Below are 56,474 nucleotides of genomic sequence, written 5' to 3' on the forward strand. Positions count from 1 at the left end.
ATTTCCGCATCAGAGACAAGGACGATCTCATGAATGAAAAGGGGATCCGCACCCTCTCCACCGGTGTCAAGGCTCGTGCCGTGGATATTCCCGCGCTGGATCCGGCGATCGACGCAGCCCTTTTGTATTCGAAAGGACGGGTCATCGTCGACGTCGGCGGCAATCCCTCCGGTGCTCGCGCCCTCGCCCGCTACCGCCCCACCCTGGAGGAAACGGGATACGAGCAGATCTTTGTCATCAACTCCAATCGTCCCGAAACAAAAACCCCTGAGCAGGTCATCAAATTTATGGAGGACACTCAGGCTACCAGCGGAACGCAAATCACCGGCTTATTTAACACCGCCCACTTTTTAAAGGACACCACGGCAGACGATGTTGTGGGGGGCCTGAAATTGGCTGAAGCGGTGAGCGATCAAACGGGCTTGCCTCTGTTGGGCACGGCATGTAAGCGGGACTTGGTCGACGAGGTCAAGGCGCGCACAAACGATCTGTATATTCTTCCCATCGATCTGTATTTCAGAGATCAATGGATGCTATAAGGAGGAAAACCAATGGCAAAAGGAAAAGTCACTTTCGATCAAGAGTACTGCAAGGGTTGCGCCCTTTGCGTCTCTGTCTGTCCCAAGGACGTGTTGGCTTTAAAAACCGACGAATTAAACCCTAAGGGCTACAGACCTGCCTACGCAAAAAATCCGGATGACTGCATCGCATGTGCATCGTGCGCCATCATCTGCCCCGACTCTGTCATCAGCGTCTACCGCATCGAAGAGTGAAAGGAGTCTCACATGTCTGAAAAAATTCTAATCAAAGGTAACGAAGCTGTCGGCGCCGCACTTATCGCCGCAGGTTGCAAAACCTATTTCGGATACCCCATTACGCCTCAATCCGAAGTTCCCGAATACTTAGCAAGAGAACTGCCGAAGATCGGCGGAACCTTCCTTCAAGCCGAATCGGAAGTCGCTGCGATCAACATGCTCTACGGCTCTGCCGGCACCGGCACCCGCGTAGCAACCAGCTCCTCTTCCCCCGGCGTTTCACTTATGCAAGAAGGCATCAGCTACATCGCTGCTTGCGAGCTTCCCTGCATGATCATCAACATGATGCGTGGCGGCCCGGGCCTCGGCTCCATTCAACCGTCACAAACTGACTATTTCCAATCCACTCGCGGCGGCGGCAACGGCGACTATCGCACCCTCACCTTAGCTCCTGCATCGATCCAAGAAATGGTCGACTTAATTCACCTGGGCTTTGACCTGGCTGATGAATACCGCACCCCCGTTATTATGTGCGGCGACGGCATGCTCGGACAAATGATGGAACCCATCGAATTCAAAGAATTTGAAACCAAAACCTTTGACAAATCCGACTGGGCAGCTACCGGTACCCAAGGCAAACGGGAACCCCATATTATTAACTCCCTCTTCCTCTCTCCCGACGAATTGGAAGCACAAAACAAAAAGCTCATCGCTAAATACAAAGCCATTACCGAAAACGAAAAGCGCGCCGAAGTGATCGACGTGGAAGACGCCGACATCGTCTTTACCGCATTCGGAACCACCAGCCGTATCTGCCGTTCCGCAGGCGAATTATTAAAAGCCGAAGGCTACAAGGTCGGCTACGTTCGCCCGATTACCCTTTGGCCCTTCCCCGATAATGCCTACGATAAGATCAACGACAATTGTAAAGTCATTTTAGACGTGGAATTAAACCAAGGTCAAATGGTGGAAGACGTCCGTCTCGCCGTCCTCGGAAGAATCCCCGTTGAATTCTACGGACGCCAAGGCGGTATGATCCCCACGGCTGAAGAACTCAGAGACGTGGCTTTAAAGTTATTGGAGGCGTAAAATGGAAAAACTCATCTACACGAAAAGTAAAGCATTAACCGACGTTCCTACCCACTACTGCCCCGGCTGTACCCACGGCGTCATCCACAAGCTCGTGGCTGAATGCTTGGAAGAATTAGGCATCACCGACAACACCATCGGCGTCGCCCCCGTCGGCTGTGCCGTACTCGCATACAAATACTTTAACTGCGATATGTACGAAGCTGCCCACGGACGTGCACCGGCCGTCGCTACCGGCATCAAACGCTCCACTCCTGAAAAATTCGTCTTCACCTATCAAGGCGACGGCGACTTGGCATCCATCGGCTCCGGCGAAATCGTTCAAGCAGCTCACCGCGGCGAAAAGATTTCCACCATCTTCGTTAACAACGCCATCTACGGCATGACCGGCGGTCAAATGGCTCCGACCACTTTGATCGGCCAAAAGACCACCACCTCGCCTTTGGGCCGTCAAGTCGACTGGTCCGGACGTCCCATCCGCATCGCCGAAATGCTCGCCACCATCGACGGCGCAAAATTCGTCGAACGGGTTGCCGTCAACACACCGGCCAACATTCGTAAAGCGAAAAAAGCTATTAAACGCTGCTTCGAAATCCAATTGGAAGGCAAAGGCTTCGGCATCGTGGAAGTCCTTTCCGCCTGCCCCACCAACTGGGGTTACCCGCCGGCAGAAGCATTGAAATGGTTGGAAGAAAACATGATTCCCTACTATCCTTTGGGAAATTTGCGTAACGGGGAGGATCTATAATGGCTACTAACAGAGTAATCGTATCCGGCTTCGGCGGCCAAGGCGTTATGGGCATCGGCCAACTGTTGACCTATGCCGGCATGTTCGACGATAAACACGTATCCTGGTTGCCCTCCTACGGCCCCGCCATGCGCGGCGGCGCAGCAAACTGCTCCGTCATCATTTCCGACGAGCCCATCGGCGCACCGAACATCTCTACCGCCGATGCAGCCATCGTTATGAACGAACCCTCGCTGGACAAATTCGAATCCTACGTCGCACCGGGCGGCCACATTTTCATTAACAGCTCCCTGGTCAACAAAGACACGAGCAGAAAAGACATTACGTCTCACCACCTGCCCGTCAACGACCTCACCGCAGAATACGGCAACCCCAGAGTCCTGAACATGATCATGATCGGCGCATTTAACACCGTTCTGAACATGGTTAGCCAACAAGCCTTGGAAAAGGCCGTCGACAAGCTCTACGGCAAAAAAGGTGAAAAAGTGACGAAAATGAACTTAGACGCCCTGAAATTCGGCCAAGACAAAATGAAGGAGATCCTCAATGCGAAATGAAGTTGAAATCCTAAGACAAGCTATGCTCAACGAAGTGGAAGGCGCTGAATTCTACAAGCTGTCTGCAGACAAATTCGCCCCCTCCGCAACGAAAGACGCCCTCTTAGACCTGGCACGCCAAGAAGAAGACCACATCGAATATTTAAGGAGCCTTTCCGAAAAAATCATCGACGACTCCAGAAGCATTAACTTCGATCCCGAAGCCCTGAAAAAAGAAGTACCCTCCCCGGGCATCTTCAAATGGGATAAGGTCGACGAAGACATGGTTCGCCTGGCCGTTACCGTCTTCTCCGTAGGTCTGAACATGGAAAAGGATTCCGTGAAATTCTACACCGAAGCCAAAGATAAGGTCGAAAGCGCTGAATCCAAAAAGCTCTTCGACATCCTGGCAAAATGGGAAGAAAGCCACGTCGAAACCCTGCAAAAACAATACGACATCTACCAACAGGAATGGTGGAACATGCAAAACTTTGAACCCTTCTAAAGAGAAGAGATCGACAAAAAGAGCCCGCTTCGGCGGGCTTTTTCTGTTGCTTTTTTCTTATAACCGGCCGCTGATGAACCATTGAAGCATTTTTCCGGCCCCGGCGCGGTTTTTCAGAATACCGACTTATTTTAGTGGTACAATACATATAAGACCAGCCGTTCATGTATTGACGGCAAATCGAAGTGAAAAAATAAATGAGAGATGAACATGAATCAAAACAACACCATCGAACAATTTATCGAATCGAATCCTGTCCCTCGGGAATACAAAGACCGCATTCCCCAACCCCGCTTCCACTACCACGGCGAGGAAATGCTGCGCGCCGCCACGGCAGCCATTTTGTCAGGAAAAAATTTGCTCCTCGTCGGCGAAAAATCCACGGGCAAAAACGTGCTGGCGGAAAATTTAGCCGCCCACTTTCAGCGCCCTCTGTGGAACGTGTCCCTTCACATGAGCATCGACGCCCCGGCCCTGCTGGGCGACGACAGCTTAAAGGGCGGCGACGTGTTTTTCAGAGAAGGCCCCATTACCTTGGCGGCGAAGGTCGGCGGCTTCGCCGTGCTGGATGAGATCAACATGGCGAAAAACGAAGCTCTGGCCGTGCTCCACTCCGCCTTGGACTACCGGCGCATCATCGACATGCCGGGCTACGACCTGATCAAAATCCACCCCGCCACCCGCTTTATCGCCACCATGAACTACGGCTACGAGGGCACCCGGGACTTAAACGAAGCCCTGCTGTCTCGTTTCGTCGTGCTGAAAATGCCGCCTCTCGCAGACGACGACCTGAGTCTATTGATCGCCGAAACCTATCCGGAGCTGAAGCCCGCCTTTATCCGCGACCTGTGCCGACTGGTGGCGGACATCCAACGCAAGGCCGACGCCAACGAAATCACCCACCACGCCATGGATATTCGCGGCTTCTTCGATGCCGTGGACTTGGTGAAGGAAGGCTTGGAGCTGAAAGAGTCCCTGAACTTGAGCCTCGTCAACAAAATCTTCGATCTCTACGAAGAGGAACTGGTGGCCGATTTAATCAAGGCGCGCTTCAAAGAACCGCTCCATCTGTCGGATCTGGTGAAATAGGCCGCCTATGAAATCCCATGGAGACAACAGGCCCGACAATCTTCAATGGGCGGGCGCGGAAAATTACGATTATAAACCCGTTCTCTACGGCCTGGACCTTGCCGGCAATCCGGACTTCTACTTAAACCTGATCCTCGGCCTCTCGGCAAAATACTTCGGCGCCGACACCTTGGACAGCCTCTTCGACCGCTTCTCCGGCCAACTGCAGCGGGAAAAATACGACCTCTTTGCCCTCTACCTTTTGGAAGATGTCGTCTATCACCGCGAAGGGAAGGAACGCCCCGTGCTTTCGGATCTTCGGAAAGATTTCGCCCGCCGTTTCTTAGACGATCGCCACGACCTGCGCCGCCGCACCCTGGCCCTTCGTATCCCCCTCTTCTACGCCATGGAAATGAAGCGCACCCACGACATTCTTGGGTTGCCCTATAAAAAGCTCAACAAGAAAGAAATGGCACTCTACGAAAAATTCCGCCTGCCTCAAGACACGACAAAGGACGATTTAGAGGCCAATATGGTGGCCCTCTTCACTCAGTACCTCCGCTACCGGGAGCATGCCCGGCCATTGCCTCCCTGGCTTCCCGACATCCACCTCTTCTCCATTCCCGGCTACGTCTCCGTCGAGCGCGCCAATGTGCCGGGAATCTTTCATCGCGAAGGAAAAGGCGGCGATCTGCCCGTCTTCATCAATTTCTTTCGCCGCTTTAAAAAAGACCGGGAAGCCGACATCGAAAACAATTTCGGACGGAATCTTTTTTCCGAAGAAAAGAGCCTGGCCTTGAACCGCGCCATATGTACCGACGGCCACAGAAAGTCCCGCATCTTCTTTACAAGAGGCATTGATGACGCCGATAAGCGCTTGAATCAAGACCTGAACGCCCGCACCGTGCGCCGCCACCTGCTTCAATTTCAAAAAAAACAGGCCACCTACCGCCGCGCCATCGACGAAATGACAAAGGCCTTTAAACTGAAGCTGGCCTCTGTCACCGACGTGGACGGCGAAGCGGCTAAAAGCGGCAAGCTCGTTCCCCGGCGTGCCTTTCGCTCCCGAATTTCAAATCGCGCCTCCATCTTCGAGCGCAAAAACCTCATTCCCGCCCCCGGCTTTCAAGTGGACCTGGTGCTGGATGCCTCCGCCTCCCTGTTGCCCATCGAATCGGATATCGCCATCGAGGCCTATATCCTTTCAAAATCCTTGCAAAACAACGGGATCCAAAACCGCATCCTCTCCTACCAAACCGTGGAAGACACCACCGTCGTCACCATCTTAAAGGACTACGACGAGGCCGCCGACATGAAAAGAATTTTCCGCTACAAATCTATGGGCTGGAATCGGGACGGCCTCTTTTTCAAAGCCTACCCCACCCTGATAAACTCCAAGGCGCCCCTGCTTAGCATCGTGCTTACCGACGCCAATCCCAACGACTTTAAGCCCTTGGCGGGCAAGGGACTGCGGTTCGGCAAAGCCTATTCCGAAACGCCGGCCCTGGAAGATACGGCCCGCTTCCTGGACGCCCTGGTGCGAAAAAATGTGAAGGTCCTCGCCCTCTTAAACAGCGATTACGTCGAAAACGCAAAGACACTCTTTCACCACCGTTTCGTGAAGATTCAAAAAATCGAACAGATCGCCCACGTGGCGGGAAAGTGGATTCAAAAAGAACTGGTGAAAATGAATTAATGTGCACGCAAAAAGACGCCGATATGGCGCCTTTTTTATTGCGGTGAAACGACACGGAATCGTGCCGCGATTTCTTCCTAATCGATCTTCAGTTTTACATTTAAAGCCCATTCATAGGCACCGCCAAAGACAATCATCATGTTCACATCCACGGTCTTTCCTTTGTTCGCTTCGCGGAATGCGTCAGATATAGTAAGCGTGATCTTATTCGAATTCAAATCATAGGCGGCTTCGACGCCATCGGTTTTCGATTCGATCATCGTGTACATTTGCGCACCTTGAAGCGCATCCTCGTCGCTTACCTCCTCTTCCGCCATCACCTTGGCGAGGGAGATGAAGAGTTCTTTAAAGCCCTTGTAGGGATTGTCGAATTCCACATCCGCCGACGTTACGGTAATCGGCTCTTCCTTGGTCACCGATTGAGCCCAGAAGTTTTGACTTCCGACGCCGTTGGCTACGGCCACGTAGCGCTTGGCGATGGATTCGCCCAGTCCCACATAGGTTTCAATGTGGTTGCCGGAAAGGTCGATGTCCTTGATCTTGTCGAAGTTTTTAATGACGGAGACGTCCTTTAGATTGTTGGCGGAAAGATCCAGGAAATTCAGCTTCGTCAAATTTTTCAGAGACGAAATATCGGAAATTCCGCCGCTGTTGATGCGCTTACCGTCTATTATCTCTTGATGCACATTGTTGTGCAGATCCAGGCCCTCTAAATTGACCAAACCTGCCAAAGGCGTCACGTCTTCGATCCAGTTATTGTACAGCTTTAAGAAGGTCAAATTGGTAAGGTCCTTCAGTGGTGTCAAATCGACGATACGGTTTCTGGAAATTTCCAGGTATTCCAATTTCTTTAAATCCTTCAGAGGCGTAATGTCGCTGATTTCATTTTCATTTAACTTGAGATGCGTCAGGTTCTTGGCGTATTGAATGCCTTCGATGCTCTTAATGCCGTAGCTGGTCATAAATTTATACTCCGGCGTGCCTTTGAGGCTTCTCGGCGTTCCTAAAATAGATTTTTTGGCGTCGTCCTTAATCCCCGGCTTGCCCTCGTCGTCGAGATAGTGAGAAATCATAGTGAGGCTTTCCATTTCTTCCTTCGTGACCTTTTGATCGTCGGGACGATTGGGATCCAGGTTTTTGTTAATGACCTTTAAGAACAAGGGGTCCGGAATATTGACGTACTTGTCTTCGGGATTCGGCGTCGGATTCGGTTTCGGGTTCGGTTTCGGATTCGGCGTCGGCGTTACGCTCGAAGAGTCGCCGGATTTTCCGCTATTGGGTTTCTCCTCGGCTTTCTTCTCCAGAAGCGCCAATTTGTCGCGAAGAACATTTCGGGTTTCCAGCATGGGAAGACCGTTGTAGATGAGATCAAAGATGTCTCGGCGAATGGATTGTTTGGTAAAGTCCGTAAGGGCGATGCCTTCTAACAGGCCCGTCTTCTTCGCGTAATCGATATAGGGGCTCGCCCAGTTCTTTCCTTCGACACGGTTCGTGTCCTTAAAGTCTCGGTCCAGTCTGACCGCAAAGGCGATGACTTCCTGATAGCTGATCGGCGCATCGGGTTTGAAGCGTCCGTCGGGATAGCCCGCGGCTACACCTAAATCCTTCATCAGCTCGATGTACTTGTAAGCCCAGTGAGCCTTGGATACATCCGTAAAGCCAAGGCGGTTGTACTCTTTCTTTTCAGCCACGCCTTCCATACCGGAAGCGTGAACGAGCAGCTTCATAAATTCCGCCCGGGTCAGCGTCGCATCCAGCTTCAAATCGCCCCCGTCTCTGCCGACGACGATGTCTTTTTGCTGCAATACGCCCACCTTGTCCACTTGGGCGAAGCTCGGAGATGCAAAGCCGACCAACATCACGAAGGCCAGCAGACATCCGATGAATTTTTTCATTATTTCCTCCTTTTGTTTGAATGAAAACCTCAAACAAGAAACTTTATATTTTTATTTTAACATGAATGATTGCCTCACGATTTTGTATCGAAAAAAATTATGCGCACTTCAAATTTATTTAAAATACAAATAAAAAACCCGCCGAAGCGGGCTTGAAAATCTTATCTTCAATTATCACGGGTTGCTTTTTTGAAAAGATCGACGCCGTTCAGCGCGATTGATAGAATCGTCAAGATCCACAACGCCCGGCTCAAGGTGGGCATGGTGTCCATGAGCCCGCCCCAATCTTCTTTCAGTACCCGTGCGGCGCCGTCGGCGTAAAAGGCGCAGAGGGTGAGGGCCGTGAGGGACAGGCTCGCCCAGCGAAAGGTCTCACGATGCTTGCCGGGCTTCACGAGATTTATAAATGCGAAGGCCGCGGCGGCGATGCCGAAAACGAGCCACATCTTCTCAGTCCTTCCCTTCCGTGGTCTGTAGCTTCACCAAGGCCTTCAGGGCATCCACATCCCCGCGGCGCACCACATCCGCCGGCACCTCGTAGACGGAAAACATGTCCTCCCACGTTTGCACCTCGCCCTCCTCGTCCCGATCCTTTTCCGGCACGAGATTGATGGCGTAAGCAACCACGTCCAAGTTTTCGGCATCCATGATTTTTTGGAGCGTCTGCAAAAGCTCCATGGCCTCTTCCGCCGTGGCGTCCTTTCCCACGCCGTAAATTTGCGCCTGAAGCTTAAAGGGCAAATGCTTCATGTCCACGGGCTGATCCACCGTCAAATCCTCTGCCGGATCGATCTTGTCCCAATAAGACAGGGTTATCTGATAGGGAAAGTCGTAGGCCTTCTCCAGCCCGCGGCCGTAATCTTGAATTGCGCGGTCGAAGCGCTCCACCGTGTTGTCGATGCGCCGGTCGTAAGTGTCGCGCCTCAAGCGGCCGAAGGAATCGAAACACAATTCAAAGGCCGAATCCACGCTGTTTTTGTCCTTGAGAAACGACACGTAGTCGCCGTCTTTTAAGTTATAGATCACCTTCTCGCGGGACAAATCCAAATCGCCGTACTTCGCCGCGATTACTTTATTCGCCCCGCGCTCCGCCAAAGCCTTCGAAGCGGGATTGCCGAACATGGCGTTCAGCACAAAAAGAGCGACGGCAAAGATGATGCCGAAGGCAATCTTTTCAACACGTGATTTCATCGCAAGCCTCCCAAAAAGCTTCCCAAAAGCGCCAAGGCGCCGTAAACCGCCACGTAAATCAGGGCCGATTCATTGTAAAAAATCCAAATCGACGGCAAGAAACACAAACTCACCGCCAAAGGATAGAGCAGGTGGAAGCCCCGCCTCCTGCCGTAGGCAAAGGAAATGACGAGGCAAAGGACGGGCATGGCGAAGAGCAAAGCCAATATCGCGCCACCCGTGTTCCTCATGCAGAGGGGCAAAAGATAAAATGCCGCGACGATTCCTGCAAGATATGGAAGCATACCTTTAAAAGCCTTCATAGTACCTCCGAATTTTTTACAAGACGATTCTCTCTTTCCATCATTATACCCGCCGGGCGAAATCAATTGACCTCCCCGCGCCATTCTTAGACGAAATCTGCTAATTGTAAAGGAAATGTCGCCAAGCAAAAAGGCACCCTATAGGTGCCCTTGCCTTTGATAAATTGTTCAGCGACTACTCTCCTACCTGCTCATTCCCGTCGATCTCTTTCAGCCGCTTCAGCCACTTCACCACACAGCCCTCTTCAAGCAAGCGAAGCAGAAAGCCCTCGCAAAACCGGTCGCCACGCATACTCGCCACAATGAGGGCCATGACCGTCTGCCCGTCGAGGGCCTCCGGATCCGCCTCGGCCATGGCCTCCGTGCTCCTCTCGATGCCCTGATCTTCAAGAATGGCATGGTAATTCGTGAGCCTCATCTCCTCGTGCGCGTCTACAAAAGCCATGACGTCGTCGAGAAAATCTCTTACCGCCTCAGTGTAGCGCACATATGGAAAGTGAACTTCCTTTTCGTCGATAATCCACTCGCCGTAGCCGTCTTCCTTAAACACATCCAAATACTTTGTCAGACTTTCGTACATGGTGTACTCCTTTCACGGATGGCTTACTTTTCCCGCACACGGTAGATAAAATCGCCGCGGTAGAAAATATCCATATATATTTCCAAATCCTCGTCGCCGCGACTCAAAAAGCCGGTGATGATGCAGTTCATGTAGCCGTGGTAGGTGCTCATAATGTCCATGGCCTTGAATTTCGAATCGAAGGCGTCAAGAAAGGAGATGAGGGTCATTTTTTCGCCGACGAAACTTCCCACATTCCCCGTCAAGACGTTTTTGTATTCCATCATAGTGACGTAGGAATCTTCCGGGGATACGCCGGTGATGATCACATCCCCCTCCACCATGGTATCGGTCATTGTGTCCACGAAGCCGTATTGGGGCATAAGGCGAAGCTCTCCGCTGTCGTAGTCGCAATCCATGGCGACGATATGGGCATCGTGAAGACTGAAGCAATCTCCCGTCTCTCGTTCTCTCTTGTAATCGGTCATAGATCCTCCTTTTTTCTTATTATATCAAAGGCCTGAGAGAATTTTTCCTTCCCACAAAAAAATCCGCAGGGTCATGCCCCGCGGATCTTGCTCGTGTTTGCTTTTATTCAGTTTCGTGTTTCCTTTTATTCGGTATAGTCGTAGAAGCCCTTGCCGGCGGCCACGCCCAGCTCGCCTTTTTCGATTTTTTCGCCAACCATTTTGATTAGGCGATAGGTTACGGACTCGGGGACTTTCGCGTCGGGTTTCATCTTCAATACGTTGCTTACAGTTTGAAGGCCGATGACGTCCATCATTTGGAAGGGTCCTACCGGTGCGCCTGTGCCGATGCGCCAGGCCTTGTCGATGGTTTCGGGATCGGCGATGCCTCTCGCCCAAAGGTTTTGCCCTGCATCGAGTAGAGGCACGAGTAGGGAGTTTAAGACGTAGCCTGGTTGTTCTTTGTGCACTTCAATGGGCTCCATATTAATGTCCTTCGCGAATTGAACTACTTGTTTGTAAATGTCGGGATCGGTTCCTTCATGGCCCATACATTCTGCCGTATTGTGTGCCCAAATGGAGTTGGCGAAGTGAAGCGCCATGTATTTTTCCGGGCGACCGGTGTGTTCGGCGAAGGTGGAAGGTAGGAGTGTAGACGAATTGGTGCAGAGAATAGTTTTGTCATCGAGGATGCCCTTAATGCTTTCGTAGAATGTAATTTTTTCCTCGGTGTTTTCTGCCATGGCCTCGATGACGATGTCCGCATCCTTCAATGCTTTTTTCGCATCCAGCTCCAGATGGAGCTTTTCGTTCATGTTCTTTTCCACTTCGGCGTGTAGGGCGTCGATTTTTTCAGCCGTCATGCTGTTCCAATCCCGAATCAGGGCCTTGGGATAGAGGTAGGCGCCCAGGGGATTGCCGATAAGGCCTTTGGATTCGTCCAGGGCCTTCAAAATTTCTTTTTTAAAGTGATCGAGCTTCGGTTGCGTACGGCCGATGGAGCCTTCGCTGCGCAGCCATATGGTGGTGTCGTGGCCGGTATAAGCGCACATTAAGGCAATTTGCGTACCGAGGACGCCGCCGCCTAATAATACAACCTTTTTAAATTCCATGATTTCCTCCTTTATATCTTTCTTTTCTCCATTGGAAAGTTCCTTTACCTGTTGAACCCGAGTCGGACTCTTTGGTAAGACCTTCCCGGTTTTATTTATGTACCCTCAACTGAATTGTTAAAACAATATTTATTGAATAGTTATACATTTCCCGCTGATTTTTTTATTTCCCGGCTTGTTCGAGTAAATTTTTAACACAAAAGGATTTTGTCGCTTCCCCGCGAAATTTTTCCACGAAAAAACAGCCGTCTCCTCGGCGGCTGTTCTCTTCTCTTTTAAAGCTCCGTGTATTTGACCAGATCGGCTTTCACCAATAGGCGCTTGTTGTTTTTGGGATAGGGATGGCAGCTCATCAAATACAGCTTGGTCTTGTCCTCTTCCCGAATGAAGCGGCTCCAGTCGTCGGGCTCCACCACTTCATCTCCCACGACGCGGTAGTAGAGGATTTCTTTCCTCGTGGTGATTTTGATTTCGTCTCCCGGCTCCAGCTTGCCGATGTGCAAAAAGTAATCCAGGCCCCTGCCCGAGCCGCGGTGCCCCGCCAGGACGGTGAGGGTGTTTCGTTTCGTGCTCGGCGCATCCGTGGTGTCCACGATGCCGACGCCTAAAAGAAGGGTCTTCTTGCTCGTGTTGTCGAAGACGGGGTACACCGCGCCGATTTTGTCGATGCGTATGACGCCCAGGGCGTTGTCGTAGGTGATGGCATCCCCCGCCTCGGGAGCCGGCGCCGGTGTATCGGCGGATTTTTTCTGCGTCCCTTGCTTCAGCATGCGCTCTTCCAGCTTCACGGCCTCTTTTTTTTGCCGCAGGTTTTTAAGATAGACCTTCACGGGAATCGCGGCTCCGATAAGGAGAAGGGAAATCCCCAAAATTATCAGGAATTTCCCTTTCCGGTTCTTATTTTTACTTGGCTTCATCGATTCCTTCTTTGCGTTTCTTCAGGCCGATGCCCAAAGTTACGGCGCCGATGACGCCGATAGCCGCGGCGTATACCACCGGGCTGATGCCGTCGCCGGTCTTCGGCAGATTGGACTTCGTGCCGCCTTGGGCGGTGGTGCCGCCGGCGATGGCTGCCGCCGCTGCCTTGGTTTCAAAGATGACGGTGATCAGGCCGCCTTTGACGGTGACTGTTTCGCCCGCGGGAATGGTACCCAGGGTGATGCTGCCGTCTTTATTGACGGTGAATTCAAAATCCTTCGGTGCGGCAAAGCCCGTGGGGACCGTCTTCACGTGGAAGCGATAGGTGCCCGGTTGCAACCGGGTCAGATAGCTGAGATCCGTGCTGGTCCAGCTTTCTACCATGGTGCTGCCTTGATAAATTTCCGCGATAATGCCGGACAGCTCGCCGCCGCTTCGTTTCGTGAGGCTGAATTCGACCCAGGTGTTTTCCGTTCCCGCCTTCTTATCGTTGGGGTTCGTTTGTCCGGGCTTTTGTTGATTGTTTTGGCCCGGTTTTTGTTCCGGTTTCTTGTTCGGATCCTGTGCGGGCACGCTTCCCGGTTCGCCGACGACGATGGCTCTGCCTTCCTTCAGCTTCACGTTTTCGCCTGCTTGAACATTGCTGAGAGAAATGGTGCCGTCGGCTTTCACTTCAAATTCAAAGTCCGCAGCGGCTTTGTGCCCTTCGGGATTCAATTTTTCGTGGTATCTATAGACGCCCGATTCCAGATTGATCGTTTTGGCCTCGGTGCCGCTGGACCAGAAATTGATGACTTTCCCGTCCTTATAGAGCTCGACGACGGTTCCGGGGAACGCCTTGCCGGCGGCGTCGACCTTGCTGAACGAGACGTCGTACCTTGCTTTCGTATTTGATGTGCTCTTGCTAACCAATGTCAGTACTTGACATTTGTCGACGAACATCAGACCCGATGAAGCAAATGTGATTTTTTTCTTTTCAATCGTAAAGTGAATGGGTTCTGCTTTCTCATAGCCGTAGCGTTCGTTCGTTTGCGAGAACACATAGTTGCCGTCAGGGAGTTCGGAAAAATTAATCCCTATCGGGTTTTGTCCGCTAAACAATTTTTTGTCGTAGCCATTATCGCCTGTGATTCGTAGCTCGATGCCTTCAATGCTCTTTCCGTTGCTGTCTTTCAGACTGAAAAAAAGAAAATCGCTCAGTTTATTGGCTAACAAAAACAGGGTTTGGGTGCCGTCGTCATTGTTCTTCAAATGCGCTTTATCAGCTTCTTTTTCGAGTTTGAATTCACCTTTATCGGTGATTTCAAACTCGATGGATTCTTTTTCGAGTCTATAGCCATCGGGAACAATGGCGGTAAATTTGTATTTGCCCGCCTTCAGTTCGCTAATAGTAACTGCTTCTCCAATTTTTACTTCTTGAGGATCGTCGCCTTCTCTTGTAATTGTCAACTTGGCTCCGGTTATTTTATTGTCCTCGGAATCGAAAAGACCAAAGTAAATATTACTCTTTTCTTTTTCAGGTTCTTTTTCGACCGTCATGACCAGGACATTTTTACCGTTTTCTTGCTTTAGATCTTCGTTATTTACCTTAATTTTGCCATCAGAGGTAACTTCAAATTTAATGGGGTCAACTTTCTTATAGCCTTTGAGGGCTTCAGTCATTTCAAGCTTATATACGCCCGGTTCCAATGAAAATTCTTTCGGGTTTTTTTCGCTATCCCAAGGTTCTCCAACCTTTTCGTCGCCCTTTAAAATTTTCAGTTTTGCGCCGGACAAATTATTGCCGTGGCCGTCTCGCACAATAAAGGAAATATCAAACTTCACCGGATCGGAATTCATAGTTTGAGCTGAATTCCCTTCAGCCGGTGGGCTTCCTACAGGTGTTCTACCCGACTCGCCGTTACTTCCATTATTGCTCCCGGAATCCGTTTTCGCGGGTGTCGTCTTTTTTAACGTCTTTTCCTCTTTGTCGTCCTTCGCATCTTTGACGCCGAAAAGCTTTTCGACAAATGCGGCAAATTTCGATTTTTCTTTCCTCGGCTTTTCCACGGAAACAGCCGCGGTCTTCCCCGAGCCGGCCTTTCCCGTTTGTGCCGTAGCCGCCGCGGGTACCACAGTGGATAAAATAAAAGTCATGGCCAATAGCAGGGCCGTCCGTTTTCTGTTCATATCATCACTCCTTCTACATCGTCAAGGTTCAAGAATGCCCATGGGAGCGCCCCTTTCGCTGCAAAAGCTTATGTAAAGAAACGTTCATCTCCATGGTCCACGGAAAAATCCAAGAGACTATCCTTTTCTATTCAGGTATATCCCTTACCGAAGTCTATGATTATAGTTTATTATATCATGGTTTATTGTTCCAATGTGAATAAATGCCATCTTTCTTTCACGAATCCTTCCTGTTTTCGGGCATAAAAAAACGCACCCCTTCAGGTGCGTCCCTTGGTGGACAGTACTGGACTTGAACCAGCGACCCCTACGATGTCAACGTAGTGCTCTACCAACTGAGCTAACTCTCCTTACCGTTTATAACAATAAATAGTATACCAAGGTTTTACGATTCTGGCAAGTAAATTTTATCTGTTCTTTACGCCATGCCCATGAGGACCGTTTTCATTTTACCCATCGCCTTTGCGGCATGGAGGCCCCCTTTGTCAAAGCAAATCACGTCGCCGGCGAATAATTTGTGCTCCGCCCCTACGTCGTCGACGGCGAGGAGGTCGCCTTTGGGGACGCGGTGGTGGCTACTGCCTCGTCGTCAAAGGCCATGAGGATCAGTCTCACGCGCTTATTGGATAGGATTTCTTTCTTCGCCACGATCGTTCCCTCGTCATCGATGAGCTCTTTTCATGTGGCGACGCCGCCGTGACATACGGATTTCACCGTTTTTCCTCTTTCGTCAGCCCCTCTTCTATCCAAGCCTTTAAAACGCGGGCGTGATTCGTCTCTTCGCTTTTGGCGCCGTAGATGAGTGTGACGGGGCCGCGGCTCAATCGTTTCATGATTTCATCGCGCCACGCTTTTGCCGCCTTCGATGCGTTCAGCTCCTCCCGGTACCTTTCGGCAAAATCCGAAAAGCGATCCTCCCGGTGGTCGAACCATTTTCTGAGCCCGGTGGACGGGCACACCTCTTTTGCCCAAGAGTCGAGAGCCGCGTCTTCCTTTTTCACGCCGCGCGGCCAATAGCGATCCACGAGGATGCGCGCCCCGTCGTCGGGATTCGCCTTTTCATAGGCTCTTTTGATTTTTATCGCATTCATTTTTATCACCCGGTTTAAGAATAGCACATTTTAAAGCCGGCGCAGTAGCATTTGTTACGCTAGCCCACGTAGCGATTGTTTTCCATAATAAAAGGCGGCGCCACATTGGGATCGGTGTAGTCTTTGTATTTGTTCTTCAGGTAGCGGTAGCACGCGTCTTTGTTTTGGAAGCGAATGGCCTGATAGGGCTCTTCAAATGAGATTTTTTCCACAAAAAGATAGCCGCTGCCGTCTTTCACCAGGACGCCGACGTGGCCGATAAACAGGTAGTTGCCGTCGAGATTGTCGTGGAGCACCACGGATACCATGGAAGCTTTGTCCGAGAAACTCATTTGGGACAGGAATTTTTCCATGGTTTTGCCCTGATGGACGGGATCTTTGCTCCCGTCGGTCTTTACGCGGCTGAAGAGACGGAGGAAATCCGCCGTTTCCTTTTCGTTTAAGAGGCCGACGCGGTCCAGGGCTTCTTTATCCATAAAGAGGAGCTCACCGTCTTCTTCCGAGTTTTCACTCACTTTCATATCGTCTTTTAAAAGAAGATAAGTAGTGATGCGGCAGTTGGTATTGGGATAGTGCATGGGGTTTTTCGATCGGGCGTCCGTGATTTTTCCCACGTCGTAGGCGGGAGCGCCGCTCTTCGAAAAGTCCGCCGTAAGATAGGGGGCGGCGGCGCCGTTGTAGTCGTCGACGAGGGCCATAAGCCGGTCGACGTTTTCGGCTTTTACCGAGGCTTTCAACCGCGCTTCCACGTATTTTTTATCTTCCGCCTTGGCCATATTGGAAAAGGAGGGGCCCTTCGCCTGTGACGGCTTTCGCTTCTTAGTTGCTTTTTTTATTCTCCGCCTGCACGGACGCCTTCTCAGGCGACGCTTCGCCTTTCGCCTCGCATATGTCCCCCGGCGCTGTGTCGCCACCTTGGTGCACCTCGCCTTCGCCGATTTGTTTTTCGGACAGGCGCCGCAAGATATGACGGTCATTCCCAGGGCGGCAAACAGGATCAGGATGTGTTTTATTTTCAATTTTGCTTCCTCTTCTTCCTTTTGTTTGCGCTTATTTTATTTTCTGGTGATGAAAATAATGTGATAAAAGGGAAAATTTGCGGCAACGTAATCCCCGTCATAGCGCTTTTCAGGCATTTTAGCTATAATGAAATTATTAAATAATGAAGAAGGTGAATCATGACCCCTTCCAAGCGAAATGAAACCATCGATCTGATTAAAACCTTCGCCATCCTTTCCGTGGTGGCGATTCACGTGTCCGCTCCCTATGTGGCGGGGGATGTGAGCGGCGCCTTTTGGCCCGTCGCCTGTTTTTTCAGGAGCCTGGCTTCCGGCGGCGTTCCCCTGTTTTTAATGGCAAGCGGCGCCCTTTTGTTGCGCCCGGAAAAACCCATGTCCCTTAAAAAGCTTTACGGAAAGAATATGCTGCGCATCGTTCTGGCTCTTTTTTTCTGGGCCTTTATCTATCGCGCCGCCCCCCTTTACGGCGGCATTCATTCCCTTGCAGATCTGAGGGCGGCCCTCGGGGATTTGATTTTCTTTCGCCATAAGGACCATCTCTATTATCTTCACATCATGATCCTCGTCTACGCCTTTTTGCCCGCAAGCCGCCTCATCGCCTGCCACGCGAAGAAGAGCGAGCTGCGCTATCTCCTCTGCCTGTGGTTTGTCCTCGGGATTTTTCTTCCCACCTTCAGGACTTTTTATTCCATGGAGGGCGTCGGCGCCATTGTCCTGCAGTGGATCATGGTCCTTTCCTACAGCGCCATCGGCTACACCTTCATGGGCTATTATCTTTCGGAGCAAAAGCCACCGAAAGGTCTCGCCGCCACGGTCGCCGCTTTCGGTTTCCTCGTGATCTTTTGCGGAGCCTTTTTCTTTTCCCGAGCCGCCGGCCTGCTTGAGGAGCGCTTTTTCGAGGGCATGTCCGTCGGCGTATGCCTTTGGGCTGTCGGCCTCTTTGCCCTCGCTCAACACCTTCGCCTTTCGGATAAGGCCAAGGCCTTCGTCGTCGCCGTTTCAAAGGGCTCCTTTGCCGTGTATCTCGTCCACATCCTCGTGCTGGATTATCTGAAATACTTTTTCCCCGGCATTGACTCGCTGAATCCCCTCATCGGGATCCCCGCCATTACCGCGGCGGTTTTTGCGATCTGCTACATTATTTACAAGCTCCTTTCGGCCGTTCCCCTCGTCAGGAGGTGGCTTATTTAGAAGATCATCCCCCGATCGCATCAGAAGTAGCTTATTTAGAGAATCATCCCCCCGACCCGTTCGGGGATTTTTTATGCAACAAAAAAGGAAGGGCGAATCGGTTGATTCTCCCTTCCCTTGTCTTATTCTGTTTAGTTGATTTCCGCTTTGGCGGCTTTGGCTTTTTTGTATTCTTCGATGAGCTTCGGTACGATTTTGTTCAAATCGCCGACGATGCCCAGGTCTGCCACTTCGAAGATAGGTGCGCCGTCGTTTTTGTTGATGGCGATAATGAGACCCGATTCTTCCATGCCTGCCAAGTGTTGGATGGCGCCGGAAATACCGATGGCGAAGTAGATGTCGGGACGAACGGTCTTACCCGTTTGACCGACTTGACGGTCTTTTTCGATCCAGCCTGCATCGACGGTAGCGCGGGAGGTGGATACTTCCCCTTCCATAACGTCAGCCAGCTGTTGCAGCAAGTCGAAGCCTTCGGGTCCGCCGATGCCACGGCCGCCGGATACGAGGACGTTGGCTTCGGTAATGTCTAATTTCTTCTTGTCGTCTTTAGCGACTTCCAAAATTTTGACGTTCATGTCGGCATCCGTTAAGCCGACATCTTCAACGATGACTTCGCCTTTGCGGTTGCTGTCGTTGGCGAGGGGGGTCATAACGCCGGGGCGAACGGTAGCCATTTGAGGACGGAAGTCTTCGCAGATGATGGTAGCCATCAGGTTGCCGCCGAATGCGGGACGGGTCATGCGCAGAAGCTTGGATTCTTCGTCGATTTCAAGACCTGTACAGTCTGCGGTAAGCCCGGTGTGAATCCGTGCTGCCAAGCGCGGTGCCAGGTCGCGACCGATGGACGATGCGCCGTAGAGCACGATTTCCGGATCGTATTTCTTGACGATGGTGTAAATGGACTTAGCATAGGGTTCGGTGACGTATTCTTTTAACAGGGGATGATCCACGACGATGACCTTGTCGGCACCGTGGTGAATTAATACGTCGGCTTTGTCTTTAATGTTTTCGCCCAATAAGACGGCGTAAACTTCTTGGCCCAGGTCGTCGGCTAGTTCCCGCGCCTTGCCTAAAAGTTCCGTGGATACTTTTTGCAGTTCTCCGTCGCGCTGTTCGGCGATGACAAATACATTTTTACTCATTTATTTCACGCTCCTTGTTTGGCCAATGTTAAATCAAGTACTTTTCTTCCAACTTGGAGACGATGGCTCGTGCAGCTTCGTCGGCCGAGAGGTCTTTCAGCACGATACCGGCGCCCTTGCCTTGTTTGGCTTCGGATTTTTTAACCTTCGTCGGGGAGCCGTTGAGACCTAAGTTGGCTAAATCGACATTGTCTTTGACATCGTCTAAGTGCCAAACGGTAACGTCCTTGTCGTAAGCGTCGTATACGCCGTGTACGGTCATGTAACGGGGTGCTGCGAGCTCGGCCAAGGCGGTAATGACACAGGGTGTCTTGACTTCGATGAGGTGGTAGCGATCTTCAAATTGCCGTTTGACATGAAGCGTGTTTTCGTCGATGACTTTTAAGTCTTCGGCGTAGGAAACTTGGGGCAGGCCTAAGTGTTCTGCGATTTGGGGACCGACTTGAGCCGTGTCGCCGTCAATAGCTTGGCGGCCGGTGAGGATTAAGTCGTAGTCGCCTACGGTCTTCAGACCGGCGGCAATGGTTTGACTGGTAGCCCAGGTGTCGGCGCCGCCGAATGCGCGGTCGGTCAACAGGATGGCTTCATCGGCACCCATAGCCAAAGCTTCGCGCAAAGCGTCTTCGGCTTGTGGCGGTCCCATGGAAAGCACGGTAACCGTGGTGCCTTCATGCTCATCTTTAATACGCAGGGCCATTTCGATGGCGGCCTTGTCGTCGGGGTTGATGATGCTGGGCACGCCTTCTCTGATCAATGTATTCGTCTTCGGATCCAAACGGACTTCCGTCGTATCCGGTACCTGTTTTGCACAGACTATAATTTTCATGGTAACGCCTCCTCTTAATTGACACCCATCCAGCCGGAAATAACCATACGCATTACTTCCGAAGTACCTTCGTAGATTTCGGTGATCTTCGCATCGCGCATCATCCGTTCAACGGGATAGTCTTTAATAAAGCCGTATCCGCCGAGAAGTTGAACGGCTTTGTTCGTCACTTCCGATGCCGTTTCGGCGGCGAAGAGCTTTGCCATGGCGGCGTAGTGGCCGTAGGGCAGGTGATGGCCTTTGGTGTCGGCTGCGCGGTAAACTAACAGTCTGGCCGCATCGGCCTTGGTTTGCATATTGGCCAGGGTAAATTGAGTGTTTTGGAATTGGGAAATACGACGACCGAATTGTTTTCTTTCTTTCGTGTATTTAACTGCTTCGTCGATGGCGCCTTGAGCGATACCTGCCGCTTGGGCAGCGATACCGACACGGCCGCCGTCTAAGGTCTTCATAGCCAGAGCAAAGCCCTTGCCTTCTCTTCCCAAAAGGTTTTCCTTGGGGATACGGCAATCTTCCATAATTAATTCGCAGGTGGACGATGCGCGGATACCCATTTTGTTTTCAGGTTCGCCTACGCGGAAGCCCGGTGCGTCACGATCGACGATAAAGGCGGAAATACCGCGGGTGCCTTTGGCTTCACGATCCGTAATGGCGATAATAATAAAGACATCGGCGAAGCCCGAGTTGGTAATGAAAATCTTCGTGCCGTTTAAGACCCATTCGTCGCCGTCTAAAACAGCTACGGTTTGTTGACCGGAAGCGTCGGTACCGGCATTGGGTTCCGTTAAACCGAAAGCGCCGATCTTCTTGCCGCTTAACAAGTCGGGTAAGTATTTTTGTTTTTGCTCTTCCGTACCGTTTTCAAAAATCGGTGCGCAGCAAAGGGATGTGTGGGCCGAGACGATAACGCCTGTAGTCGCACATTTTTTCGAGAGCTCTTCTACGAGCATAGCGTAGGCTAAGTAGTCGCCGCCTTGGCCGCCGTATTCCTTCGGAAACGGAACGCCGAAGAAGCCGGCCTTGGCCATCTTCTTGATGTTGTCCAACGGCGGATCGCCGCTTTCGTCGATTTCTGCTGCAACCGGCTCAACTTCTTTTTCGGCAAATTCCCGATAGAGTTGGCGCAACAGTAGATGTTGTTTATCCATAATAAAGTCCATATTCAAATCCCCCTTGTATCGACAAGATTTGTGCAAAACAGCGTACATGGCAGTGTGTATGCAACCGTTTGTAAAACGCTTCTTCGAGCACCGCTTATCTCCATTATAAACTTTTTTTTAACAATGTTAAGCCTTTTTTGACATTTTTTTAATTTTTTTTCGTCGGCGTCCCAAAAGGGCCATTTTTCGGAAATCATTTTCATTTTGATGCCAACACCCCAATAAAAAAAGACAGGTCCGAAAACCTGTCTTTCTCATTCGCTTTATGCAGCAGCGCTTTGTTTGGACTTTCTGATGTAGGTAATGGCCGTGTAGATTACAACGAGGGTAATGATGATGGTCAATACGTTCATGGGAAGTCCGGTTACGAATTTAGCTGCGATGATTACACCGACGATACCGCCAAGGGTAATGGCGATACTGGATTTACGGCAGTAAGCACCGGCTTTGATAAATTCGGCACTGGCTACGGGCATTAAGCCTGCGCAGGAAGCCATCATGATCGGGAATGCTACCAAGGGGTTCAAGCCGAGCATGTAGACGAGGGCCATACAGGGAGCGTATAAGCCGACGCCGATGGTCATCAGTGCGCCTAAGAAGAAGTTGACAACGACTGCGATAACTAAGCTGATGCCGGAAAGGCCGATGGCTTCGTTGCCGCTTCCGAGTGCATCCAATGCACCGAATTGTCTTAAAAGCATGAGGGCTGCCGTAACTAAGAGGGCGAGACCCATGTAGAATTGTACCTTGTTTTCGGGGAGCTTGGATACGGTTCTGGATCCGACGAAGGAGCCGACGACTGCTGCTGCAACCATGCTGAACAGGGTAATGGGTTCAACTTCTACGGATTGAATGAAGATAAAAGCTTCCGTCAAAACGGGAATCGTACAAGATACGTTTAAGGTACCGGGCAATAAGCGGTCGTGGTCTAATTGTTTAAAGAAGTCTAAGAGTGCAGTAGCTGGTGCGAAACTTCCGATACCTAATGTGTCGAAGAAGTTAACGAAGGCACCGATCGCACCGGATTTAGCCCAGCTGGCTTTTTCATTGGCCATAGCTTCTTTGTTGGCTGCTACGTCTTTTACGAAGAAGAACAGGAAGTAAAGGGTGAGAACACCCAATACTCCTAAAAGTAATTTAACAATCATTAGCTACTCCTATCTTTATTGGCGATTAACCGAGGATGAATCCGTGTTTTACAGGGTCAGTTTCGTCGATAACGAAGTGGTTGAAGCCGGTAATCCATGCAGAACCGGAAACTTGCGGAATGACAGCGTCGAGGTCGCCAACCTTGGCTTCGTCGATAACTTTGCCGTAGAACAAGGTTCCTAAGATGGATTCATAAACGAATTCTTCACCCTTCTTTAATTCACCGCGAGCGTATAAGGTAGCCATTTTAGCACTGGTACCGGTTCCGCAGGGCGAGCGGTCGACTTGACCTTGACCAAAGACGACGCAGTTTCTGAGGGTTGCGCCCGGTGTGTCGGTTTCGGACCACCATTCGATTAAGTCGACGGTATGGATATGGGGCAGTTCGGGGTGTTGAACTTTGATTTCTTTGTTGATGATGTCGCGAAGTTGCATACCAACCTTGTTAAGAACTTGAGCATTTTCCGGTTCGATGGTAACGCCGATTTGGTCGACTTTTACGATAGCAAAGAAGCTGCCGCCGAAGGAAATGTCAAATTTGATCTTGCCGTAACCGGGAAGTTCAACTTCTTGGTTTTCTTTGTATAAGAAAGCAGGAACGTTGGTGAATGTAACTTTTCTAGCGTGACCGTCTTCAACTTCGACGTCGCCGCGAATGATACCTGCCGGTGCTTCTTGAACAACGTGGGTAACGGGTTCTACTGCAGGAATGATGCCGGTTTCAACTGCTACGGACATAGCGCCGATGGTGCCGTGACCGCACATGTTTAAGTATCCGCCGCCGTCCATAAAGATAATACCGTAGTCAGCTTCGTCGTTGGTGGGTTGTGTAAGGATAGAGCCGAACATTTCGTTGTGTCCACGAGGTTCGAGCATCAGGGCCGTACGCAAATAGTCGAGGTGTTCTTCCAAATATTCTTTCTTTTCAGGCATGCTTTTTCCCGGAATATTAGGAATGCCACCGATAACGACACGTGTAGCTTCGCCTGCAGTATGAGAGTCTACGGCGTGGATACTTCTAGAGAATTTCATTATTATTCCTCCTTACAATTGTAAAAACATTTTCCCAACACATCCAAAGGTCCCTTCGCCATTAAAATACAATTAATGGCGGGAACATGTGGGAATCGAACCCACCTAAGAAGCTTCGAACTTCTCACAACGGTTTTGAAGACCGCGAGGCACACCAGACACCTAGCTGCTCCCAAAGGATTTGGAATAAATAAGGATAAAAAACCGAGGTTTTCCCCTGTAGGTATCATACCATATGTCCGACAAAGAATCTACAAAGACCTCGGCTTTCCTTATTGTTAAATTTTTATACCAGCGCGCGAATGGCACCGTCTCGATATTCGTTCGGCGTCAGATAGACAGGCATGTTGTACATGTCGATGACCGAAAGCCCGTCGAAGCCGGATGGCTCCGAGGGGAAGATCATATTGTCGTACATGGCGCCTTGGCCGGCCACTTGTTTCAAGAGGACGACCTTCAGTCCGTCTTTGCGTTCAATATCATAGTAATCGTGTGATTCGTCGGCTTTGCCGCCGTTTAAGTCCTTCATCATCTTGCGAATTTTCGCAATATAGTCCTCGGCCACTTGGAAGGCTGCATTCGCAAGTTCGCGGCTAAAGGGTTGGCCGCCTTTGACCAGGACGTCGATGTGAATGATGAAGTCTTCTTCTCCGGGCGTTCCGCGTTTACCGAGGTAGAGCTGTTCAGCGAGATTACCTTCGCTGGATCCGAATTCCCCGATTTGGCGACCGTCTTCGTCGACACCGGTAAGTAGTACATAGCAACCGGTAAAGGTGTGCGTGACACCTTCACCGAGCCTGCCAAGTACTTTTGTAGACATAGGGATAATATCCATGATACTGTTCACTTCCACATCGTGTTCGTGTGGTTTGAGGATGGACACCGTAGATTTTACGACTAAGTCGCTTTGATTGTGGGTCTCCTGGGGTACGGTCAGTAAGCCCTGAACAAAGGACGGCTTTTCACCGAACTGAACATCGGTTGCGTGAAATGCACGGATGACCAAACGTCGTTTTTGAATATCTTCCATACTATCCCCCTACTGGATTTTATACGTGAGCGATATATTCGAAGGGCAGGGGAACAATCTTACCTGCGCTAGGAATAGCTACGAGTTGTTCTAAGGTTGCCTTCAAAATGCCGTGTTGCATTTCGACGTTGTGGGGTTCACCTGCGTTGGCGCCCATCGGTACACGAGGAGCTACGGCACGCGGGGATCCGTTTTGACGGACAACCGGAGGTAATGCTGCGATCAAGATGGTAGGAATACCCGATTCCTCTATCGCACGTTGAACAATAGTCGCGGTGCGGTGACAGGTACCTCAGCCACCGGTGAGGATAACAGCATCTACATCCTCATCTTTAAGTTTTTGAGCAATTTCCGGGCCGGTTCTGTGGGTAAAGGCGTCTTGGTCGCCGCCGCCGCCCATGAAACCGTAGTGGAAGGGTGCTACTTCTTTAATGAATCCTTCATCGGCAAGTTCTCTCAAACGGTCGATGGGGAACATACAGTTAATGTCTTTGTTGACGTCCGAGTTGTCGTAACCACCGTGGGATACCATTAACTCATCGTCTTGTGCGTCGCCGGGGATTTCACGGTAAGTCGTGTCACCTGCCAAGTTAAAACGCTCTTGGGTTTTCAAGTGAATGCCCGCAGCACTTGCAATAGCGACTCGCATATCTTTCAATTCCTTGGTCACCGGGGTCCATACGGGATCCGGGGTAATAGGAACGAAGATTTCAGATTGCAAGCCTTTTACGGTTGTAAGCTTCATTCTATTTCCTCCTTAAAGAAACTCAGTCCAGAAGACCTCTTTCTCGTCTAAGCTCGATATTTCGTTTATATCCTTCATTAACCTCAGGGTTAATGACTTCGGGAATGGTCATCATTAAACCGACTTCCATTCCTTCTTGTAGCGGATCGTCGGAAATGATATAGCGAAGGGGTACCTTCAACTGACCCATCCGGCCTTTGAAATCGATCGTAACCGCGACGTCGGTCAAGTGAACAATAATGCCTTCTAAATACGTTTCCGTAGAAATATACCTAAGCTTTTCCATTGATTATTTGTCTTCTCCTGCTTCGTCCTTTTCGTAGATTTCACGACGCTTCTTGCTCATCTTCAAGACGGTTTCGTTATCTAACAGTTCAAATTCACGGCCGGTTTGTTCCTTAATTAAGTCAACGTTGTTGAGCTTAACGTTCGGGTTCCATTTACGTTCGGCGGCTTTAATTTCTACGCCTGCCATTTGGTTCTTCAACATAGCCAATGCGCGGATTGCGTCTTCTTGACAGAGGGTGTTGTTTTCGAGAATTTCGTTTTCAATACCTTGTCTGGACTTGTTGTTGTCGACCATGGCTACCATGTATTGGTTACCGGTTACCAGTGCACCTTGAACGGCACAGAAGGACATACCTACGACGGGGATGCCGCGCATACCGACTTGTTCGTGGTGAGAACCGAAGTCGATGTGGTTGTTACCGAAACCTTCGGTGGTGATGATAACACCGTCGGGGTTGATGGCTTCAACGGTCATACCGAGACGTTTGGATACATAGAATTTTTCGGTGTTTGCTTGCGGCGAGCCGACGAGCAATACGCCTACGACGTCGATTTCGTCATCAGCCAATGCTTCGAGTACCAAGGGTTCTCTGAAGTAGTGTCTGGACATTTCCTTGGAAGCCGGTCCGATACAGGTCAATGCGTGAATACCGCCGTCGAGTACTTCGAGGGGAGACAGCATGATCGGAAGGTTACCTAAGTCGACGTTGGGGTGTCCGCCTAACCAACCACAGGGTTCTACGGGCAATAACAAGTTGTCGTGCATTGCGCCTTGGCCCATGATTTCCTTAATAAGGAGAACTTTTTTACGGCCTTCTTTTCTGACGTGAGAGAATTCTTCGGAGCGAACGGGAGTTGCTTCGTATTCTTTCAGGGCGTTACGGATTTCGTCGGTCATGTGGTCAGCTGCGTGGTGAGCGGCCATGGGTCCACGACGTTCCATGTTGGTCTTGGCTTGAATGGTAACTTGGCACTTAATGAAGGTTTCGCCTTTGTCCGGGCTGCCGGGACGGTTGAACATGATGTTTCTGTCCATTTCGCCTTCGGAAGAACCGAATTCGCCGATTTGTACGCCACCTTCGTCGGTACCGGTCAGCATCAAAATAACGCCGTCGAGAACGCGAGTAACGCCGGAACCTAATTCGCCTTCTTCTTTGGTAGCAATAGGTTGTACGTCCATGATGGTTTCGGAATATTCATCGTAACGGTCGGGCGTGATGATGTCGATCGTAAAGTCTTTTACCAATTCTTGAGAATCGATAACTTCTTGTTCGATGCCTTCGCGAATGTAGAGGGTGGTTCCGTCAAACTTGGTTTCGGGACCTCTTTCTACCTTTTCGATTTTGTAATAGTCTTTTCTTAAGTGACGAATTTCGTGGGTTTCACCTTCGACAAATTCGTCAGCTGCTAAGGGTGCGCCTGCTGCTACGCCTTGAGCAACGCCTGCTGCTTGAGCGGGAGCTTGGCCTGCGCCTGCGATAACGGGGAAGCTGATTTCGATGTTTTCGCCCTTGGCGATCTTGATCGAAGCCATGCCACCGACGGACGGTGCTGCTTGTGCAACGGGTGCAGCTGCTGCTGCGGGTGCTGCTGCTTCAGCTTCTGCTTCTTCTGCTTCTTCTCCTTGAACCGGAAGATCTTCTACGAGATCCTTGGTCAAGGGAGTAAGGGAATCAACGGTTTCTTTTAATTTGCCACCGAGTACTTCGCCAATGGTCAAAGTTTCGTCGGTGATTTCCAAAAGACCGGTGTCTTCCAGGTCGGCAAAGATAGCGGGGTCTTCCAAAATGGAAGGCTCGATAACCTCACCGGCTTCGAATCGGCAACAGGTTACAGCAGGATCATTTTTGTGCTGCATTGCCGTTTCTTTGGTAATAGACATATTCTTCCTCCTTTGTGAACTGTTCGAGATGCAAGAGTCTTGCATCTATGTCGGATCGAACAATTTCCATCCTAAACGTGTGTGTTTCAAAACCATATTCATGGTAACCCATCGTTCTGACACAATTATATCACAATTCGAATGGAGGTCAAATTGCTGAAATCACCGTAAATCAGCCTGAAAATTGCGATTTCGACGAATAAAAAAACAGGAAAGGCAGAGGGTGCTTTTTCCTGTTTTTTCCTGATTAATTCTTTAACACGCCTGTCCATCGACTTTGTTTAAAATTTATTTTCCCAAAAAATCCTATATTCGATAGTTCTTCGGCGTTTATAGACTTCGTCAATAATGCGCCCGATTTATCTATAGCCGTTTCTATAGGTAAATAAATCAGCTCACAAATTTGATCTATTGACTCTGATTTGGAATCAACCGTAGACCGGGAAGGAAATTTCGATGTTTTCGCCCTTGGCGATCTTTAATGTGGCGTATCCGGTAACCACGGGTTGTGCGCCTGCGGGAACCGGGGTGATTTCCATAGCTTCTTGTGCACCGTCTTCATCGACCACGACCGCTTCCTCTGCAGCGCCTGCTTCAGGCAGGTCTTCCAAGAGATCCTTGGTCAAGGGCGTAAGGGAGTCCACGGTTTCTTTTAATTTTGCGCCGAGGACTTCGCCGATGGTTAAGGTTTCGTCGGTGATTTCCAAGAGACCGGAATCTTCCAGGTCGGGGAAGATATTGGGATCCTCTAAGATAGATGCTTCGACCAGTGCACCGGCTTCGAAGCGGCAGCAGGTTACTGCCGGATCATCCTTGTGTTGCATTGCAGTTTCTTGAGTAATAGACATAGTTGCCTCCTTTAATAATTTCATCGGGCCGACATGGCCCGTTCTTGAACGGTTCCGACCGGAAACGGAATTTTTCCCGCCGTCGGATTGATTATAGCAACATTAAAATAGGAGGTCAAATGACGATTTGTCGAAAATATCTGCTTAAATACTTTATTCAAGCCTTATAATCTTCAGGAAAATCAATTTTATTTTCATTGCGTTTTCCCTAAAAAGCTTTCTCCCCGTGTTGTGCTCTTCCTCTCGGTTTTTTTCTTTTCCCCTAAGCCGAAAGGCATTATTTATAGGTGTCATTCCGTTATTTGAAATAACGATAAGGTACTATAAAATAAAATCTGTGATAAAATAGCTTTATAGATAAATTATGAGACTTGCTGCAGTCTTCTATTCTATCATTCAAGGCCGGCTAGGGTACGGCAATAAGACGACCGGGAGGAATGTATGGATTTTAAACAGATCAACGCTTTTGTCAATGTGGTGAAATATAAGAGCTTTTCGCGGGCGGCGGATGCGGCCTTTTTGACGCAACCGACGATTAGCGCCCACGTCATCAGCTTGGAAAAGGAACTGGGCGTGATTCTAATCAATCGCAATCGCGGCGAGGCCATTTTGACGGAAGAGGGCAAAAAGCTTTACAGCTACGCCGTGGACATGATTAACACGCGGGACGAGGCCCTGCGCGAATTAAAAAAGGAAGTGCGGGAGGATGTAGCCGGCGTCTTGTCCATGCAGGTCTCTTCCGTTATCGGCGAGTCTTGGCTCCCCGGTCATTTGATCGGCTTTCGCGAGGAGCATCCCTTTGTGCGCTTTTTTATCGATCAATCGGACAGCGACATCGTGGAAAACAATTTGCTGGCGGGCCAAGGAGATTTGGGCTTTTTAGGGAAAAAACCCAACGCCGCCTTGGGCTCGGAGAAGGTGCTCACGGATCCCTTGGTCTTAATCTGTCCGAAAAACGAAAAATACACGTCCATGTATAAAATGGATAAGTCCATCAGTATTAAGGAAATCATCGGCGAAAATTTCATTTGGCGTGAAGAAGGCTCCGCCACCCGGCGCCAATTCGAAAAGGAAGTGGAAAAGCTGGGCTACTCCTCCTACCAATGGGGCATGAGTGCCCTGCTCACCCACATCGAATCCATTAAAAAGTGCGTGGAGAACGGCTTGGGCATTTCCGTCATTTCAAAAATCTCCGCCTACGAAAATTACGAGGCGAGAAATTACTTAATTTTTAAGATTAAAGAGTTGCACATGACGCGAGATTTTTATATGGTATGGAATAAGAACACAGCCCTGTCCCTTCCGGCACAGGAGTTCAAACAATACATCCATGAAAAGGCGGAGTAATCCATGAAATTAACCATGAAAGAAAAATCCACGTTCCTCCGGCAATTGCCTCAGGTCAACGACGTGCTTGAAAGCTTAAAGGCCTCGGAAAAAGATCCCGTGGCCTTAAAAGATGCGGTGCGGCTTGCCCTGGAGGGCATTCGCTCGGACATTAAGGCGGCAGAAGACGAGGCTGCCTGCGCCGCATTGGCGTCTATGGAAGAAATCCATCGACGGATTGACAATCAAATTGAGCGGCAAATGACGCCGAAGTTGCGCCCGGTCATTAACGCAACCGGCGTCATTTTGCATACGAACCTGGGCCGCTCCCTTTTGAGCCGCCGTGCCATCGATAATGTGGATAAGCTCACGGCCTCCTACGCCAATTTGGAATACGACATCGACGCCGGCAAGCGGGGCAGTCGCCACAGCATTTTACAGGAGCTGGTGAAGGACATTACCGGCGCGGAGGATGCCATGGTGGTAAACAACAACGCCTCGGCGGTGCTCCTCGCCATCAGCGCCTTAACCGACGGCGGCGGCGTGGTAGTCAGCCGAGGCGAGCTGGTGGAAATCGGCGGCTCATTCCGCGTGCCTGAAATCATCGAGCTTTCCGGCGCGCGTTTGATGGAAATCGGTACCACCAACAAGGTTCACGCCTACGACTACGAGCGGGCGGCCGATGCGGAAGACGCTCAGGTGATCTTAAAGGTCCACCGCAGCAATTTTAAAATCGTGGGCTTTACGGAAGAGCCGAGCTTGGAAGAGCTTCGGGACATTGCCCACAAGCGGGGCCTGCCCTTTATCTACGATTTGGGCAGCGGCCTTATGCACGAATTGAATGACGTGGGCATCGACGAGCCCACGGTGGCAGACGCCTTAAAGGCCGGGGCGGATCTGGTGCTTTTCAGCGGCGACAAGCTTTTAGGCGGACCCCAGGCGGGGATCGCCATCGGCAAGAAGGAATACATCGCCCGCATGAAGCGCCATCCCCTGGCGCGGGTGGTGCGCATGGACAAAATGAGCTTTGCCGCATTGGAAGCTACCATGGAAAGCTACCGCAATCCCATGACGGCGCGAAAAGAAATTCCCGTCCTCGCCATGATTACCAAGCCCGTGAAGGCGATAAAAGCCGAAGCCGCTTCCCTGGCCGAGGAATTAAAGGCCATGGGCTATGACACGAAAGTGGATGCCGACCGCAGCCAAATCGGCGGCGGCTCCTGCCCCGGCGAATACCTGGACACCTTCGTCACCTCCCTCGCCCATCCCGAAAAGAGCGCGGCGGAAATCGAAGAGGCCCTTCGCCATTGGGAGATCCCCATTATCGCCCGCATCGCCAAAGACCGCGTGCTACTCGACCCCCGCACCTTGCAGGAGGGAGACCGGGCGCGTATCTTGGACGCCTTTTCACAGCTGAGGTGATTTTATGAAAAACGTCATCGTCGGAACCGCCGGCCACGTGGACCACGGCAAGACCACCTTGCTCAAGGCCATGACCGGCGTGGATCTGGATACATTAAAGGAAGAACAAAAGCGTGGCATTACCATTAACCCGGGCTACAGCACCCTGAAAAACGATCGGGATCTGGACATCGGCATTATCGACGTGCCCGGCCACGAAAAATTCGTCCACAACATGCTCACCGGCATCGGCGGCGTGGACTTGGTCCTGCTTCTGGTGTCCGCCGAAGAAGGCATTATGCCCCAAACCCGGGAGCACTTTGAAATCGTCAAGGCTCTCGGCGTGGAAAAAGGCATCGTGGTCCTCACGAAAATCGACTTGGTGGACAAGGAACTGGTACCCCTCATCGAAGATGAAGTAAGGGACATGGTGAAGGGAAGCTTTTTGGAGGATGCGCCCCTGATCTCCGTCTCCGCCTACACCGGTGAAAACATCGACTTGTTAAAGGAAACCCTTTTGGATATGGCGGAAACTTGCGAAGAGCCGGATCACGAAAAGGCCCTGGCCCGTTTGCCCATCGACCGGGTCTTTTCCGTGGCAGGCCACGGCACGGTCATTACCGGCACCTTGGTGGAAGGCTGCATCGAAAAAGGCGACCTCCTCATGCTCTACCCCGCCATGAAAGAAACCACGGTCCGCTCCATACAGGTCCACTCCAAAGACGTGGATGCCGCTTACGGCGGGCAGCGAGTGGCCTTGAATCTGACCCTGAAAAAAGACGATATCGAAATCGGCGACGTCCTGGCGCCGAAGGACTCCCTCCCCGTCACGGAGCAGGTGGATGTGGCCGTTACCATGTTCGACTCCACGGACCGGGTCATGGAAAACTCCTCCCGCGTCCACATGAACTACGGCAGCGGCGAAGTCATCGCCCGCATCATTCTCTTCGGCATCGACGAATTGAATCCCGGCGAAAAAGCCTACGGCCAGCTGCGCATGGAAGAGCCCATTCCCCTGCGCACCGGCGATCCCTTTGTGCTGCGCTTCTTCTCCCCGGTCATCAGCATCGCCGGGGGGCGGGTCCTGGAGATTCGGCCCAAGCGCCACAAGCGGCGTGACCCCGAGGTGGTGGAGGTGCTCAAGCAAAAAGAAGAGGCGGACGATACCACCCGCGTGGCCCTGGCCCTGGAGGAAAACCGCTACCGCTACCTTTCAGACCGGGCCCTCGCCCTGTCCTTGGGCTTTACAAAGGCCCGCTGGGATGAGGCCATGGAAAAGCTTTTGGCGGACAAGACCGCGGTGCCCCTCACCGACGAGATCTGCGCCCACAAGGACGTCATCGAAGGCGTCTTTGAAAACGCACGTGCCATCCTGTCCCGCTACCACGAGGAATTTCCCCTGGAAACGGGCATGCCCAAGCAGGCCTTTCGTCAACAGCTGACGGAGACGGAACACGCCAAGGACGACAAGCTTATCGAAGCCTTTATCCGCACCTTCTACGATCAAAAGCGCCTGGTGGACCACGGCATGCGCGTGGAAGAGACGGGATTTACCGCCACCCTCACCCCGGAACAGGAAAAGCAGTGGGAATCGGCGGAAACCATCGCCAAGCGCGGCGGCTACGAAGGCGCCACAGGCGACGATCTGAAGCGCATCGGCAAGAAATACGAACAGATTTTAAAATTTATGACGGAAACCGGCGCCCTCATCGCCCTGCCTTCCGGCTATGTCCACAAAGACTATTGGGATAAGGCCGTAGATACGGCTCTCGCCATGATCGACGAGGCCGGCGAGCTGAAGCTCGGGGATTTCCGCAACGTCCTGGACACCTCGCGGAAATACGCCGTGGAGCTCTTGGAAGAAATGGACCGGGAGCAAATCACCGTCTTTAAAGACGGCAAGCGCATCAAGGCCTAAGGGAATCTTCTATTGCCACCCCCCGACAACCGGGAGTATAATGAATGAAAGATATCATTTCTTTTACGAAAGGTCCCATTTTTTACAAGGAGGCACTAATGAAGATTTTCGTTTTAATGGCGGGCTTTATCGCCCTCGCCCTCGTTCTTTGCCTCGTCATCCTCTTGATCCGCCGGCTTTCCGCCGACGAGCGGGACAGAAAAGAGCAAAGGAAAAATCATCAAGACTGAATTTCACAAAATAGGTAATAACTTTCATACAAGGAGGGATAGTATGTTGGTTGGATTCGGTTTACTCGTTTTAATCGTTCGAGGAGCTTTCGCCGTCGCCGGTTTGGCCCTTATCATCCTCTTAATCCGCCGGCTTCTCGCCGACGAGCGGATCAGAAAAGAGCACAGATAAAGCGACAAGTAAATTATCGCACAAGACGCCTGCGGGCGTCTTTTTTTGTTTTTCCCACAAAAAAATCGGGCAGCTGCCCGATTCTTTTCTTGCGATGCGATTCGCCTCGCCTTATGCTTCGTTGTAGTAATCGCTGCGCTTCATATCTTGAAAGACCACGTGAATGTGTTCCTTCGGTGCGCCGGCGTGTTTGTGGACCGATTCCACAATTTCCTTTGCGATCTTTGCCTTGGCTTCGTCCGAGCGGCCTTCGACTAATTCGACGTGAATAAAGGGCATGGTAATTCCTCCTTTTGCCTTAAAGTTCTTCTTTAATTATTATAATTTGTTCTTCTTTACGATTCAAGGGCACAAAAAAGAACCCGACGCGCGGTCGGGCTCTCATTTGATTTACTTGCGACCTTCTTTTCGAATTTTTAATTTCAAGAGGGCCACGGCTTTTCGAGCGTCCATTTCGTCGACATTGTTTTCGCCGACGACTTCCGTCTCGATGCCTTGTTCGGATTTGTTAATATCCACCAGCGTGTTCATGTATTTGTTTTTAACGACAAACGACGCTTGTTTACCTTGGAATGTGACGCCGACAGTGGGAATGCCCCGCTTACCCAGTTCTTCCCAGGTATTGGCGAAGTCCACGTGGGAGTTGCCCCAACCGTCTGCGGAGAGGATGACGCCGTCGGTGCGCATGCCTTCAATCCAAGAAGCGGCGCGGGTGCCGACGAAGTACTTGTCTTCGTTATCTTGGGGCGTGCCTACGATGATGACGCCTTGAAAGTCGATGTCAGTGTCTTGACCAAGAACATCCACCATCGGATCTCTGAAGTGGTGTAAACTAGTCTCTTTTGTCGAAGGACCTATACCCATAGTCCCCTCCCTTTCTTATAAAACTTAATTAAAGAACGTGTTCGTCGAAGTAACGGATCAACGGACGGCCCATGGTTCTCAGGGGCGTGTCGGTTGCGTGGTGTACTTCAAGACCGGCCTTCGGTGCCGATGCCATAACCGTGTTGGTGCAGTCGGAGCAGTGACCGATGAGGACGGATTCACAGCCTTGTTTCTTAAATGCCAAAATGTGTTCCGCTTGACCCGGGCAGTTTCCGGGGTCTTTGCACTTGTAGGTGCCGTTCTTTTGTTCGACGGCATTCTTGCATACGCGGTAATCGATGGGTTCTTGGCCTAAGGATTGCGCGATTTCATACAATCTTTCCTTGCAGGGACCGCAGGCACATTGAATGATGCCCATGGGGCCTTTTGCCTTTTCAAAGGGTTCCGTTGCGGTCACGCCGCCGTATAATTTGTAGATAGCGTTGTTTTCTTTGTTGCGACGGCCGGTGTAGGGTCCGCCGATTAAGATTTCGCCGATGGGCTCATCCAAGCCGCCGAAATCTTCGATAATGTCGTCGATCATCATGCCGTAGGGAATGTGAATAATTTCCTTGTCCCCTTTGTTCTTGAATTTCTTGAACTTGCCGGCGATGGTGACGTATTTATCGATACAGGGCTTTAAGTCGTTGACGGCGTGAGCGATAGCGCAGAGGGTTTCTACGTTAAAGACCACGGCGTTGGCTTCTGCGGGGAGTCCTCCCGGGGGAATCAAGACATTGATGGTATCGCGAACCAGCGCACGTTCTTCCCCGACGGGGTAGATGTTGCGAAGGGGTAAGATGCGAATGTCTTTAATGCCCTTTTCCTTTAAGATGCCGTTAATATGTTTAATTTCATCTTTGTGTTTTAACTTAATACCGATAATCCCCTTGTCGGCACCGGTTGCTTCCATGGCGATACGCATACCGTCTAAGAGAGCGTCGGTTTCTTCCATGATTTGGGTCATGTTGTGTTCGAGGATCGGTTCGCATTCAGCTGCGTTACAAAGAATGAAGCCGCCCTTGTGTAAATCCGTACCTAATTTAACGTAAGCGGGGAAGCCTGCGCCGCCCATGCCTAAAATGCCAGCGCGACGAACGGTTTCGGCAGCGTCCTTGCCCGGTTCCAATTTGACGTAATCGTCGGATGTATCGGTTTGTTCGACGATGATGTAATCTTCTTGAACGTCGACAACCTTGCCGGTGACGGATGTGTGTAGCGGTACACTTAATTTTTCCGGTTCGTAATCGGCAATTACTTGGCCGCGCTTAACTTCGTCACCTTTTTTAACGCAGGTGACGGGGGGAGCGCCGACGCCTTGTTTCAGAAAATACTTGAACTGTCTTCCCATTTCTACAACTCCTTCATACATACTGAGTCCTATCCGTAGGCGGATATGATCGGGGAAAAAATCGTTTTTGTCGGATGATGATTTCAACCTCAATTGTGATTATAGCAATAGGAGTCGAGACCGTCAAGAAGTCGACAACCCGGAAAAAAGGTAAACAGCGGTTTTTCGAGGGTATTGAAATTTCTTTCAGTCAAAAGCTTTCTCTATATATAAAAAAGTGCACCGCTCGGTGCACTGAAAAGGCTATTCGTTTTCCGCTATGGGTTTGATTTCTTCGTCGTTGACTTTTTTCATAAAGGCGACGGCGATAAACATGGCGATCAGCTCGGCAATGGGATAGGCAAGCCACACGTAGGTGAGGACGCCGGTTCTCGAGAAGAGATAGGCCAAGGGCACGATAAGGATCAGCTGGCGAACCAGGTTGACGATCATGCTGAGGATGCCGTTTCCCAATGATTGAAAGATGCCGGAGCTGATGATGCTTACGGCGGCGAAGATAAAGGAGATGGAAATGATCCTGAGGGCCACGACGCCGATGGACAAAAGTTCCGGCGAGGGATCGAAAAAGCCCATGAGCTGTGCAGGGAAGATTTGGAAGATGAGAAAGCCCAGGCCCATAAAGATCAGGGCCACTTTGTAGGACAGCTTGATGACTTCGTAAATCCTCTCCCGATGCCCGGCGCCGTAGTTGTAGGCGATAATGGGCACGAGGCCGTTGTTCACGCCGAAGATAGGCATAAAGATGAAGCTTTGAACTTTGTAATAGATGCCCAGAGCCACCACGGCGGCGGCGCCGAAGACGGCGAGGATGGCGTTGATGAGAAAGATGGAGACGGAGTTGACGGATATCATAATGGCCGAGGGAATGCCCACGGCTAAAATGCCTTTGACGATGGCTCCGTTTATATGGAAGCGATCTTGCCTCAGATTGACTTCCCTGTTCCGCTTCATATTTAAATAGAGGCCGAAGAAGAAGGCGAGGATTTGTCCGGTGACCGTGGCGATGGCCGCGCCGGTGACGCCCATTTCCGGGAAAAAGCCCCAGCCGAATATAAGGAAGGGATCCAGGATGATGTTGAGGACGGCGCCGAAGAGCTGCGTGTACATGCTGTAAAGGGCAAGGCCCGTGGACTGCAGGAGCCGCTCCATGCAGATTTGGCCGCAGATGCCGATGCTGAATAGGAAGCAGATGTTTAGGTAGCGCACCCCTGCCTTTATGATTTCGGGATCGGCGGTTTGCATGGCGACGAGCTGCGGCGAGGCCATGGTGCCGAAAAGGGCAAAGATCAGGGCCACAATCATGCTCAGAAGCAGGCCGTGTTGGGCGCAGAGATTGGCTTCCCGAAAGTTTTTCGCTCCCAGGTGGCGGCTCAGAAGGGCGTTCATGCCGACGCCGACGCCGATGGCAAAGGCGGTAATGAGCATTTGCAGAGGAAAGGCCACGCTCACCGCGGCCAGGGCTTTTTCGCCCACCCGCGACACCCAGATGCTGTCCACGATATTGTACAGGCCCTGGACGAGCATGGACAAGGCGATGGGCAGGGATATGCGCATTAAAAGCTGCGGTATGGGCTCATAACCCATTCTGTTTTCTTCCATCGGTCACCTCCTGTTTTTTTCAGACAAATGAAAAAGGGCGCATCGGCCCTTTTTCTGTCCTTCTATCCTATCACTGCAGCAGCCGCCGGTCAAATTATTCCACGCTCTTCAAGGCTTCCACCATGTCGATGACCTGAAGCTTTTTGTGGAAATAGCCCATAAGGATCACGGAAATGATCAAGGTGATGACGGCGGGCAAGAGATAGTTTAAAAGACCCAGGCTGGGGTCCAGCATGGCGAAGTCGGGCACGACCACGCGAATGACCATAAGGTGCATGCCTTTGCCCACGACGAAGCCCAAAAGAATGCCTACAGCGGTCAAGACGCCGGTCTCTCTGTAAATGTAGCGGGTTACTTCCTTCGGATAGAAGCCCAGGACCCGTATGGTGGAGATTTCCCGGCGACGCTCTTCGATATTGATGTTCGTCAATGTGGAGATGACCACCACCGCCAAGGTGGAGGAGGCGGCCAGGATGACGAAGACAATAAAGGTAATGTTGCCGGCGATTTCATCCACCATTTCGCGCATGTCGCCGATGCCGGTAAAGGCCACGACGGAATCGAAGTCCTTGTAGTACGACACGTCGACTCCCTTGGTTTCTACCAAATCGGCATTGGTCTTATAGGCTTTGTGGAAGATTTTTTCGTAGCTCGCCTCGTCCATATACATAGAGTGGCCGGCGTAGGCTTCGGCGATGGCGGCGACGGGTACGTCGTAAGCCTTATCGTCGGCATCCTTGACGCGGATGCTGTCTCCCACCTTCACTCCTTTAATGACGGCGAGCTTTTCCGTAATCACCGCACCCTTTAAGGGAATGTCCTTGCCGGTCTTCCGATTTCTCAGGGTAATGAGTTTTTTCAGTTCCTTTTCATTTTCGGGCACGATCATGGTGACGGGCTGATCGATATAGCCCTCGTCATCCACGGTGACGCTTTCCACATAGGCCGATGCCTTGGCACGAATGTTTTTGTCCTTGGCGATTTTTTCCTCGTAGACCTTGTGATCCTTTTTATTCAAAAGGGGCTCGTAGAAAATAATGTGGTCGTACCGGTTCAGTACGTCGAATTGTTTTTCCACCAAGCCGTCCACGGAGGTGCGAATCCCGAAGCCCAGGACCAAGAGGGCCACGCAGCCCATGACGCCGACGATGGTCATGGCCATGCGCTTTTTGTCGCGGAAAAGATTCCTGGCCGTGACCTTTTGGAAGAAGGACATGCGGCTCCACAGGCCTTTAAAGTGTTCGAGGAAAATCCGCGTGCCCTTGGCCGGCGGCTTGGGCATGAGGAGGGCGGCGGTTTTCAGCCTCAAGCTGCGCGCCACGCTGACATAGGCCACCAGGCCCGTGGCCACCATGCCGATGACGATGGCGACTAGAATTTGCACGGGATACAGGGAAATGGACAGCTTGTCGAAGATGCCGCTGGCCAAATAGCCGTCGGCGATGACCCGGCTCAGTACGTAATTTCCTAAAAAGGCGCCGGGAATGCCGCCGATTAGTGCGGCCAAGGTGCCGAAGCGCAAATACTTTTGTCGGGTGGCACCGTTGGAATAGCCCAGGGCCTTGTAGGTGCCGATAATCATGCGGTCGTCGTCTACCATGCGATTCATCACCGTGGAGGAGAGGAGCATGGCGATGGCAAAGAGAAAGACGGGAAAGACGGCGGAAAGCTTGTCTACCCGATTGCCGTAGTCCAAAAAGACGAAGGTGCGCATTTCTTCGTTGACGGGAGTGATTTTATACTCGGGCTTTTTCAATATCGTCAGGATTTCCTTGGCCCGGTCCACGTCCTCTTGGCCCTTGACCAAATCCTTTAGGGCGTCATCCCGCTTCTTTTCGTAGGTGGCCCTGGCCTCGTCCAAGTCCTTTCGACCGGTCATAAGCTCGTCGTAGGCGGCGTCAAGCTTCGTCTCGCCCTCGGCTTTTTTCTGAGCCAGCTCCTTGGTGCCGGCCTCGTAGCCCGCTTCCCCCTCTTTTAATTGATCCTTGGCGGCGAGAATGGCGGCCTTGCCTTGAACCAGGGTCTTTTCTTTTTCATCCAGCTCCGCTTCCTTCGACCGGAGCTCGGCCTTGTGCGCTTCGATGGCCCTCAGCCCTTCCTCGGCCTTGGCACGACCCGCTTTCGTCTCTTCCTTCTTGCTCAAAAGCAGGGCTTCTTTTTCAGCCAAATCTCTTTTTGCGGCTTGTAGGGCTTCTTTTTGTCTGCGAATGGCCTCTTGCTGCGTTCGAATCTTTTCCGCCATGGCCTCGCGGGTGGCTTGTACCTGAGCCTGGCGACGGATTTTTTTCGCTGCACGGCCGGCTGAGGCTTCCGTTTGAGCCAGATCGGACTTCGCCGCGGCCAGGGCGCCGGACGCGGCGTCCAGGGCTTTTTTCTTTTCAGCCACGGCACTTTTCGCCGCAAGATAGGCGGAATCGTTGAGCTTCGCCTGCAGGGTCGCTTTTTCGCTTTCCGCACCGCTGATTTTTGCATCCAAAGCGGCCACGTCGGCGCCGGGTTGTGTTTTTTCCTGCTTCCACGCAGCGATGGATTGGTCTAAGGCGGCGATCCGTGCGCCGATGGCATCGCCGTCGATACCCAGCCCGGCAAGGGCACTCTTGGCCGTATCATAGGCCCCTCGAGCCTCGCTCACCGCCGCGGCTTTTTCCTTCACCGCCGCCTCTTTATTCGGGCGCTCGGCTTCGGCGGCCGCTACGGCTCTTTGCGCCTCGGCGATTTCCCCGTAGGAATAGGGCAGCTCGGGCAGATCGGGGAAGCGCACCTCGGGCACGTCGCCTGCCTCAAGCTTTTGCTTCGCTTCCTCCAGAGCCGCCTGCTCTCTTAAAATCTGATCCATGGCCGTATCCGCCCGGGCGATGCCGCCTCGGGCCTCGTTTTCCTTGGCCTGAATCTCCGCCATGGCGGCGGCGATGGCGTTTTTGCCGTCTAAAAAGGCCTTTTCTCCCGCCGACAGCTGATCCTCTTGAAAGAGCACGCTCTTGCGCGCCTGGGCCAGCTTCTTTCGGGAATCGGCCAGACGGCCTTCTCCTTGACGAATGGCGAGATTAAAGCGGGCGCGATTGTCCCGAAGGGTGCGGGCGCCGTCGTCCAGCTTCCTTTCTCCTTCGTCGAGCTTTTCCTTTCCGCGGTCCAGCTCGTCGTAGCCCTCTTGAATGTCCTCTTCCCCTTTGCGAATATCGTCGCGCTTGTCCGCCAAAAGAGCGTCCAGCCGGGCCTCGCCCCGGTCCTTAAACAAAAGGCGCAGCTCCTTTTTGTGGGCGGCATTTAACGCCTTAAAATCGTCGCTGTAAACGGCAACGCCCTTTAAATCGTCGAAGAGAAAGTGCACTTCGGTGATGGTCGGATCCTTAAAGGCCGAGGGCAGGACGTAGCCGTAGCCGTCGATCTTGTCGCCCTTAGCCGTGGTGCCCTTGTCGCTCTTGTCTAAAAAGATCGGACTCGTGGCAAAGCCCACCACCTTATATTTGTAGCCCTCCATCATGGCGGGAGCGTCCTCGTCGAAGGGATCCTCTTCCTTATCGAAGACCACCACGTCCCCCAGCTTGTAGCTGTCTTTCAGGGTGGGGTCCAGCAAAATTTCGTCCTTCGCCCGGGGCAGGCGGCCTTCCTTTAAGACGGGCTTGCTGATCCGCTTCGGCAGGGACGACAGATAGACGGTCTTTAATTCCTTGGTGGTCAGATAGCCCGTGTGGAAATATTCCTTCTCGCGCACGCCGTCCAGATCGTTAATCAGGCGCAGATCCTCGTCCTTGAGGCCGTCGCTGACGGACAGGCGCAGGTCGTAGGCATTGGACTTCGCCAGGGTGTCGGCCACGGTGCGGCGAATGACGGGCCCCGTCACCGTAAGCCCCACGAGGACAAAGACCCCTAAAAGCACCAGGGCCACCAGGGAGAAAAAGCGCATCTTGTGCCCTGTGATCTCCCGTAAAAAATCTTTTTGTCTCGGACTCATACTACCACTCGATTTCTTCAATAGGCATGGGGTGTTCGTTTAAATACATGGCCCGCACCTTGGCGTCGTTAATTTCGATGACCCTATCCGCCGCATCGGCAATGGCCCGGTTGTGGGTAATGACGATGAGGGTGTGATCGTGCTTGCGGCAGCTCTCTTCCAAGAGAAGCAGCACCTTCTTCCCCGTCTTATAATCCAAGGCCCCGGTGGGCTCGTCGCAAAGGAGCAGCTTGGGATTTTTTCCCAAGGCGCGGGCGATGGCCACCCGCTGTTGCTCTCCGCCGGATAATTGGCTCGGGAAATTGTTCAGCCGCTCGCCCAGGCCCACGCGGTCTAAAATCATCTCCGCGTCCAAGGCGTCGTCCACAATGGCATTGGCCAGCTCCACATTTTCCAGAGCCGTTAAATTGGGAATCAAATTGTAAAATTGAAAGACAAAGCCCACGTCGTTTCTGCGGTAGGTGGTGAGCTCCTTGTCGGAAAAGGCGGCAATGTCCTTGCCGTCCACCAGCACTTGGCCCGAATCGTTGGTGTCCATACCGCCCAATATATTTAAAATCGTCGACTTGCCGGCCCCCGACGGCCCGACGATGACGACAAATTCCCCCTTTTCAATGGAAAAAGAAATCTTGTCGTTGGCCACGGTCTTGGTCGCGCCGGTACCGTAGGTCTTCGTCGACTCGATAAATTCTACATATGCCACACAATCCCCTCCTTCTATTACAGTCTATATTACCACGTTTGAGCCCTTTAAACACCTTGCCAAGGGCCATTTCCTTCAGTACAATACATTCATAAGGAGGCACTATGAAAGAAACATTTACCGTCACCGAGGAAGATTATCTAACCTATCAGTGGCATCTGTTTAAACAAAATCCCACGGCGAAACGAACCATGCGCATACAAATGATTACGCCCATCGCCGTTTACTTGGCCATCGGCATCTTTTACTTCGCGACGAAGCGGCCGATTATAGGACTCTTGCCCTTGGCTGTGGCTTTGGTGCTGTGGCCCTTTATCTACCAATTTTTCTTTAATCGCAGCATGAAGAGAAGACTGAAGCAGCTGATCAAAAAAATGGAAAAGGATCTGCCCATCGGCAAACACATCGTCCATATAGAAGAGGACGGCCTGAAGGACAAGGATCTGTTCATCGCCTACGACGACATTCGCTACGCCGAGGAACACGAAAGCTTCGTCTACATCTTCTACAACGACTCGCCTCGGGCCTATCTCCTTCCGAAGGAGCTGGCCAACGACGCCATTAAAAGCCACATCGCCGAAAAATAAACAGTCTGAGCTTCATAAGTACAAAAAAAATCGACGCCACGTCATCGTGACGTCGATTTTTATTTACCGGTACCCCGCTGCAGATAAGATGTCGTCGTAAGCCCAGTGGTCCTCCGAAACATCGGAGAAGGAAATTTTCCCATCGGTGGCTTTTTTAATCTTAAAGGTGCGGTTTAGCATGGCCACCGCTTCGGCTCGAGACACGTCGCATGTGGGGCGGAAGGTGTTGTCTTCATAGCCTTTAATAATACCTTGAGCATAAACCATATCCACGGCTTCCTTTGCCCAGCTGCCTTCCATATCCTTAAAGGGACTCGGTGCCGCTTTTCCGCTTAAAAAGCCACTGAGGACCTTGGCAAATTCCCCGCGCATAATAGGCTCGTTGGGCTCAAAGGCGCCGTTGGGATAGCCCTTCATATAGCCGCTCTTCACGACGGCGTTAATGTAGGCATTGTACCAGCCGTCCACATAGGATGAAGTGTCGGCTCTCTTGTCCGTCAAGGGCAGGTGCTGCAGCTTGGCTATAAGAGCAGCCGCTTCGGCCCGGGTCAAGAGCTTGTCGGGACGAAAGGTTCCGTCAGGGTAGCCGTCGATGTAACCGCCGCCACAGGATATAGTCTGTTCAACGACAGCTGTTTCATTCGGCTCTTTGGTCTTGTCTTTACTCGGGCTCGCCTCGGCAAAAACCGGAGTCATAGACAGTGTACTGAACAGCAATGCGGAGGCCAGTACCTTGGTCAGTAATCGCTTCTTCATAATACACGCTCCTGTTCTTTGAGCCGCCGGGTGATATAAACGGCGACCGGCTCGTCGTCGCTCGTTTATTTGCTATCCGTTGAGAGGTTTTTCCCTTGCGCAACAGGTGAATGCTCATTCTGTTTCAGCGACCTCTTTAGCTAATTATATCACCTGTTTTTTTTGAAGAAAATTTTATATCTTTTTCAGCTGATACCGATGTTTTTTTCGACGGCGGGACTTGGAAATTTCACCAAAAGAAAAAAGACCCTCGCGGGCCTTTTCCTTCTGCTCGATTATTTTGCAGTATAGGTTATAACCACAGGGGTCTTGTCGGCGGGGACATTATCTTTGTTCAACATTAAGGTGAACTTATCTTTTTCATCGTCGCCGATCATATGGGTGTGGTTGGAGGTGATGCCTGCAGGGCAGGACAGGAGGCACGTAATGCAGCCGGTGTTCAATTTTTCTTGGGTGTCGTGATTGCCGCCGAAGCGAATGTCGATGGGTTGCTTGGAGGAATCGTCGACGACTTCGTCGATCTTGAATTCCTTGTCGTTGCCGTCGAATTTAAAGGTGACGTCCAGGGCGTCGCCTTCCACTTGGGCTTTACCCGCATTGTCCATGGTCATGTTGTCGCCGGCCTTCAGTCCCAAGGAGTTCAGCGCGTCATAGAAATCCAAGGACTTGGCGTCGGATTTAAACATGGCGTGATCGGCTTCTTTGCCGGATTTGGAAACGACCATATGCATGGTGGATTCGTTTTTGTACTTTTCATTGACTTCGGCATAGACTTTGACCGTTTTGTTTTCCTTGTCTACGACAATGGGGTTTTCAGCAGTGGGCTCGCCGGCTTCGGCGGTGGCGTCGGCTTCACCTGCGTTTTTGTTTTCTTCATTGGCTGCCTGGGTGTTTTCCGTCTTGTTTTCTTCCTTAGCATTGCCTTCGTCGGCTGCCTTCGGCGAGCAGGCCGAAAGAGCTAACAGACCACAGAGGGCTAATGCCAGAACGTAAAATTTGTTTTTCATTGGTATCCCTTCTTTCTTATATGTTTTTATCCCATTGACGGCCCATTAAACATCGAATATTTCGTTTTAAATTGCACCTTATAGGCTTTTTCTATACCTCAGGTGATGCACAAAAAAAGACGCCCGAAGGCGTCTTCTTAATCTTCTAAAACATAGACGGTGACATTTCGTCTTCCGAAATTGCAGGCTTCGCGGCGGCTGTTATAGAACAAGTCGATGCGCTTGCCTTTAATGGCACCGCCGGTGTCTTCCGCCACGGCAAAGCCGTAGCTGGGGAAGCCGTCGGTGCTTTCGATGTAAAGCTTCGTTCCCAGGGGCACGACGCGGGGATCCACGGCCACGGCGCCCACGCGGGCGCGTGTGCCGGAGGCGGTCCACTTGCCGGCGCTGGGATCGTAGGCGGTCCCGCTCATGACGATTTTCTTTTTATATTTCTTGCCGTGAATCATATTTTCCACGGGCTTCGTGCCCACTTCCACGATTTGCGTCTTGCCGTCTTTCACGACGCGGGAGGAGAGGACGAGGCGGGCGGTTTCTTCGCCGTTGACGGTGCTGATGCGTACCGTCTCTTCCACTCGGGCGGCTTGGCCTTGTTGCACGACGCGTTCGGTTCCCGCATCCATGGCGGGATTGTTTCTGCGTTCCACGGTGACGGGTACGTCCCGGCTCACGGTTTCGGTGCGCTCCTTGTAGCGATTGATGCGAAGGACTTCCCCTTCCTTCACCGTGCCCTTAATGGGCGGGGTCACCGTGTCTTTTACGCCGAGCTTAATGTTCAGCTCCTTTAAAATGTCCGCCACCTTGTTGGAGGTGGTGGAGCGGGTGTAGCTTTGCTTGCCGTCTTTGACTGTGACGGTATAGCCTTTTTTAATGCTTAAGGTGCCGCCTTCCTTCAGGGCTTCCGACGCGCTGGGGAAGGGAACGGTTCCCTTTTCAAGCTGAATATCTTTTTCCAAGAGAAATTCGCCGACGGTGGCGGCATCGGTTTCGTAGGACGCGGGAGCGGCTCCCTCACGCTCTACGGTAACGGTTTTTGCTTCCGCCGTGGCGGGCAAGATCAAGCTCACGGCCAATGCCGAGAGAAGGACGGTCTTTTTTATCACGATGAAAACTCCTTTGTTTCAGTGTCGATGCTCTGATTTATTACAATCTGTAACTTTTGCGGAACTAATTGTATCAATTCAGAAAACTCATCGCAAGGCGTTTTCGTCGATGTCATCTTTTTGTAATTTATTCTCCCACCTTTAAGCGTTGCGCCACGCCGTACATGATTTTTGCCGTCATGCCCCAGACGATTTGCTCCTCCTTTTCGGCGCCCCTGTAAAAGAAAATGCGGTCCCTGTAATTGCTGAACCGCGCCGTCGTGTCCGGGGGCACCAGCTCGTAGGGAAAGCTGTCGTCATCGATTTTTTCAAATTCCAAGGCGTGTACCTCGGGCTCCGTTTCGAGAAAAAATGAAAGGGGCACGGTGAAGATGTAAGCCACTTCTCCGGGCTCGGGGCAAATGTCCTCCGGCCTGATGCCGTGAAGGATGCCGACAAAGCAATGGACGGCTTGGTTTTGGCGAGTAAGCAGGTAGTCGCTTTCGCCTAAAATTTCCAAGGCGGAGGGCGAGATCCTCAGCTCTTCCGCCGTCTCGCGAATGGCGGCCTCTTCCGGCGTCTCGCCTTTTTCGATGCGGCCGCCGGGGAGGGACACTTCCCCGGTGTGGCTGCGCAGGTGGATGGAGCGCTTTTCAAAAATCACGTGCCAGCTGCCATCCACCTCCACGAGAGGGCAGAGGACGGCGTAGCGATGCTCCATGCCCAAGGGCTCGGGACGGCGACTGTTTAAAAGGTCCGCGATATCTTTTTTATCCAATGGCCAACCTCTTTCCGCAAAATAACAAATAGAGCACGCGGTCCAGTTTGCTCACCACCCGGGGATGGACGTCGCTCTTCTCGTCCAGGGCCTTTAAAAAGCCGTCCACGGTGTAGAATGGATCCTTCGGAAGCTTGAGCAGCTCGCCCCGCGCCTCCAAGAGGCCGATGAAGAGGGCCTTGTAGCTGTAGTCTTCGGGAAGCTCCAGGGCCTGTGCCAATTCCGGCCACAGATTTTCCACAATGCCCCGCTCGCCGCTGCCCTTGGCCGCAGCCAGGTAGCGAAAGTCTTCCGTGCGGGCGAAAAATAATTCGCTGAGGCGGCGAAAGGCTTCTTTTTCCGATAGGGGATAGAAGGTGTAGTCCAGGCCGTCGCAACCGGAAAGGATGCGCCTGCCGTGGAGATAGCCCTGTTGCATCCGTAAAGGCGCCAGGGCGGCGTCGAAGTGCATGGTCTCGGCGATGGGCCTCGTGGGCCCCAGGACCGTGGCGTCTTTCGGAAGCACCTCCCCTTCCTTCGGCGGATTGGTCCTGAGGATGATGGGCTCGAGGCCTTTTGCCAGCACCATTTCGTAGGGCAGATTATCCCCCACGCCGCCGTCCACATAGAGCTTGCCGTCGATTTTCACCGGCGGAAAGACGGGATAGGCGCAGCTGGCCAAAATGTATTGATTCAATTTGCCCTTGGGAATGTCGTCGATGTAAAGATATTTCGTCCTGCCCTCGCTCATGCTGTAGACCACCAGGCCGTAGTCCACCTCGGAGGCGCGGATCTTCTCCTCGTCCACGTGGCGATGGATCAGCTCCTTTAAAGGCGCCATGTCCAAGTTTAAGGCGGCGCGGGCGGTTTTTGCCACCTGAATAATGTCCGGCGCCTTCTTCATCCGGTCCAAAGAAAGCATCAGCTCCCTGCCCCCTTCGAGAGAGAACTTTTGCCATATGTCCGCCAAGACGTCGGTGTTTTCCTGAACGATAAAGGCGCCCGTCAGGGCGCCCATGGACGTGCCTACGACGAGGCGAATGTCCGGTTTTGTTTCCTGAAGGGCGCGGTAAAGACCCAGCTGATAGCTGCCCTTGGCGCCGCCCCCTTCCAGTACTAAGCCTTTAGCCACTATTCATCCTCCAAGACGGCGGTGCAGTGGGGGCAACGTGTCGCTTCGATATGCACCGTTTCCTTACAGAAGGGGCAGACCTTCGTCGTCGGCGCTTCCTCTTCCTTGTGAATGAAGCGGTCTTTCATTTTGCCGATTTGTTTAATGACCATGAAGATCACGAAGGCGATGATTAAAAAGTCGATGACGTTTTGCAGGAAATTGCCGTAAGCCAAAATGGGTGCGCCGCTTTCCGCCGCCTCCACGGGATTGGGATAGGTCTTTCCGTCCAATGCCACGTACATTTTCGTGAGGTCGATGCCGCCGAGCAAAAGGCCGATCAAGGGCATGAGGATGTCGTTGACCAGTGAGGTGACGATTTTTCCGAAGGCGCCGCCGACGATGACGCCGACGGCCATGTCGATGACATTGCCTTTGGCGATAAAATCTTTAAATTCGTTTAATGTCTGTTTCATATAAATCTTTCTTTGACTCCTTCCGCCTCTCTTCCTCCTCGTGCTATACTAAACGAAAGGAGGCTTACTTTGAGAAAATCTTGGGACACCTATTTTATGCAAATCACGGAAATCGTGGCCAGCCGCTCCACCTGCGACCGGGCCTTTGTGGGCTGCGTCCTGGTCAATAAAGACCATCGCATCGTCTCCACAGGCTATAACGGCTCCGTGGCAGGCAATCCCCACTGCGACGACGTGGGCCACACCATGCGGGACGGCCACTGCATCGCCACCATTCACGCGGAAATGAACGCGCTTCTGTACTGTGCCAAGGAGGGCATTCCCACCAAGGACACTATTTGTTATGTTACCCATTTTCCCTGCCTAAACTGCACAAAGGCATTGATTCAGGCGGGAATTCGGGAGGTGGTTTACAAAAACGCCTATCGCGTCGACGACTATGCCGTCAGTCTCTTTGAAAAAAACAATATTACCCTTCGGCAAGGGGAGTAAAGTCCGCTTCCTTGGCAAGGGCATCTGCCCGCTCGTTGCCTTCCACGCCGCTGTGGGCTTCGATTTTGACGAAGGTAACGTCCAAACGATCTTTTACGGAATCGTAGAATGCTTTGTATTCTGCGGTTCCTTTTTTATTGCACTGCCACTCGCCCTTGGCCCAGTGCTCGATGCCGGCGTAGTCGTAGCAGAGCTTCAAATTGGAAAAGCCCATGGCCAGGGCCTTCTTCATGGCCACGGTGGCCCCTAAGATTTCTCCCGCCACATTGCGCATGGCGGCTTCATCGCCTCTAAAGCGGCAGCTGTCTTCCCAGCTGCCTCCTTCCCAGGCCATGGACACGCCGTAGCTGTAGGACCTGTCCTCGTGGCGATAGGAGCCGTCTACATAGGCCACAGCATCGTAGGAGGCGTCGTCTTTTTCCTCGGCGATCTCACCCATAAAGACGCGGGCCTCCTCCTCCGTCTTAAAGGATTTGTAAATGGCCCCTTTAAAGCCGTGGACCTGGGCCTTGCAGCTGTCCCAGTCCCGGTAGATTCCCGGCATCTTGCCCGCCTTCACGGCGTAATACTTCATCATGATCTCAGCTCCCACGCCCGGCGCACGGCGTCCAATGTGGTGCCCCGCTCTAAGGCCAGGGCCCTCAGGTCCTCGTATTCGGGAGATGCCTTTTCTACATCCTTATAGCGGGCGAATTTCGTCACGACGGACCCCGCCTCCGTGGATACTCGGCGAAGGCTGCGGGACAGTTCGATTTTTTCCAGAGGGAATTTTTTTACGCCCAAGGTGGTGGTGTGGGTGAAGAGGGCGTCCAAGACACTTGCCTCTTTCTCCCCGTCGGTTAAAATGTCCAGGCGATAGCCCGGGCGATTCTTCTTCATAAAAATCGGCGTAAAGCTTACGTCCCGCGCCCCGGCGTCGAAGAGCCGCTCCATGCAAAAGCCCATAGCCTCGCCGGTCATGTCGTCTAAATTGCAGCTGAAGAAAATCGGCGCACGGGCCTCTTCCGTCTCCAGGAAAAAGAGGCGGAGCACATTGGCCAGGGCGTTGTCCCTCGTGCCTGCGCCGTAGGCCACCTTCAGCACCCGACCCTCGGGCCGGGGTCGGTAGCTCGCCTTGATGCCCTTTAAAATGGCGGCGCCGGTGGGGGTGGTGAGCTCTTCTTCCACGAGCTCGCCTCCCAAGGGCACGTCCAGAGCCGAAAGAATATGGGCGGTGGCGGGAGCGGGCACGGGATAGTTGCCGTGGGCACAGCTCACCATGCCGGCGCCGGTGTTGATCTTCCCCACGTAAACGGCCTCCACGCCGCTTAAGAGAGTGTAGTAGGCCGCGCCTAAGACGTCCACGGCGGCGTCCAGCTCCCCGACCTCGTGGAAGTGCACCTCGCGAAGCTTCTTGCCGTGAACCGACGCCTCGGCCTCGGCGAGGGGCAGGAAGATGTCCTTGGCCAGATCTTTCACTTCCCGATCGAAGCCGCTCTTTTCGATGATGTCCAACATATCGTCCAAGCCCCGATGGTGGTGATGGTGGTGGTCGTGATGGTCGTGATCGTCTTGATGGTCGTGGTGGTGATCCTCTTCGCTTTTTAAATTAAAGTAGGTGGCGAGGATGCCGCTCTTTTCCCGCTTTTCGAAGATCACATCGTCGTCTTCAATGCCCAAAGGCGCCAGGCCTTCGATAAAGCCCTTGGGCGAAAAGCCGCCGTCCACCATGGCGCCGATAAACATGTTGCCGCTGATCCCGCTAAAGGGATCGATGTAAAGAACCCGCATTACTGATCCAACCCTTCGTTGCCGGAGCCGGAGCGAAAGCCCACCACGTCCAGCGCCGTGTAGGTGATGCCCAGCTCCTTAAAATAGGCTGCCACATCTTCCCTGTGATTGAGCATGAACTTTTGAAAATCCGCCACGGGAATTTCCACCCGGGCCACGTTTCCGTGGAGGCGCAGGCGGCAGGTTAAATAGCCCAGCTCGTGGAGATAGCCCTCCCCTTCTTCCACCAGGCGAAGGGCTTCCTTCGTCAAGGGCGTGTCGTAAGGAATACGCGTGGCCAAACAGGAATTGGAGGGCTTGTTCCACGTGGGAAGATCATATTGCTTCTTCGACAGCCGGCGCACCAAATCCTTGGTGAGCCCGACCTCCTTTAGGGGACTCTTTACCCCCAGCTCCTTCAAGGCCTTAAAGCCCGGGCGGTGATCGGAAAGATCGTCCACATTGGTGCCGTCCAAGAGCACATCATAGCCCTCTTCCTCGGCACAGGCCTTGGCGGCGGCAAAGGTCTTGCGCTTACAGAAGTAGCAGCGGTTCACGTCGTTGGCGACGACATCATCGTCTTCCATAAGAGCCACATCCGCCACCTTCACTTGCCAGCCCATCATCTCCGCCAATACGTAGGCGTCGAAGCGATCCCGGCGGGGGTTGAGTTCATTTTCCACGTAAATCCCCAGCACATTCTCCACGCCCAGTACCTCTACGGCCACGGCCATCAGAAAGGACGAATCCACGCCGCCGGAATAGGCCACCGCCACCTTGTCGTAGGCGGCTAAATTTTCTTTTAATCGATTAAAGGCATCCATATCCTCACCTAATCCTCATAGAAAAAAAGGCCCTTGCGGGCCGATTTTTTCCTTGCATTATTTTCCGAGACAAGCTTGCACGGCGGTGATGACAGCCAGTTGATAAACTTCTTCCTTGCTGCAGCCGCGGCTCAGGTCGTTAACCGGCATATTCAAGCCTTGAAGCACCGGTCCGATGGCGGTAAAGCCGCCGAGGTATTGGGCGATCTTGTAGCCGATGTTTCCGCATTCCAAGTCCGGGAAGATAAAGACATTGGCTTGGCCGGCAACCTTGGAGCCCGGCGCCTTTTTCTTTGCTACGGTCGGATCGATGGCGGCGTCGAATTGAAGCTCGCCGTCCACATTAATTTCCGGATGGGCTTCATTAACCAGATAGGTAGCCACTTCTACCTTCTTAACCGTGTCGCTCTTAGCGGAACCCTTGGTAGAGAAGGAAAGCATGGCGATCTTGGGATCGAAACCGAATTGCTTGGCGGTTTCGTTGGTGGTTGCTGCTACTTCCGCTAAGGTCGGCGCATCCATAACCGTGTTAATGGCGCAGTCGGCCATGAGATAATTTTCTTCGCCCTTGCAGAGAATAAACAGACCGGATACGCGGCTGACGCCCTTCTTCGTCTTAATGATTTGCAGAGCGGGAAGAACCGTTTGGCCCGTGGTGTGAACGGCACCGGAAACCATGCCGTCGCCGTAGCCGGCATAAACCATCATGGTTCCCAAATAGTTCGGATCGTGAAGCTGTGCGCGGGCACGGGTTTCATCGATTTTGCCCTTGCGGCGTTCGACAAATTTTTCCACGAGCTCGTCGGTGTGTTCGTATTTGCCCAATTCGACGATTTCCAGCTCGGAAATATCCAGGCCTTCTTTTTCGGCGGTCTCTTCGATTTCATTTCTGAAACCGATGACGAGGGGATGGATTAAGCCCTCCTTTTGATGCTTAACCGCTGCCCAAAGAACTCTGGGATCTTCGCCTTCGGGGAAGACGATCCGCATGTCTTTGCAGCTTAAACGTCTGCTTAAATCTTTAATAAAATCCATTGCACTTTCCTTTCTCATGCATTACCACATTTTTTCTGTACATGCCCGGGCCGCCGTAGACGACCTCAGTCATAATAAATATACCACAGAGAGCGTCCGGTGACAAAATCGCCAGATTCTTGTCAAACCCCGTAAAAAAAAGATTCGCCGAAGCGAATCTCGTCTTGGTCGGAGTGAAAGGATTTGAACCTTCGACCTCATGCTCCCGAAGCATGCGCGCTACCAAACTGCGCTACACCCCGCTGTGAAATTGAATAGAGTGGTCGGGGTGAAAGGATTTGAACCTTCGACCCCATGGTCCCAAACCATGTGCGCTACCAAACTGCGCCACACCCCGTGACAACTTACTTCATCATTATACAGGTGTTGCGCCTTTTTTACAAGTCTTTTCTAATGCATAAAAAAGAGGCCGAATCGCCCGCAGGCCATTCGACCACTCTCAATTTGGCGGACCCGATTGGATTCGAACCAACGATCTCTGCCTTCGGAGGGCAACATTCTATCCAGCTGAACTACGGGTCCATACCCGAATATTGTATCAAGGGGGTATTTCCCTGTCAAGCGGCCTTTTCCATGGCGCGGAAGACGTCGGCCATGAGGTCGCGGTAGCTCAAAATGGGATTGGGCTTCTTAATGTCTTCTTTGACGAAGACGCGGGCCCGGGCGATTTCCTTTCCCCCGGCGTAATAGACGACGTCACCTACGGCGTCATTTCTCGAATGGGGCGGCGTCACGGGCGCGAATTGAAGCTCGCTGGTGATCTCTTCGCCTTCTTTTACATTGCGCACCAGATTTTTTTCCACATAGACGGAGCTCTTCCGCGGGCTGGCGTTTTTCAGCGCCAAGAAGCCCAGGTCCTCCGACTTGTCGGCGAGGACGGTATTGCGATGGGTCATGGCTTCTTTCGACAGGCGCAAAGAGGCGGCGTAGCGATCCATGTCGTTTTCCGCACCCATGTAGACGCCGATAAAGCGGGTGGCCAGATACTTGCCTTCTGCCGGGCTCTGTCCCGTGGCGATAAAGCAGCGGCCGGCGGCGCCGGTATAGCCTGTCTTTAGGCCGTCGATGCCGGGGAGGATGCCTAATAGGGGATTGGTGGAGTAGCTGATGTATTGTCTCTCAGGCTCTTCGATTTTCGGCCGACGGGCGGCGTCGAGAACCATGGGATATTTTTTCAAGAGGCTGCGGGACAGCTCAAACATTTCCCGCGCCGTGGCCTTGTTGTAGTCGTTGGCGGTGTAGTCCGTGAGGCCGTGGACGTTGATGAAGTGCATATGGGTAAAGCCCATTTCCTGTGCCTTTTGATTCATCCGCGCCACAAAGGCCGCCTCGCTTCCTGCGATGCGATCGGCCAAAGCGATCATGGCGTCGTTGCCAGAGACGATCATGCCGGCGTGGATCAGCTCTTCCACGGTGTAGACTTCCCCTTCCTTGGTCTTGTAGACGCTGCCGTGCATGGCCGCCGCCGCGTGGTCGATGGTCACGGAATCCTTCATACCGATCTCCCCTTTGTCCACGGCGTCCATAACGCAGTAAATGGTCATGAGCTTGGTGGTGGAGGCGAGGCCCACGGGCACGTCGGCATTGTATTCTCTGTAGACGGCGCCGGTTTCGTAATCGCCGATAAGATAGCTCTTCAATAAAGCCATGTCGGGCTTAGCCATGGCCGTGTCAAAATCCTTTTTCTCCGTGGCGGTCATGGGCTGTACGCCCTGTGCCGTGCGGATTTTTTCCTGTTGATCCCGGGGCTCCTGCACCTTTGTCGGCGGCTGCGGCTCCGCATTCGGAGTCGGTGCCGGCGCCGGTGCCGCCCCCGTTAAGAGGGCGAGGGCCAGGAGCAGGCACATCATTCGTTTTAATTTTTTCATCGGCATTTCCCGCCTTCTCTGTCTCCTAAAATAATATCCACGATGCGTTCCGCCGCCTTGCCGTCGCCGTAGGGATTCAATGCCTTGGCCATGGCGTCATAGGCGTCCTTATCGTCAAGAAGCAGGCGGATGCTTTCGTACACCGCCTCTTCCTCCGTGCCCACGAGCTTGGCCGTGCCGGCGACGATGCCTTCGGCCCGCTCCGTTTCTTCCCGCACAACGAGGACGGGAATGCCGAAGTGAGGCGCCTCTTCCTGAATGCCGCCGCTGTCGGTGACGACTAAGTAGCTTCTCGCCATAATATTGGAAAAGGGCAGGTAGTCCATGGGCTCGACGCGGTGAATGTTTTTCGCCCCGCCCAGCTCTTCTTCCGCCACTTTCCGCACCTTGGGATTTAAGTGCACGGGGAAGATCACCTCCACATCGTCGTACTCGTCGGCGATGCGGCGAATGGCGGAGAAGATCCGCTTCATGGGCGCGCCGATGTTTTCCCGTCGGTGACAGGTGAGGAGAATGGTCTTTTTCTTTTTAAAGTCGATATCGTTGAGCGCGTCCTCGTCGAAGACGAAATCCTCCCGCTCTGTGTAGGCCAGAGCGTCGATGACGGTGTTGCCCGTAATGTAAATGGTCTTGTCGTCGTAGCCTTCCTTTAATAGGTTTTGGCGATTGGACTCCGTGGGAGCGAAGTGGTAGTTGGCAAGGACGCCGGTGAGCTTTCGATTGGCCTCCTCGGGATAGGGGGAATAGAGATTGTGGCTCCTGAGTCCCGCTTCCACATGTCCGATCTTGACGCCGTGGTAGAAGGCGGACAACGCCGCCGCAAAGACCGTAGAGGTGTCGCCCTGTACCAAAAGAAGGTCGGGCTTGATTTCCTCGAAGACGGCCTCCAGGCCGCGAAGGGAACGCACGGCAATGTCCGTTAAGCTTTGACCGGGAGTGAAAATGTCCAGGTCGTAGTCCGGAACGATGCCGAAAATGTCCAACACTTGATCCAGCATTTCCCGGTGTTGGCCGGTAACTGCGACCACACTTTCCACATCGTCTCTGGCTTTCAATGCCAAGACGACGGGGGCCATTTTAATGGCCTCGGGCCTTGTGCCGAAGACGGACAGTACTTTCAATTCTCTTCCTCTCTTTCATTTAACAAGCCTAAAAATAATGCCAACACGCCGACGACGGCGATGATGATAATCGCCGTAATCAATCCGTTTTTCTCGTGCATGGTGCTGACGATATTGCCGATGACGCCGAAGACCATGCTCACGCCGTAAAGGGCGAGGACGGTCTGCCTTTGATTAAAGCCGTGGCGCAGGAGGCGGTGATGCAAATGCCCTTTGTCCGCCTCGGCGATGCTTTTTCCCGAAAGCTTGCGGCGAATCATAGCAAAGGTGGTGTCGAAGACGGGCACGCCAAGAATCAGGACGGGGATAAAGATGGTAATCATGGCGATGGATTTCATGACGCCTTCGATGGCGAGAAAGCTCAATGTAAAGCCGAGAAACAGCGCCCCCGTGTCTCCCATAAAAATTGATGCGGGATTAAAGTTAAAGGGCAAAAAGCCCAGGCAGCCGCCGGCCAATATGGCGGCGAGGATGGCCATCTCATCGTGCTGCAGCCGATGGGCCACAAACATGAGGCTGACGGATGCAATGGCGCTGATGCCGCAGGCCAGTCCGTCTAAGCCGTCGATGAGGTTAATGGTGTTGGTAATGCCCACCACCCAAAAAATCGTAATGGGAAGGGCGAGCAAATTTAAATTGATGAGCAGATTATTGCCGTAAAAGGGATTGGTAAAAAAAGTAATCTTTATGCCGCCGGCGATTAAAATCGCCGCAGCCACGATCTCCATGGCAAACTTCGCCTTGGCGCTCATGGCGAATTTATCGTCGTAGAGGCCGGTAAAGACGATGACCGCACTGCCGATAAGGTAGGCGATCTTTTCTCTCTCCAAGGGCAGGAAGAGAAGGACGGCGACGACGACGGCGAGAAAAATGGCCAAGCCCCCGCTGAGGGGGATCGCCTTTTTATGCACTCTCCGCTCGTCCTTGGGAATGTCCATCAAACCGAAGCGCCTGGCACCCTTTCGCACGACGGGCGTCGCGAGAAAGCTGATCAGGGCCGCGACGAGAAAGGGCCATAACAAAATCTTCATGCTTCACCTGCTACTTCGTTCCGAAAATTCGATCTCCCGCATCGCCGAGACCCGGCACAATGTAAGCGTGCTCGTCTAATTTTTCGTCGATACACGACACGTACAGATCCACGTCGGGATGGGCCTTTTGAAAAGCCTCAAGCCCTTCCGGTGCCGCCAAAAGGCACAGGGCGCGAATTTTGGTGGCTCCCCGCTGTTTAATAAAGTCCACGGCGGCGGCCAAGGACCCGCCGGTGGCGAGCATGGGATCGACGACGATGACCTCACGGTCTTTGACATCCTTCGGGAGCTTGCAGTAGTATTCCACGGGCTCCAGGGTTTCCGGATCCCGATAGAGGCCGATGTGGCCCACGCGGGCGCCGGGAATCAGATTCAAGAGGCCGTCCACCATGCCGAGACCCGCCCGCAGCACGGGCACGATGCAGGGCTTTTTGCCCGCCATTTCCTTGCCCGTGGTACGGCCCATGGGCGTTTCGATGAGCTTGTCCTGAATGGGCAGATTCCGCGTCAGCTCGTAGCCCATAAGCATGGTGATTTCCGTGAGAAGCTCTCTGAAGTCCTTGCTGGATGTGGACGCTTCTCTTAAAAGCGTCAGCTTATGTTGAATTAAGGGGTGTTCGGTTACCGTTACTTTTCCCATGTTTCCTCC

At 52.3% G+C, this 56,474-nt stretch carries 57 protein-coding genes, 5 tRNA genes and 1 pseudogene (2 of these 63 running past the window's edge); 16 read left to right on the top strand and 47 right to left on the bottom strand.

Features of this window, described 5'->3' with window-relative positions:
* The 8 genes from BQ7397_RS08520 to BQ7397_RS08555 form a co-directional block, all read left to right on the top strand.
* On the top strand, positions 1–539 hold the 3' portion of the coding sequence (locus BQ7397_RS08520; RefSeq protein WP_077075645.1) for a P-loop NTPase family protein. It extends 145 nt beyond the left edge of the window; the window shows 539 of its 684 coding nt (coding positions 146–684); its start codon lies beyond the left edge, outside the window; it ends in the stop codon at positions 537–539.
* Positions 540–551: 12 nt separating this feature from the next.
* The gene (locus tag BQ7397_RS08525; RefSeq protein WP_077075646.1) at positions 552–773 is read left to right on the top strand and encodes a 4Fe-4S dicluster domain-containing protein; all 222 of its coding nucleotides are present in this window, start codon (positions 552–554) and stop codon (positions 771–773) included.
* 12 nt (positions 774–785) lie between these two features.
* Positions 786–1,844, top strand: a complete 1,059-nt coding sequence (locus BQ7397_RS08530) for a 3-methyl-2-oxobutanoate dehydrogenase subunit VorB (protein WP_077075647.1) — start codon at positions 786–788, stop codon at positions 1,842–1,844.
* Position 1,845: 1 nt separating this feature from the next.
* Positions 1,846–2,592 carry a thiamine pyrophosphate-dependent enzyme gene (locus tag BQ7397_RS08535; RefSeq protein ID WP_077075648.1) on the top strand — a complete coding sequence of 249 codons (747 nt, stop codon included), beginning with the start codon at positions 1,846–1,848 and terminating at the stop codon, positions 2,590–2,592.
* A complete protein-coding gene (locus BQ7397_RS08540) occupies positions 2,592–3,149 on the top strand; it encodes a 2-oxoacid:ferredoxin oxidoreductase subunit gamma family protein (RefSeq protein WP_077075649.1) in 558 nt (185 codons plus the stop codon). The genes BQ7397_RS08535 and BQ7397_RS08540 overlap by 1 nt, the downstream gene beginning before the upstream one ends.
* Positions 3,139–3,633 (top strand): ferritin-like domain-containing protein, encoded by a 495-nt coding sequence (locus BQ7397_RS08545; RefSeq protein WP_077075650.1) that lies wholly within the window; start codon positions 3,139–3,141, stop codon positions 3,631–3,633. The genes BQ7397_RS08540 and BQ7397_RS08545 overlap by 11 nt, the downstream gene beginning before the upstream one ends.
* A gap of 210 nt (positions 3,634–3,843) precedes the next feature.
* Entirely contained in the window at positions 3,844–4,722 is an 879-nt protein-coding gene (locus BQ7397_RS08550) for an AAA family ATPase (protein ID WP_083703478.1), read from the top strand.
* A 7-nt stretch (positions 4,723–4,729) separates the two neighbouring features.
* Positions 4,730–6,397 carry a hypothetical protein gene (locus BQ7397_RS08555; protein ID WP_077075652.1) on the top strand — a complete coding sequence of 556 codons (1,668 nt, stop codon included), beginning with the start codon at positions 4,730–4,732 and terminating at the stop codon, positions 6,395–6,397.
* 77 nt (positions 6,398–6,474) lie between these two features.
* Here the strand turns inward: BQ7397_RS08555 and BQ7397_RS08560 are convergent, their stop codons facing one another.
* The 12 genes from BQ7397_RS08560 to BQ7397_RS08615 all read right to left on the bottom strand — a co-directional run bounded on the left by BQ7397_RS08560 (position 6,475) and on the right by BQ7397_RS08615 (position 17,120).
* Positions 6,475–8,292, bottom strand: coding sequence for a leucine-rich repeat domain-containing protein (locus BQ7397_RS08560; protein WP_077075653.1), 1,818 nt, complete (start codon positions 8,290–8,292; stop codon positions 6,475–6,477).
* 167 nt (positions 8,293–8,459) lie between these two features.
* Positions 8,460–8,738: a hypothetical protein gene (locus BQ7397_RS08565; protein WP_077075654.1), complete on the bottom strand. Its 279-nt coding sequence runs from the start codon at positions 8,736–8,738 to the stop codon at positions 8,460–8,462.
* 4 nt (positions 8,739–8,742) lie between these two features.
* The gene (locus BQ7397_RS08570; protein ID WP_077075655.1) at positions 8,743–9,483 is read right to left on the bottom strand and encodes a YfjL-like protein; all 741 of its coding nucleotides are present in this window, start codon (positions 9,481–9,483) and stop codon (positions 8,743–8,745) included.
* On the bottom strand, positions 9,480–9,785 hold the full coding sequence (locus BQ7397_RS08575) for a hypothetical protein (protein WP_077075656.1): 306 nt from the start codon (positions 9,783–9,785) through the stop codon (positions 9,480–9,482). The genes BQ7397_RS08570 and BQ7397_RS08575 overlap by 4 nt, the downstream gene beginning before the upstream one ends.
* 175 nt (positions 9,786–9,960) lie before the next feature.
* A complete protein-coding gene (locus tag BQ7397_RS08580; RefSeq protein WP_077075657.1) occupies positions 9,961–10,365 on the bottom strand; it encodes a DUF6508 domain-containing protein in 405 nt (134 codons plus the stop codon).
* Between the two features lie 23 nt (positions 10,366–10,388).
* Positions 10,389–10,832, bottom strand: a complete 444-nt coding sequence (locus BQ7397_RS08585; RefSeq protein ID WP_077075658.1) for a hypothetical protein — start codon at positions 10,830–10,832, stop codon at positions 10,389–10,391.
* 125 nt (positions 10,833–10,957) lie between these two features.
* Positions 10,958–11,923, bottom strand: coding sequence for a 3-hydroxyacyl-CoA dehydrogenase (locus BQ7397_RS08590; RefSeq protein WP_077075659.1), 966 nt, complete (start codon positions 11,921–11,923; stop codon positions 10,958–10,960).
* Positions 11,924–12,198: 275 nt separating this feature from the next.
* Positions 12,199–12,840: a class C sortase gene (locus tag BQ7397_RS08595; RefSeq protein ID WP_077075660.1), complete on the bottom strand. Its 642-nt coding sequence runs from the start codon at positions 12,838–12,840 to the stop codon at positions 12,199–12,201.
* Positions 12,827–15,010 (bottom strand): MSCRAMM family protein, encoded by a 2,184-nt coding sequence (locus BQ7397_RS08600; RefSeq protein WP_077075661.1) that lies wholly within the window; start codon positions 15,008–15,010, stop codon positions 12,827–12,829. The genes BQ7397_RS08595 and BQ7397_RS08600 overlap by 14 nt, the downstream gene beginning before the upstream one ends.
* 274 nt (positions 15,011–15,284) lie before the next feature.
* Positions 15,285–15,360: transfer RNA gene (locus tag BQ7397_RS08605), tRNA-Val, on the bottom strand.
* Between the two features lie 360 nt (positions 15,361–15,720).
* Entirely contained in the window at positions 15,721–16,101 is a 381-nt protein-coding gene (locus BQ7397_RS08610; RefSeq protein WP_077075662.1) for a DUF488 domain-containing protein, read from the bottom strand.
* A gap of 59 nt (positions 16,102–16,160) precedes the next feature.
* On the bottom strand, positions 16,161–17,120 hold the full coding sequence (locus BQ7397_RS08615; RefSeq protein ID WP_077075663.1) for a DUF4300 family protein: 960 nt from the start codon (positions 17,118–17,120) through the stop codon (positions 16,161–16,163).
* A gap of 159 nt (positions 17,121–17,279) precedes the next feature.
* Here BQ7397_RS08615 and BQ7397_RS08620 point away from each other — a divergent pair, with 159 nt between their 5' ends.
* Positions 17,280–18,311 carry an acyltransferase gene (locus tag BQ7397_RS08620; protein WP_077075664.1) on the top strand — a complete coding sequence of 344 codons (1,032 nt, stop codon included), beginning with the start codon at positions 17,280–17,282 and terminating at the stop codon, positions 18,309–18,311.
* Positions 18,312–18,442: 131 nt separating this feature from the next.
* Here the strand turns inward: BQ7397_RS08620 and BQ7397_RS08625 are convergent, their stop codons facing one another.
* The 11 genes from BQ7397_RS08625 to BQ7397_RS08670 form a co-directional block, all read right to left on the bottom strand.
* Positions 18,443–19,453 (bottom strand): electron transfer flavoprotein subunit alpha/FixB family protein, encoded by a 1,011-nt coding sequence (locus tag BQ7397_RS08625; RefSeq protein WP_077075665.1) that lies wholly within the window; start codon positions 19,451–19,453, stop codon positions 18,443–18,445.
* A gap of 28 nt (positions 19,454–19,481) precedes the next feature.
* A complete protein-coding gene (locus BQ7397_RS08630) occupies positions 19,482–20,279 on the bottom strand; it encodes an electron transfer flavoprotein subunit beta/FixA family protein (RefSeq protein ID WP_077075666.1) in 798 nt (265 codons plus the stop codon).
* A 14-nt stretch (positions 20,280–20,293) separates the two neighbouring features.
* Positions 20,294–21,439: an acyl-CoA dehydrogenase family protein gene (locus BQ7397_RS08635; protein WP_077075667.1), complete on the bottom strand. Its 1,146-nt coding sequence runs from the start codon at positions 21,437–21,439 to the stop codon at positions 20,294–20,296.
* Between the two features lie 263 nt (positions 21,440–21,702).
* Positions 21,703–22,587, bottom strand: a complete 885-nt coding sequence (locus BQ7397_RS08640) for a sulfite exporter TauE/SafE family protein (RefSeq protein ID WP_200801215.1) — start codon at positions 22,585–22,587, stop codon at positions 21,703–21,705.
* Positions 22,588–22,612: 25 nt separating this feature from the next.
* Positions 22,613–23,620, bottom strand: coding sequence for a proline racemase (locus tag BQ7397_RS08645; protein ID WP_077075668.1), 1,008 nt, complete (start codon positions 23,618–23,620; stop codon positions 22,613–22,615).
* 76 nt (positions 23,621–23,696) lie between these two features.
* A tRNA-Sec gene (locus tag BQ7397_RS09195) sits at positions 23,697–23,794 on the bottom strand.
* Between the two features lie 112 nt (positions 23,795–23,906).
* Positions 23,907–24,650, bottom strand: coding sequence for a proline reductase cluster protein PrdD (prdD, locus tag BQ7397_RS08650; protein ID WP_077075669.1), 744 nt, complete (start codon positions 24,648–24,650; stop codon positions 23,907–23,909).
* A gap of 292 nt (positions 24,651–24,942) precedes the next feature.
* Positions 24,943–25,395, bottom strand: coding sequence for a glycine/sarcosine/betaine reductase selenoprotein B family protein (locus BQ7397_RS09610; RefSeq protein WP_200801216.1), 453 nt, complete (start codon positions 25,393–25,395; stop codon positions 24,943–24,945).
* Between the two features lie 22 nt (positions 25,396–25,417).
* Positions 25,418–25,681, bottom strand: a complete 264-nt coding sequence (locus BQ7397_RS08660) for a CBO2463/CBO2479 domain-containing protein (RefSeq protein ID WP_068456723.1) — start codon at positions 25,679–25,681, stop codon at positions 25,418–25,420.
* Between the two features lie 3 nt (positions 25,682–25,684).
* On the bottom strand, positions 25,685–27,565 hold the full coding sequence (prdA, locus tag BQ7397_RS08665) for a D-proline reductase (dithiol) proprotein PrdA (RefSeq protein ID WP_077075670.1): 1,881 nt from the start codon (positions 27,563–27,565) through the stop codon (positions 25,685–25,687).
* A gap of 428 nt (positions 27,566–27,993) precedes the next feature.
* Entirely contained in the window at positions 27,994–28,413 is a 420-nt protein-coding gene (locus BQ7397_RS08670; RefSeq protein WP_077075671.1) for a hypothetical protein, read from the bottom strand.
* Positions 28,414–28,854: 441 nt separating this feature from the next.
* On the opposite strand from BQ7397_RS08670, the gene BQ7397_RS08675 reads away from it, so the two are divergent.
* The 5 genes from BQ7397_RS08675 to BQ7397_RS09470 all read left to right on the top strand — a co-directional run bounded on the left by BQ7397_RS08675 (position 28,855) and on the right by BQ7397_RS09470 (position 33,460).
* Positions 28,855–29,760, top strand: a complete 906-nt coding sequence (locus BQ7397_RS08675) for a selenium metabolism-associated LysR family transcriptional regulator (RefSeq protein ID WP_077075672.1) — start codon at positions 28,855–28,857, stop codon at positions 29,758–29,760.
* A gap of 3 nt (positions 29,761–29,763) precedes the next feature.
* Complete coding sequence (gene selA, locus BQ7397_RS08680) at positions 29,764–31,161, top strand: L-seryl-tRNA(Sec) selenium transferase (protein WP_200801217.1); 1,398 nt, start codon at positions 29,764–29,766, stop codon at positions 31,159–31,161.
* A 4-nt stretch (positions 31,162–31,165) separates the two neighbouring features.
* On the top strand, positions 31,166–33,058 hold the full coding sequence (gene selB / locus BQ7397_RS08685; RefSeq protein ID WP_077075673.1) for a selenocysteine-specific translation elongation factor: 1,893 nt from the start codon (positions 31,166–31,168) through the stop codon (positions 33,056–33,058).
* A gap of 98 nt (positions 33,059–33,156) precedes the next feature.
* A complete protein-coding gene (locus BQ7397_RS09465; protein WP_268801920.1) occupies positions 33,157–33,288 on the top strand; it encodes a hypothetical protein in 132 nt (43 codons plus the stop codon).
* 43 nt (positions 33,289–33,331) lie between these two features.
* Entirely contained in the window at positions 33,332–33,460 is a 129-nt protein-coding gene (locus BQ7397_RS09470) for a hypothetical protein (RefSeq protein WP_268801921.1), read from the top strand.
* Positions 33,461–33,571: 111 nt separating this feature from the next.
* Here BQ7397_RS09470 and BQ7397_RS08695 read toward each other — a convergent pair.
* The 6 genes and pseudogenes from BQ7397_RS08695 to BQ7397_RS08720 all read right to left on the bottom strand — a co-directional run.
* A pseudogene (locus tag BQ7397_RS08695) lies at positions 33,572–33,754 on the bottom strand (2-hydroxymuconate tautomerase); the annotation flags it as partial.
* Positions 33,755–33,850: 96 nt separating this feature from the next.
* Positions 33,851–34,324, bottom strand: coding sequence for a glycine/sarcosine/betaine reductase component B subunit (locus tag BQ7397_RS08700; RefSeq protein WP_077075676.1), 474 nt, complete (start codon positions 34,322–34,324; stop codon positions 33,851–33,853).
* 28 nt (positions 34,325–34,352) lie between these two features.
* The gene (prdC, locus tag BQ7397_RS08705; protein WP_077075677.1) at positions 34,353–35,675 is read right to left on the bottom strand and encodes a proline reductase-associated electron transfer protein PrdC; all 1,323 of its coding nucleotides are present in this window, start codon (positions 35,673–35,675) and stop codon (positions 34,353–34,355) included.
* A 243-nt stretch (positions 35,676–35,918) separates the two neighbouring features.
* Positions 35,919–37,274: an MATE family efflux transporter gene (locus BQ7397_RS08710; RefSeq protein ID WP_077075678.1), complete on the bottom strand. Its 1,356-nt coding sequence runs from the start codon at positions 37,272–37,274 to the stop codon at positions 35,919–35,921.
* A 94-nt stretch (positions 37,275–37,368) separates the two neighbouring features.
* Positions 37,369–41,226, bottom strand: coding sequence for an ABC transporter permease (locus BQ7397_RS08715; protein WP_077075679.1), 3,858 nt, complete (start codon positions 41,224–41,226; stop codon positions 37,369–37,371).
* A 1-nt stretch (position 41,227) separates the two neighbouring features.
* Entirely contained in the window at positions 41,228–41,929 is a 702-nt protein-coding gene (locus tag BQ7397_RS08720) for an ABC transporter ATP-binding protein (protein WP_077075680.1), read from the bottom strand.
* A 104-nt stretch (positions 41,930–42,033) separates the two neighbouring features.
* Here BQ7397_RS08720 and BQ7397_RS08725 point away from each other — a divergent pair, with 104 nt between their 5' ends.
* Positions 42,034–42,516 carry a hypothetical protein gene (locus BQ7397_RS08725; RefSeq protein ID WP_077075681.1) on the top strand — a complete coding sequence of 161 codons (483 nt, stop codon included), beginning with the start codon at positions 42,034–42,036 and terminating at the stop codon, positions 42,514–42,516.
* Positions 42,517–42,579: 63 nt separating this feature from the next.
* Here BQ7397_RS08725 and BQ7397_RS08730 read toward each other — a convergent pair whose 3' ends face one another.
* The 6 genes from BQ7397_RS08730 to mscL form a co-directional block, all read right to left on the bottom strand.
* Positions 42,580–43,272 (bottom strand): S-layer homology domain-containing protein, encoded by a 693-nt coding sequence (locus BQ7397_RS08730; RefSeq protein WP_077075682.1) that lies wholly within the window; start codon positions 43,270–43,272, stop codon positions 42,580–42,582.
* Positions 43,273–43,547: 275 nt separating this feature from the next.
* Positions 43,548–44,279: a YdjY domain-containing protein gene (locus BQ7397_RS08735; RefSeq protein ID WP_077075683.1), complete on the bottom strand. Its 732-nt coding sequence runs from the start codon at positions 44,277–44,279 to the stop codon at positions 43,548–43,550.
* Between the two features lie 137 nt (positions 44,280–44,416).
* Positions 44,417–45,382, bottom strand: a complete 966-nt coding sequence (locus tag BQ7397_RS08740) for a resuscitation-promoting factor (RefSeq protein ID WP_083703482.1) — start codon at positions 45,380–45,382, stop codon at positions 44,417–44,419.
* Positions 45,383–45,509: 127 nt separating this feature from the next.
* Positions 45,510–46,139: an NUDIX hydrolase gene (locus BQ7397_RS08745; protein ID WP_083703483.1), complete on the bottom strand. Its 630-nt coding sequence runs from the start codon at positions 46,137–46,139 to the stop codon at positions 45,510–45,512.
* On the bottom strand, positions 46,132–47,250 hold the full coding sequence (locus BQ7397_RS08750) for a patatin-like phospholipase family protein (RefSeq protein ID WP_077075685.1): 1,119 nt from the start codon (positions 47,248–47,250) through the stop codon (positions 46,132–46,134). The genes BQ7397_RS08745 and BQ7397_RS08750 overlap by 8 nt, the downstream gene beginning before the upstream one ends.
* Positions 47,250–47,705, bottom strand: a complete 456-nt coding sequence (gene mscL, locus BQ7397_RS08755; RefSeq protein ID WP_077075686.1) for a large-conductance mechanosensitive channel protein MscL — start codon at positions 47,703–47,705, stop codon at positions 47,250–47,252. Before mscL ends, BQ7397_RS08750 begins: the two co-directional genes overlap by 1 nt.
* Before the next feature lie 69 nt (positions 47,706–47,774).
* Between mscL and BQ7397_RS08760 the strand changes: the two genes are divergently transcribed.
* Positions 47,775–48,197, top strand: a complete 423-nt coding sequence (locus tag BQ7397_RS08760; protein ID WP_077075687.1) for a deoxycytidylate deaminase — start codon at positions 47,775–47,777, stop codon at positions 48,195–48,197.
* On the opposite strand, the gene BQ7397_RS08765 is transcribed toward BQ7397_RS08760, so the two are convergent.
* From BQ7397_RS08765 to rpiB, 12 genes are all read right to left on the bottom strand, one after another.
* Positions 48,175–48,774 carry a ribonuclease H1 domain-containing protein gene (locus BQ7397_RS08765; protein WP_335340705.1) on the bottom strand — a complete coding sequence of 200 codons (600 nt, stop codon included), beginning with the start codon at positions 48,772–48,774 and terminating at the stop codon, positions 48,175–48,177. The two genes, BQ7397_RS08760 and BQ7397_RS08765, sit on opposite strands and share 23 nt — an antisense overlap.
* Positions 48,771–49,967 (bottom strand): nickel pincer cofactor biosynthesis protein LarC, encoded by a 1,197-nt coding sequence (larC, locus tag BQ7397_RS08770; protein WP_077075688.1) that lies wholly within the window; start codon positions 49,965–49,967, stop codon positions 48,771–48,773. The genes BQ7397_RS08765 and larC overlap by 4 nt, the downstream gene beginning before the upstream one ends.
* Positions 49,967–50,770 (bottom strand): ATP-dependent sacrificial sulfur transferase LarE, encoded by an 804-nt coding sequence (larE, locus tag BQ7397_RS08775; RefSeq protein WP_077075689.1) that lies wholly within the window; start codon positions 50,768–50,770, stop codon positions 49,967–49,969. Before larE ends, larC begins: the two co-directional genes overlap by 1 nt.
* A gap of 57 nt (positions 50,771–50,827) precedes the next feature.
* Positions 50,828–51,805, bottom strand: a complete 978-nt coding sequence (gene pta, locus BQ7397_RS08780; protein WP_077075690.1) for a phosphate acetyltransferase — start codon at positions 51,803–51,805, stop codon at positions 50,828–50,830.
* Positions 51,806–51,970: 165 nt separating this feature from the next.
* Positions 51,971–52,047: transfer RNA gene (locus tag BQ7397_RS08785), tRNA-Pro, on the bottom strand.
* Positions 52,048–52,065: 18 nt separating this feature from the next.
* Positions 52,066–52,142, bottom strand: a tRNA-Pro gene (locus BQ7397_RS08790).
* 108 nt (positions 52,143–52,250) lie between these two features.
* Positions 52,251–52,327: transfer RNA gene (locus BQ7397_RS08795), tRNA-Arg, on the bottom strand.
* Between the two features lie 35 nt (positions 52,328–52,362).
* Positions 52,363–53,673 (bottom strand): D-alanyl-D-alanine carboxypeptidase family protein, encoded by a 1,311-nt coding sequence (locus BQ7397_RS08800; protein ID WP_159435168.1) that lies wholly within the window; start codon positions 53,671–53,673, stop codon positions 52,363–52,365.
* Positions 53,670–54,794: a non-hydrolyzing UDP-N-acetylglucosamine 2-epimerase gene (gene wecB / locus BQ7397_RS08805; protein ID WP_077075692.1), complete on the bottom strand. Its 1,125-nt coding sequence runs from the start codon at positions 54,792–54,794 to the stop codon at positions 53,670–53,672. The genes BQ7397_RS08800 and wecB overlap by 4 nt, the downstream gene beginning before the upstream one ends.
* Complete coding sequence (locus BQ7397_RS08810) at positions 54,791–55,825, bottom strand: glycosyltransferase family 4 protein (protein WP_077075693.1); 1,035 nt, start codon at positions 55,823–55,825, stop codon at positions 54,791–54,793. Before BQ7397_RS08810 ends, wecB begins: the two co-directional genes overlap by 4 nt.
* 10 nt (positions 55,826–55,835) lie before the next feature.
* Positions 55,836–56,465 (bottom strand): uracil phosphoribosyltransferase, encoded by a 630-nt coding sequence (upp, locus tag BQ7397_RS08815; RefSeq protein ID WP_077075694.1) that lies wholly within the window; start codon positions 56,463–56,465, stop codon positions 55,836–55,838.
* Positions 56,453–56,474 carry the final stretch of a ribose 5-phosphate isomerase B gene (gene rpiB, locus BQ7397_RS08820; RefSeq protein ID WP_077075695.1) on the bottom strand. The gene runs 422 nt beyond the window's last position, so only the last 22 of its 444 coding nucleotides appear in the window; its start codon lies beyond the right edge, outside the window; the stop codon is at positions 56,453–56,455. The genes upp and rpiB overlap by 13 nt, the downstream gene beginning before the upstream one ends.

The sequence above is a fragment of the Aedoeadaptatus urinae genome (assembly GCF_900155585.1).
Lineage (GTDB): Bacteria > Bacillota > Clostridia > Tissierellales > Peptoniphilaceae > Aedoeadaptatus > Aedoeadaptatus urinae.

Bases quoted from the DNA above. Each gene is read 5' to 3' on its own strand.
- BQ7397_RS08550 (WP_083703478.1), top strand. From the start codon at position 3,844: ATGAATCAAAACAACACCATCGAACAATTTATCGAATCGAATCCTGTC.
- BQ7397_RS08530 (WP_077075647.1), top strand. From the start codon at position 786: ATGTCTGAAAAAATTCTAATCAAAGGTAACGAAGCTGTCGGCGCCGCA.
- BQ7397_RS08560 (WP_077075653.1), bottom strand. From the start codon at position 8,292: ATGAAAAAATTCATCGGATGTCTGCTGGCCTTCGTGATGTTGGTCGGC.
- BQ7397_RS08640 (WP_200801215.1), bottom strand. From the start codon at position 22,587: ATGATTGTTAAATTACTTTTAGGAGTATTGGGTGTTCTCACCCTTTAC.
- BQ7397_RS08635 (WP_077075667.1), bottom strand. From the start codon at position 21,439: ATGGACTTTATTATGGATAAACAACATCTACTGTTGCGCCAACTCTAT.
- BQ7397_RS09470 (WP_268801921.1), top strand. From the start codon at position 33,332: ATGTTGGTTGGATTCGGTTTACTCGTTTTAATCGTTCGAGGAGCTTTC.
- BQ7397_RS08730 (WP_077075682.1), bottom strand. From the start codon at position 43,272: ATGAAGAAGCGATTACTGACCAAGGTACTGGCCTCCGCATTGCTGTTC.
- BQ7397_RS08700 (WP_077075676.1), bottom strand. From the start codon at position 34,324: ATGGGTATAGGTCCTTCGACAAAAGAGACTAGTTTACACCACTTCAGA.
- BQ7397_RS08625 (WP_077075665.1), bottom strand. From the start codon at position 19,453: ATGAGTAAAAATGTATTTGTCATCGCCGAACAGCGCGACGGAGAACTG.
- BQ7397_RS08630 (WP_077075666.1), bottom strand. From the start codon at position 20,279: ATGAAAATTATAGTCTGTGCAAAACAGGTACCGGATACGACGGAAGTC.
- BQ7397_RS08810 (WP_077075693.1), bottom strand. From the start codon at position 55,825: ATGAAGATTTTGTTATGGCCCTTTCTCGTCGCGGCCCTGATCAGCTTT.
- BQ7397_RS08570 (WP_077075655.1), bottom strand. From the start codon at position 9,483: ATGAAATCACGTGTTGAAAAGATTGCCTTCGGCATCATCTTTGCCGTC.
- BQ7397_RS08610 (WP_077075662.1), bottom strand. From the start codon at position 16,101: ATGAATGCGATAAAAATCAAAAGAGCCTATGAAAAGGCGAATCCCGAC.
- BQ7397_RS08580 (WP_077075657.1), bottom strand. From the start codon at position 10,365: ATGTACGAAAGTCTGACAAAGTATTTGGATGTGTTTAAGGAAGACGGC.
- BQ7397_RS08535 (WP_077075648.1), top strand. From the start codon at position 1,846: ATGGAAAAACTCATCTACACGAAAAGTAAAGCATTAACCGACGTTCCT.
- BQ7397_RS08600 (WP_077075661.1), bottom strand. From the start codon at position 15,010: ATGAACAGAAAACGGACGGCCCTGCTATTGGCCATGACTTTTATTTTA.
- BQ7397_RS08565 (WP_077075654.1), bottom strand. From the start codon at position 8,738: ATGTGGCTCGTTTTCGGCATCGCCGCCGCGGCCTTCGCATTTATAAAT.
- BQ7397_RS09610 (WP_200801216.1), bottom strand. From the start codon at position 25,395: ATGAAGCTTACAACCGTAAAAGGCTTGCAATCTGAAATCTTCGTTCCT.
- selB (WP_077075673.1), top strand. From the start codon at position 31,166: ATGAAAAACGTCATCGTCGGAACCGCCGGCCACGTGGACCACGGCAAG.
- larC (WP_077075688.1), bottom strand. From the start codon at position 49,967: ATGCGGGTTCTTTACATCGATCCCTTTAGCGGGATCAGCGGCAACATG.
- BQ7397_RS08545 (WP_077075650.1), top strand. From the start codon at position 3,139: ATGCGAAATGAAGTTGAAATCCTAAGACAAGCTATGCTCAACGAAGTG.
- BQ7397_RS08725 (WP_077075681.1), top strand. From the start codon at position 42,034: ATGAAAGAAACATTTACCGTCACCGAGGAAGATTATCTAACCTATCAG.
- BQ7397_RS08620 (WP_077075664.1), top strand. From the start codon at position 17,280: ATGACCCCTTCCAAGCGAAATGAAACCATCGATCTGATTAAAACCTTC.
- mscL (WP_077075686.1), bottom strand. From the start codon at position 47,705: ATGAAACAGACATTAAACGAATTTAAAGATTTTATCGCCAAAGGCAAT.
- BQ7397_RS08735 (WP_077075683.1), bottom strand. From the start codon at position 44,279: ATGAAAAACAAATTTTACGTTCTGGCATTAGCCCTCTGTGGTCTGTTA.
- prdC (WP_077075677.1), bottom strand. From the start codon at position 35,675: ATGGGAAGACAGTTCAAGTATTTTCTGAAACAAGGCGTCGGCGCTCCC.
- prdD (WP_077075669.1), bottom strand. From the start codon at position 24,650: ATGGAAGATATTCAAAAACGACGTTTGGTCATCCGTGCATTTCACGCA.
- BQ7397_RS08765 (WP_335340705.1), bottom strand. From the start codon at position 48,774: ATGATGAAGTATTACGCCGTGAAGGCGGGCAAGATGCCGGGAATCTAC.
- pta (WP_077075690.1), bottom strand. From the start codon at position 51,805: ATGGATTTTATTAAAGATTTAAGCAGACGTTTAAGCTGCAAAGACATG.
- BQ7397_RS08585 (WP_077075658.1), bottom strand. From the start codon at position 10,832: ATGACCGATTACAAGAGAGAACGAGAGACGGGAGATTGCTTCAGTCTT.
- BQ7397_RS08710 (WP_077075678.1), bottom strand. From the start codon at position 37,274: ATGGAAGAAAACAGAATGGGTTATGAGCCCATACCGCAGCTTTTAATG.
- upp (WP_077075694.1), bottom strand. From the start codon at position 56,465: ATGGGAAAAGTAACGGTAACCGAACACCCCTTAATTCAACATAAGCTG.
- BQ7397_RS08590 (WP_077075659.1), bottom strand. From the start codon at position 11,923: ATGGAATTTAAAAAGGTTGTATTATTAGGCGGCGGCGTCCTCGGTACG.
- BQ7397_RS08595 (WP_077075660.1), bottom strand. From the start codon at position 12,840: ATGAAGCCAAGTAAAAATAAGAACCGGAAAGGGAAATTCCTGATAATT.
- BQ7397_RS08555 (WP_077075652.1), top strand. From the start codon at position 4,730: ATGAAATCCCATGGAGACAACAGGCCCGACAATCTTCAATGGGCGGGC.
- BQ7397_RS08675 (WP_077075672.1), top strand. From the start codon at position 28,855: ATGGATTTTAAACAGATCAACGCTTTTGTCAATGTGGTGAAATATAAG.
- BQ7397_RS08525 (WP_077075646.1), top strand. From the start codon at position 552: ATGGCAAAAGGAAAAGTCACTTTCGATCAAGAGTACTGCAAGGGTTGC.
- BQ7397_RS08800 (WP_159435168.1), bottom strand. From the start codon at position 53,673: ATGAAAAAATTAAAACGAATGATGTGCCTGCTCCTGGCCCTCGCCCTC.
- prdA (WP_077075670.1), bottom strand. From the start codon at position 27,565: ATGTCTATTACCAAAGAAACGGCAATGCAGCACAAAAATGATCCTGCT.
- selA (WP_200801217.1), top strand. From the start codon at position 29,764: ATGAAATTAACCATGAAAGAAAAATCCACGTTCCTCCGGCAATTGCCT.
- BQ7397_RS08670 (WP_077075671.1), bottom strand. From the start codon at position 28,413: ATGTCTATTACTCAAGAAACTGCAATGCAACACAAGGATGATCCGGCA.
- BQ7397_RS08540 (WP_077075649.1), top strand. From the start codon at position 2,592: ATGGCTACTAACAGAGTAATCGTATCCGGCTTCGGCGGCCAAGGCGTT.
- BQ7397_RS08645 (WP_077075668.1), bottom strand. From the start codon at position 23,620: ATGAAATTCTCTAGAAGTATCCACGCCGTAGACTCTCATACTGCAGGC.
- BQ7397_RS08575 (WP_077075656.1), bottom strand. From the start codon at position 9,785: ATGAAGGCTTTTAAAGGTATGCTTCCATATCTTGCAGGAATCGTCGCG.
- larE (WP_077075689.1), bottom strand. From the start codon at position 50,770: ATGGATGCCTTTAATCGATTAAAAGAAAATTTAGCCGCCTACGACAAG.
- BQ7397_RS08715 (WP_077075679.1), bottom strand. From the start codon at position 41,226: ATGAGTCCGAGACAAAAAGATTTTTTACGGGAGATCACAGGGCACAAG.
- BQ7397_RS09465 (WP_268801920.1), top strand. From the start codon at position 33,157: ATGAAGATTTTCGTTTTAATGGCGGGCTTTATCGCCCTCGCCCTCGTT.
- BQ7397_RS08660 (WP_068456723.1), bottom strand. From the start codon at position 25,681: ATGGAAAAGCTTAGGTATATTTCTACGGAAACGTATTTAGAAGGCATT.